The sequence below is a fragment of the Amycolatopsis silviterrae genome, assembly GCF_042684085.1.
GTDB classification, from domain to species: domain Bacteria; phylum Actinomycetota; class Actinomycetes; order Mycobacteriales; family Pseudonocardiaceae; genus Amycolatopsis; species Amycolatopsis silviterrae.
Genome location: NZ_JBHUKS010000035.1, coordinates 56725 through 107474, shown reverse-complemented (window position 1 = coordinate 107474; position 50750 = coordinate 56725). Strand labels below are relative to the sequence as shown.

Annotated in this window: 56 protein-coding genes (1 of these 56 running past the window's edge); 19 read left to right on the top strand and 37 right to left on the bottom strand. The window is 71.0% G+C overall.

Going from position 1 to position 50750, the window contains the following annotated elements; all coding sequences use genetic code 11:
- Nucleotides 1–204: 204 nt before the first annotated feature.
- From lgt to ACFSVL_RS41300, 4 genes are all read right to left on the bottom strand, one after another.
- The gene (lgt, locus tag ACFSVL_RS41315; RefSeq protein ID WP_378312744.1) at nucleotides 205–1203 is read right to left on the bottom strand and encodes a prolipoprotein diacylglyceryl transferase; all 999 of its coding nucleotides are present in this window, start codon (nucleotides 1201–1203) and stop codon (nucleotides 205–207) included.
- 68 nt (nucleotides 1204–1271) lie between these two features.
- Nucleotides 1272–2462 (bottom strand): M20 metallopeptidase family protein, encoded by a 1191-nt coding sequence (locus ACFSVL_RS41310; RefSeq protein ID WP_378312742.1) that lies wholly within the window; start codon nucleotides 2460–2462, stop codon nucleotides 1272–1274.
- Nucleotides 2459–3595 carry an amidohydrolase family protein gene (locus tag ACFSVL_RS41305; RefSeq protein WP_378312740.1) on the bottom strand — a complete coding sequence of 379 codons (1137 nt, stop codon included), beginning with the start codon at nucleotides 3593–3595 and terminating at the stop codon, nucleotides 2459–2461. Before ACFSVL_RS41305 ends, ACFSVL_RS41310 begins: the two co-directional genes overlap by 4 nt.
- On the bottom strand, nucleotides 3592–5007 hold the full coding sequence (locus ACFSVL_RS41300) for an APC family permease (RefSeq protein WP_378312738.1): 1416 nt from the start codon (nucleotides 5005–5007) through the stop codon (nucleotides 3592–3594). Before ACFSVL_RS41300 ends, ACFSVL_RS41305 begins: the two co-directional genes overlap by 4 nt.
- Before the next feature lie 235 nt (nucleotides 5008–5242).
- On the opposite strand from ACFSVL_RS41300, the gene ACFSVL_RS41295 reads away from it, so the two are divergent.
- A complete protein-coding gene (locus ACFSVL_RS41295) occupies nucleotides 5243–6550 on the top strand; it encodes a glutamine synthetase (RefSeq protein ID WP_378313194.1) in 1308 nt (435 codons plus the stop codon).
- Between the two features lie 6 nt (nucleotides 6551–6556).
- On the opposite strand, the gene ACFSVL_RS41290 is transcribed toward ACFSVL_RS41295, so the two are convergent.
- From ACFSVL_RS41290 to ACFSVL_RS41260, 7 genes are all read right to left on the bottom strand, one after another.
- Complete coding sequence (locus tag ACFSVL_RS41290; RefSeq protein WP_378312736.1) at nucleotides 6557–7216, bottom strand: peptidoglycan recognition protein family protein; 660 nt, start codon at nucleotides 7214–7216, stop codon at nucleotides 6557–6559.
- Between the two features lie 48 nt (nucleotides 7217–7264).
- Complete coding sequence (locus ACFSVL_RS41285; protein WP_378312734.1) at nucleotides 7265–7807, bottom strand: Uma2 family endonuclease; 543 nt, start codon at nucleotides 7805–7807, stop codon at nucleotides 7265–7267.
- A gap of 50 nt (nucleotides 7808–7857) precedes the next feature.
- Nucleotides 7858–8649: a tryptophan synthase subunit alpha gene (trpA, locus tag ACFSVL_RS41280; protein WP_378312732.1), complete on the bottom strand. Its 792-nt coding sequence runs from the start codon at nucleotides 8647–8649 to the stop codon at nucleotides 7858–7860.
- The gene (gene trpB / locus ACFSVL_RS41275) at nucleotides 8646–9863 is read right to left on the bottom strand and encodes a tryptophan synthase subunit beta (RefSeq protein ID WP_378312730.1); all 1218 of its coding nucleotides are present in this window, start codon (nucleotides 9861–9863) and stop codon (nucleotides 8646–8648) included. Before trpB ends, trpA begins: the two co-directional genes overlap by 4 nt.
- Nucleotides 9860–10669, bottom strand: a complete 810-nt coding sequence (trpC, locus tag ACFSVL_RS41270) for an indole-3-glycerol phosphate synthase TrpC (protein WP_378312728.1) — start codon at nucleotides 10667–10669, stop codon at nucleotides 9860–9862. The genes trpB and trpC overlap by 4 nt, the downstream gene beginning before the upstream one ends.
- Nucleotides 10670–10789: 120 nt before the next feature.
- Nucleotides 10790–11359, bottom strand: a complete 570-nt coding sequence (locus ACFSVL_RS41265) for a Trp biosynthesis-associated membrane protein (RefSeq protein WP_378312726.1) — start codon at nucleotides 11357–11359, stop codon at nucleotides 10790–10792.
- A 55-nt stretch (nucleotides 11360–11414) separates the two neighbouring features.
- Nucleotides 11415–12977, bottom strand: a complete 1563-nt coding sequence (locus ACFSVL_RS41260; protein ID WP_378312724.1) for an anthranilate synthase component I — start codon at nucleotides 12975–12977, stop codon at nucleotides 11415–11417.
- A 96-nt stretch (nucleotides 12978–13073) separates the two neighbouring features.
- Between ACFSVL_RS41260 and ACFSVL_RS41255 the strand changes: the two genes are divergently transcribed.
- Nucleotides 13074–13679, top strand: a complete 606-nt coding sequence (locus ACFSVL_RS41255) for a TetR/AcrR family transcriptional regulator (RefSeq protein WP_378312723.1) — start codon at nucleotides 13074–13076, stop codon at nucleotides 13677–13679.
- 55 nt (nucleotides 13680–13734) lie between these two features.
- Here the strand turns inward: ACFSVL_RS41255 and ACFSVL_RS41250 are convergent, their stop codons facing one another.
- The 3 genes from ACFSVL_RS41250 to hisF are packed head-to-tail and all read right to left on the bottom strand — an operon-like array spanning nucleotide 13735 to nucleotide 15223.
- Nucleotides 13735–14097, bottom strand: a complete 363-nt coding sequence (locus tag ACFSVL_RS41250) for a DUF1304 domain-containing protein (protein WP_378312721.1) — start codon at nucleotides 14095–14097, stop codon at nucleotides 13735–13737.
- A complete protein-coding gene (gene hisI, locus ACFSVL_RS41245) occupies nucleotides 14097–14453 on the bottom strand; it encodes a phosphoribosyl-AMP cyclohydrolase (protein ID WP_378312719.1) in 357 nt (118 codons plus the stop codon). Before hisI ends, ACFSVL_RS41250 begins: the two co-directional genes overlap by 1 nt.
- On the bottom strand, nucleotides 14450–15223 hold the full coding sequence (gene hisF, locus ACFSVL_RS41240) for an imidazole glycerol phosphate synthase subunit HisF (protein WP_378312717.1): 774 nt from the start codon (nucleotides 15221–15223) through the stop codon (nucleotides 14450–14452). The genes hisI and hisF overlap by 4 nt, the downstream gene beginning before the upstream one ends.
- A gap of 98 nt (nucleotides 15224–15321) precedes the next feature.
- On the opposite strand from hisF, the gene ACFSVL_RS41235 reads away from it, so the two are divergent.
- From ACFSVL_RS41235 to ACFSVL_RS41220, 4 genes are read left to right on the top strand one after another with little or no spacing between them, the layout of a single operon-like run.
- Nucleotides 15322–15837: a SigE family RNA polymerase sigma factor gene (locus ACFSVL_RS41235; protein WP_378312715.1), complete on the top strand. Its 516-nt coding sequence runs from the start codon at nucleotides 15322–15324 to the stop codon at nucleotides 15835–15837.
- A complete protein-coding gene (locus tag ACFSVL_RS41230; RefSeq protein WP_378312713.1) occupies nucleotides 15834–16802 on the top strand; it encodes a hypothetical protein in 969 nt (322 codons plus the stop codon). Before ACFSVL_RS41235 ends, ACFSVL_RS41230 begins: the two co-directional genes overlap by 4 nt.
- A 16-nt stretch (nucleotides 16803–16818) precedes the next feature.
- The gene (locus tag ACFSVL_RS41225; protein WP_378312711.1) at nucleotides 16819–17253 is read left to right on the top strand and encodes a hypothetical protein; all 435 of its coding nucleotides are present in this window, start codon (nucleotides 16819–16821) and stop codon (nucleotides 17251–17253) included.
- A gap of 4 nt (nucleotides 17254–17257) precedes the next feature.
- Entirely contained in the window at nucleotides 17258–17653 is a 396-nt protein-coding gene (locus tag ACFSVL_RS41220; RefSeq protein ID WP_378312710.1) for a PPOX class F420-dependent oxidoreductase, read from the top strand.
- A gap of 1 nt (nucleotide 17654) precedes the next feature.
- Here ACFSVL_RS41220 and ACFSVL_RS41215 read toward each other — a convergent pair whose 3' ends face one another.
- The 4 genes from ACFSVL_RS41215 to hisH form a co-directional block, all read right to left on the bottom strand.
- Nucleotides 17655–17996, bottom strand: a complete 342-nt coding sequence (locus ACFSVL_RS41215; protein ID WP_378312708.1) for a DUF1330 domain-containing protein — start codon at nucleotides 17994–17996, stop codon at nucleotides 17655–17657.
- Between the two features lie 105 nt (nucleotides 17997–18101).
- On the bottom strand, nucleotides 18102–18833 hold the full coding sequence (gene priA / locus ACFSVL_RS41210) for a bifunctional 1-(5-phosphoribosyl)-5-((5-phosphoribosylamino)methylideneamino)imidazole-4-carboxamide isomerase/phosphoribosylanthranilate isomerase PriA (protein ID WP_378312706.1): 732 nt from the start codon (nucleotides 18831–18833) through the stop codon (nucleotides 18102–18104).
- A 9-nt stretch (nucleotides 18834–18842) separates the two neighbouring features.
- Nucleotides 18843–19379, bottom strand: a complete 537-nt coding sequence (locus ACFSVL_RS41205) for a hypothetical protein (RefSeq protein WP_378312705.1) — start codon at nucleotides 19377–19379, stop codon at nucleotides 18843–18845.
- A 2-nt stretch (nucleotides 19380–19381) separates the two neighbouring features.
- Nucleotides 19382–20005 (bottom strand): imidazole glycerol phosphate synthase subunit HisH, encoded by a 624-nt coding sequence (gene hisH / locus ACFSVL_RS41200; RefSeq protein ID WP_378313192.1) that lies wholly within the window; start codon nucleotides 20003–20005, stop codon nucleotides 19382–19384.
- A 130-nt stretch (nucleotides 20006–20135) separates the two neighbouring features.
- On the opposite strand from hisH, the gene ACFSVL_RS41195 reads away from it, so the two are divergent.
- Entirely contained in the window at nucleotides 20136–20321 is a 186-nt protein-coding gene (locus ACFSVL_RS41195; protein ID WP_378312704.1) for a hypothetical protein, read from the top strand.
- Nucleotides 20322–20354: 33 nt separating this feature from the next.
- Here the strand turns inward: ACFSVL_RS41195 and ACFSVL_RS41190 are convergent, their stop codons facing one another.
- Both ACFSVL_RS41190 and ACFSVL_RS41185 read right to left on the bottom strand, forming a co-directional pair.
- A complete protein-coding gene (locus ACFSVL_RS41190) occupies nucleotides 20355–21245 on the bottom strand; it encodes a transketolase family protein (protein WP_378312702.1) in 891 nt (296 codons plus the stop codon).
- Nucleotides 21245–21940, bottom strand: coding sequence for a thiamine pyrophosphate-dependent enzyme (locus ACFSVL_RS41185; RefSeq protein ID WP_378312700.1), 696 nt, complete (start codon nucleotides 21938–21940; stop codon nucleotides 21245–21247). The genes ACFSVL_RS41190 and ACFSVL_RS41185 overlap by 1 nt, the downstream gene beginning before the upstream one ends.
- A 54-nt stretch (nucleotides 21941–21994) precedes the next feature.
- Here ACFSVL_RS41185 and soxR point away from each other — a divergent pair, with 54 nt between their 5' ends.
- Together soxR and ACFSVL_RS41175 are read left to right on the top strand one after the other, a co-directional pair.
- Complete coding sequence (gene soxR, locus ACFSVL_RS41180; RefSeq protein WP_378312699.1) at nucleotides 21995–22456, top strand: redox-sensitive transcriptional activator SoxR; 462 nt, start codon at nucleotides 21995–21997, stop codon at nucleotides 22454–22456.
- Between the two features lie 46 nt (nucleotides 22457–22502).
- On the top strand, nucleotides 22503–23051 hold the full coding sequence (locus tag ACFSVL_RS41175) for an RNA 2'-phosphotransferase (RefSeq protein WP_378312697.1): 549 nt from the start codon (nucleotides 22503–22505) through the stop codon (nucleotides 23049–23051).
- 90 nt (nucleotides 23052–23141) lie between these two features.
- On the opposite strand, the gene ACFSVL_RS41170 is transcribed toward ACFSVL_RS41175, so the two are convergent.
- Complete coding sequence (locus ACFSVL_RS41170) at nucleotides 23142–23957, bottom strand: class I SAM-dependent methyltransferase (protein WP_378312696.1); 816 nt, start codon at nucleotides 23955–23957, stop codon at nucleotides 23142–23144.
- A gap of 57 nt (nucleotides 23958–24014) precedes the next feature.
- On the bottom strand, nucleotides 24015–24590 hold the full coding sequence (locus tag ACFSVL_RS41165; protein WP_378312694.1) for a TetR/AcrR family transcriptional regulator: 576 nt from the start codon (nucleotides 24588–24590) through the stop codon (nucleotides 24015–24017).
- A gap of 194 nt (nucleotides 24591–24784) precedes the next feature.
- Here ACFSVL_RS41165 and ACFSVL_RS41160 point away from each other — a divergent pair, with 194 nt between their 5' ends.
- Together ACFSVL_RS41160 and ACFSVL_RS41155 are read left to right on the top strand one after the other, a co-directional pair.
- A complete protein-coding gene (locus tag ACFSVL_RS41160) occupies nucleotides 24785–26968 on the top strand; it encodes an MMPL family transporter (protein ID WP_378312693.1) in 2184 nt (727 codons plus the stop codon).
- A 33-nt stretch (nucleotides 26969–27001) separates the two neighbouring features.
- On the top strand, nucleotides 27002–27655 hold the full coding sequence (locus tag ACFSVL_RS41155; protein ID WP_378312691.1) for a GNAT family N-acetyltransferase: 654 nt from the start codon (nucleotides 27002–27004) through the stop codon (nucleotides 27653–27655).
- A 507-nt stretch (nucleotides 27656–28162) separates the two neighbouring features.
- On the opposite strand, the gene ACFSVL_RS41150 is transcribed toward ACFSVL_RS41155, so the two are convergent.
- The 3 genes from ACFSVL_RS41150 to ACFSVL_RS41140 are packed head-to-tail and all read right to left on the bottom strand — an operon-like array spanning nucleotide 28163 to nucleotide 30994.
- Nucleotides 28163–29740 (bottom strand): GMC family oxidoreductase, encoded by a 1578-nt coding sequence (locus ACFSVL_RS41150; protein ID WP_378312689.1) that lies wholly within the window; start codon nucleotides 29738–29740, stop codon nucleotides 28163–28165.
- 34 nt (nucleotides 29741–29774) lie between these two features.
- On the bottom strand, nucleotides 29775–30209 hold the full coding sequence (locus tag ACFSVL_RS41145) for an HIT family protein (protein WP_378312687.1): 435 nt from the start codon (nucleotides 30207–30209) through the stop codon (nucleotides 29775–29777).
- A gap of 47 nt (nucleotides 30210–30256) precedes the next feature.
- Complete coding sequence (locus tag ACFSVL_RS41140) at nucleotides 30257–30994, bottom strand: hypothetical protein (RefSeq protein ID WP_378312685.1); 738 nt, start codon at nucleotides 30992–30994, stop codon at nucleotides 30257–30259.
- A gap of 277 nt (nucleotides 30995–31271) precedes the next feature.
- Here ACFSVL_RS41140 and ACFSVL_RS41135 point away from each other — a divergent pair, with 277 nt between their 5' ends.
- From ACFSVL_RS41135 to ACFSVL_RS41125, 3 genes are all read left to right on the top strand, one after another.
- Complete coding sequence (locus ACFSVL_RS41135) at nucleotides 31272–32108, top strand: alpha/beta fold hydrolase (protein ID WP_378312683.1); 837 nt, start codon at nucleotides 31272–31274, stop codon at nucleotides 32106–32108.
- A gap of 49 nt (nucleotides 32109–32157) precedes the next feature.
- Nucleotides 32158–32745, top strand: a complete 588-nt coding sequence (locus tag ACFSVL_RS41130; RefSeq protein WP_378312681.1) for a TetR/AcrR family transcriptional regulator — start codon at nucleotides 32158–32160, stop codon at nucleotides 32743–32745.
- Nucleotides 32746–32819: 74 nt separating this feature from the next.
- Nucleotides 32820–33509, top strand: a complete 690-nt coding sequence (locus tag ACFSVL_RS41125; protein ID WP_378312679.1) for a type 1 glutamine amidotransferase domain-containing protein — start codon at nucleotides 32820–32822, stop codon at nucleotides 33507–33509.
- 682 nt (nucleotides 33510–34191) lie between these two features.
- Here the strand turns inward: ACFSVL_RS41125 and ACFSVL_RS41120 are convergent.
- Nucleotides 34192–34350 carry a hypothetical protein gene (locus tag ACFSVL_RS41120; protein ID WP_378312677.1) on the bottom strand — a complete coding sequence of 53 codons (159 nt, stop codon included), beginning with the start codon at nucleotides 34348–34350 and terminating at the stop codon, nucleotides 34192–34194.
- A 17-nt stretch (nucleotides 34351–34367) separates the two neighbouring features.
- Here ACFSVL_RS41120 and ACFSVL_RS41115 point away from each other — a divergent pair, with 17 nt between their 5' ends.
- Nucleotides 34368–35105, top strand: a complete 738-nt coding sequence (locus ACFSVL_RS41115; protein WP_378312676.1) for an MBL fold metallo-hydrolase — start codon at nucleotides 34368–34370, stop codon at nucleotides 35103–35105.
- An 11-nt stretch (nucleotides 35106–35116) separates the two neighbouring features.
- Here ACFSVL_RS41115 and ACFSVL_RS41110 read toward each other — a convergent pair whose 3' ends face one another.
- Complete coding sequence (locus ACFSVL_RS41110; protein ID WP_378312674.1) at nucleotides 35117–35716, bottom strand: TetR/AcrR family transcriptional regulator; 600 nt, start codon at nucleotides 35714–35716, stop codon at nucleotides 35117–35119.
- 74 nt (nucleotides 35717–35790) lie between these two features.
- On the opposite strand from ACFSVL_RS41110, the gene ACFSVL_RS41105 reads away from it, so the two are divergent.
- Nucleotides 35791–37191, top strand: a complete 1401-nt coding sequence (locus tag ACFSVL_RS41105; protein ID WP_378312672.1) for an MFS transporter — start codon at nucleotides 35791–35793, stop codon at nucleotides 37189–37191.
- Nucleotides 37192–37221: 30 nt separating this feature from the next.
- On the opposite strand, the gene hisB is transcribed toward ACFSVL_RS41105, so the two are convergent.
- The 3 genes from hisB to hisD are packed head-to-tail and all read right to left on the bottom strand — an operon-like array spanning nucleotide 37222 to nucleotide 40249.
- Complete coding sequence (gene hisB / locus ACFSVL_RS41100; RefSeq protein WP_378312670.1) at nucleotides 37222–37821, bottom strand: imidazoleglycerol-phosphate dehydratase HisB; 600 nt, start codon at nucleotides 37819–37821, stop codon at nucleotides 37222–37224.
- Nucleotides 37818–38927, bottom strand: a complete 1110-nt coding sequence (locus tag ACFSVL_RS41095) for a histidinol-phosphate transaminase (protein WP_378312668.1) — start codon at nucleotides 38925–38927, stop codon at nucleotides 37818–37820. Before ACFSVL_RS41095 ends, hisB begins: the two co-directional genes overlap by 4 nt.
- A complete protein-coding gene (gene hisD / locus ACFSVL_RS41090) occupies nucleotides 38924–40249 on the bottom strand; it encodes a histidinol dehydrogenase (RefSeq protein ID WP_378312666.1) in 1326 nt (441 codons plus the stop codon). The genes ACFSVL_RS41095 and hisD overlap by 4 nt, the downstream gene beginning before the upstream one ends.
- An 84-nt stretch (nucleotides 40250–40333) precedes the next feature.
- Between hisD and ACFSVL_RS41085 the strand changes: the two genes are divergently transcribed.
- Entirely contained in the window at nucleotides 40334–41128 is a 795-nt protein-coding gene (locus ACFSVL_RS41085; RefSeq protein WP_378312664.1) for a carbon-nitrogen hydrolase family protein, read from the top strand.
- 117 nt (nucleotides 41129–41245) lie between these two features.
- On the opposite strand, the gene ACFSVL_RS41080 is transcribed toward ACFSVL_RS41085, so the two are convergent.
- The 3 genes from ACFSVL_RS41080 to eccB form a co-directional block, all read right to left on the bottom strand.
- A complete protein-coding gene (locus ACFSVL_RS41080) occupies nucleotides 41246–41899 on the bottom strand; it encodes a response regulator (RefSeq protein ID WP_378312662.1) in 654 nt (217 codons plus the stop codon).
- Entirely contained in the window at nucleotides 41896–42546 is a 651-nt protein-coding gene (locus ACFSVL_RS41075; RefSeq protein WP_378313191.1) for a response regulator, read from the bottom strand. Before ACFSVL_RS41075 ends, ACFSVL_RS41080 begins: the two co-directional genes overlap by 4 nt.
- An 83-nt stretch (nucleotides 42547–42629) precedes the next feature.
- Nucleotides 42630–44036, bottom strand: coding sequence for a type VII secretion protein EccB (gene eccB / locus ACFSVL_RS41070; protein ID WP_378312660.1), 1407 nt, complete (start codon nucleotides 44034–44036; stop codon nucleotides 42630–42632).
- A 152-nt stretch (nucleotides 44037–44188) separates the two neighbouring features.
- On the opposite strand from eccB, the gene ACFSVL_RS41065 reads away from it, so the two are divergent.
- Nucleotides 44189–45271, top strand: a complete 1083-nt coding sequence (locus ACFSVL_RS41065) for a type VII secretion protein EccE (RefSeq protein WP_378312658.1) — start codon at nucleotides 44189–44191, stop codon at nucleotides 45269–45271.
- Between the two features lie 235 nt (nucleotides 45272–45506).
- Here ACFSVL_RS41065 and ACFSVL_RS41060 read toward each other — a convergent pair whose 3' ends face one another.
- The 4 genes from ACFSVL_RS41060 to ACFSVL_RS41045 are packed head-to-tail and all read right to left on the bottom strand — an operon-like array spanning nucleotide 45507 to nucleotide 50030.
- Nucleotides 45507–46436 (bottom strand): sugar phosphate isomerase/epimerase family protein, encoded by a 930-nt coding sequence (locus ACFSVL_RS41060; RefSeq protein ID WP_378312656.1) that lies wholly within the window; start codon nucleotides 46434–46436, stop codon nucleotides 45507–45509.
- A gap of 14 nt (nucleotides 46437–46450) precedes the next feature.
- The gene (locus tag ACFSVL_RS41055) at nucleotides 46451–47947 is read right to left on the bottom strand and encodes a GMC oxidoreductase (protein ID WP_378312654.1); all 1497 of its coding nucleotides are present in this window, start codon (nucleotides 47945–47947) and stop codon (nucleotides 46451–46453) included.
- Entirely contained in the window at nucleotides 47944–48879 is a 936-nt protein-coding gene (locus ACFSVL_RS41050; protein WP_378312652.1) for a sugar phosphate isomerase/epimerase family protein, read from the bottom strand. Before ACFSVL_RS41050 ends, ACFSVL_RS41055 begins: the two co-directional genes overlap by 4 nt.
- A complete protein-coding gene (locus ACFSVL_RS41045; protein ID WP_378312650.1) occupies nucleotides 48876–50030 on the bottom strand; it encodes a Gfo/Idh/MocA family protein in 1155 nt (384 codons plus the stop codon). Before ACFSVL_RS41045 ends, ACFSVL_RS41050 begins: the two co-directional genes overlap by 4 nt.
- Before the next feature lie 152 nt (nucleotides 50031–50182).
- Between ACFSVL_RS41045 and ACFSVL_RS41040 the strand changes: the two genes are divergently transcribed.
- Nucleotides 50183–50750 carry the 5' portion of an ROK family transcriptional regulator gene (locus tag ACFSVL_RS41040; protein WP_378312649.1) on the top strand. 659 nt of this gene lie beyond the right edge of the window, so the window shows 568 of its 1227 coding nt (coding positions 1–568); it begins with the start codon at nucleotides 50183–50185; its stop codon lies beyond the right edge, outside the window.

Here is a 50750-nt window from a genome sequence, read left to right as displayed (position 1 = left end):
GCGACGTGGAGCGCTGACCTCAGCCTGTCCGTCCGTGAGGGGAACCCTGAGGGAATCTGATTCCTTCAGGGTTCCCCTCACGGACTTTCGCGGGAGCTGAGCGGGCCGCCTCGGCGAACCCGGTGCGTCAAGGTTCCTCGGCTAGCCGCTGCCACGCAAAAGGTCCCCGCCCAACCCGGGCGGGGACCTTTTCTCTCGCGATGCTCAGGGTTTCTCGGACTTGCCGTTCTCGCCTGAGGATCCGGCGTCCACGGTGTTCTCCGGGGCGTCCGGGTTATCCGGCTTTTCCGCCGCGTCGTCCGAAGTGGACTCCCGCTCGTCTCCCTTGCTGCGCAACGTCTCCGGGGCTTCCCGCGGCCCCCGTTTGGCCGCGACCACGAAGAACGCCACCGCGCCGACGAACAGGATGATCGACGTCCACACGTTGACCCGCAGGCCGAGGATGTGGTTGGCGGTGTCGGTGCGCATCAGCTCGATCCAGCAGCGGCCGAGCGTGTAGCCCGCGACGTAGAGCGCGAACGCGCGGCCGTGGCCGAGCTTGAACCGGCGGTCCGCCCACACCACGAGCAGCGCGATCAGCAGGTTCCAGATCAGCTCGTACAGGAACGTCGGGTGCACCGGGCTGTCCGGCAGCGGGATGTGCCCGGTCGCGACGCCGCCGAGGGCGTCCGGTGCCCCGGTGGCCGGGTCGAAGCGCTGGTAGATCTCCAGGCCCCACGGCAGGTCGGTGTGCGCGCCGTACAGCTCCTGGTTGAAGTAGTTGCCGAGCCGCCCGATCGCCTGCGCGACGATGATGCCGGGCGCGATCGCGTCGGCCATCGCGGGCAGCGGGATCCCCCGGCGCCGGCAGGCGATCAGCGCGCCGACGCCGCCGAGCGCGACCGCGCCCCAGATGCCGAGGCCGCCGTCCCAGATGGCGAAGGCGTTCCAGGGGTTCTTGCCCTCGGTGAAGTACAGCTCCGGGTCGGTGATGACGTGGTAGAGCCGGCCGCCGACCAGGCCGAACGGCACCGCGAACACCGCGACGTCGAGCACCGTGCCCTTCGTGCCGCCCCGCGCCTCCCAGCGCCGCTCGCCCCACCAGATCGCGACGATGATGCCGGCGATGATGCAGAGCGCGTACGCCCGGATCGGGATCGGGCCCAGGTGCCAGACGCCTTGGTCGGGGCTCGGGATCGTGGCCAGGAATGCTGCGGAGTACACGCGGCCACCGTAGCGCGTCGGGACCCGGTCGTGGTCCGGGTGCCGCGGAACCCTTAGTCAAGACCCGGTCACAGCCCGGTCACGGCCGCCTCCGGGTAGTACGGATCGGACGCCGCGGCCAGGTACCCGGCCAGCAGCGCGTGCGCGACCTGGCCGACCGCGGCGTCCTCGGGCAGGAACGTTTCGCCGTGCAGGCTGGGCGCGTTCGCGGTCTCGCCGAGCCCGACGAACAGCATCAGGCCGCGGACGCCGTCGCCGCAGTAATGCGCGAAATCGTCCGCGCCGAACGAGCGGAAATCCACGTCGACATCGGTGCCGGCGCGTTCGAGCCAGATCCGCGCGGCCGAGGCCAGCGCGGGGTCGTTGACCAGGACGGGCTCGCACGGGCTGATCCGGAGGTCGGCGGTGCAGCCGTACGCGCGGGCGGTGGCGTGCACGACCTCGTCGAGCGCTTCCAGCGCCCGTTCGCGGTCGCTCGCGCGCATCAGCCGCAGCGAACCGAACGCCGACGCGGTGTTCGGCACGACGTTCGCCGCAGTGCCCGCGCTCAACCGGCCGATGGTGCAGACGGCGCCGTGCATCGGGTCGATCCGGCGGCTCGCGACCTGCTGCAGGCTCACCACCAGCTGACTGAGGGCCAGCACCGGATCGCGCAGCAGATGCGGATAGCCGGCGTGCCCGCCCTGCCCGTGCACCACGACCTCGAACTCGTCGGTGGACGCGTTCACCGGCCCCGGCGCGGCCGAGACGACGCCGTAGGGCAGCCGCGGCTGGACGTGCGCGCCGATCACCGTGTCGATGCCGCGCTCTTCCAGAATGCCCGATTCGACCAGGTCAAGCGCTCCGGACGGCGACGTTTCCTCGCGTGGCTGCAGGATCGCGAACAGCGGACGCGGAACTTCGACCCGCCGCGCAGCCCGGCAGACGGCGGTCAGCGCGGCGAGGTGGACGTCGTGGCCGCAGGCGTGCATCAGACCGTTCTGCGCAGCCCATTCGACTCCGGTGCGCTCTATCACCGGCAGCGCGTCCAGCTCCGCGCGCAACGCGACGGCCGGCCCCGGATGCGGTGCGGAGATTTCGATCAGCCGCCCGGTTTTCGCGACCCGCTCGCCGTCGCCCAGTGCGGCCGCCACTCGCTGGGCGGTGTCGTCCTCATCGCCGGACGCGCGCGGGTCCGCGTGAATCCGGTGCCGCAGTTCGACCGCGGCGGGCAGTTCCTCGGCCAGTGCCGCGCGCCAGTCCTCGGCCAGGTCGTTCATGTCCGCTCCAGCCGGTAGATCCGGGCCGCGTTCCCGTGCCCGGCCAGGCGGGCCAGCCGGATCGCGTCCGCTTCGGACAGTGCGTCGGCGGCGAGGGCGGCGCGCAGGAAGCCGGACAGGCCTTGCCGGAACAGCGCGGTGCCCAGGTGATACAGCTCGGCGAGACCGAACGCGTCGGTGGAGAACAGCAGCTTCCCGAACGGCGCCAGCTCCAGCGTCTCGGCCAGGATGGCGGGCGCGCGGAAGCCCGCGTTGTGGGTGATGAGGCCGACGTCGACGAAGACGTGCTCGAAGACCTGCGCCAGGTAGGCGGCGTTGCGGTGGAACGGGTAGTTGTGCAGCAGCAGGACCGGGACGCCGGTGTCGCGGGTCGCGCGCAGGAAGCCGGTGAGCCGCAAGGGATCGCAGCGGTGGAGGTCGACGTCGGAGTCCCCGTAGCCGACGTGGAACTGCACCGGCAGCCGCCGGTCGATCCCGGCCCAGATCAGGTGGCGGTGCAGCACCTCGTCGGCCAGCCGGACCGGTTCGCCCGCCTCGATCCGCGCCAGCCAGCGCCCGGCGGCGGCTTCGACCTCCGCCGGATTAGGCCGTTCGCCGGACAGCTCCAGCCCGACCCGGTACGCCGCGATGGACTTCACCCCGGCCGCGTCCGTGGTGCGCCGATCGAGTTCGGCCGCGAAGTCCTCAGCGAAACTGGCAGCGCTGGTCTTGCGGATGACGTCTTCGGCGACCTGCTCCAGCCGGACGATGTCGTGCGCACGAGCGTCGGCCAGTTTGGCGAAGTCAGTCGTGCCGGTGAGGCTTTCGGGCAGGAAACCGCCGTCCAGCAAGTAATCCGTGGTGCCGGTGCCGCGCAGGAACCGCCGGTTGACCTCGTCCGCGCCCAGTTCGGTGCGCCGGGCGAGGTAATCGTCGGCCGGGGCGTGCTTCGGCAGGTCGAGGACCGGCGCGCACCGTTCGCGCACGGAGAGGCCGATGAGCGAATCGAACAACGACGTCCCCTGCGGCGACACGGTGTCCGCCTCGGTGAGCATCCGCTCGAACCCGTCGCGATCGACGCCGGCGGTGCGCACGCCGTGGCAGTGGTGGTCGATCAACGGCAGGTCCGCGACGAAATCGAGCAGTCCGGTCATGTCTCTCCCTCGGCGAGCTTCTCCCCCACCCTACGGGCGAAACCGGGCGCCGAGGCCACGACAACAACCGCCAGCACGAGCACCCCGCCAGCCACCACTGGAAACCACCGCGCAGGACCCTCAGCCGGATACGGCACGACATTCACATACACCGTGTAGCCAAGCAAAACCAACGCACCAACCGGAAACGCCAAATGCCACCACGGCACCCGCATCCGCCGTCGCACGAACAGCAACAGGATCGCGCCCACCGTGGTCAGCAGGTAAATCACCAGCAGGAGCAAGGTCCCGATAGACCCGGCCCAAGCAAAGGTGTCGTCCGCCGTGGCACCGAAGAACACCGCGCACACCAAGATGATCAGCGCCGCCGCGAACGCGACCACGGTCACGGCGACCGCTGGGGTGCCCTTGGCGGAGATCCGGCCGATGCCGCGTCCGTCGAAGGCGTCGCGGCCGAGGGCGAACAGCAGGCGCGAGCCGCCGACGACGCAGGCTAGGCAGCAGCCGAACGCGCTGATCGCGGCGCCCGCGCTGATGACGTCGCCGACCCACGGGCCGACGAAGCGGCTGCCTAGATCGCCCAGCAGCGACGGGGAATCGTGGAACGCGGTGGCGTCGCCGCCGAAGGCCATCATTTCGACGGCTGTCACGAGGACGAAGTAGGCACCGCCGAAGATTGCCGTGCCGAGGATCGCGCGGGGGATGTTGCGGTGCGGGTCGCGGGTTTCCTCGCCGAGCGTCGCGGCGGCCTCGAAACCGGCGAACGACAGGAAGCCGAATACCGCGCCGAGGAAGATTCCGGAGACTCCGGTGTCCGGCACGAAAATCTGGAGCGTGAACCGGCCGCTGGGCGCGTCTCCGGTGATCAGCCGGACCAGGATGACCACGGTGACCAGCAAGATCAGCGCGATGGTCGCGCCCTCGACGGCGAGCAGCGTGCTCGTCCCGCGGCGGGCGGGGGCGACGGCTAGCAGCCAGCTGCCGATCAGCGCGACCGCGGTCAGCACGAACGGTCCCCACGACGGCGGGTGCGGCCAGATCGCGGTTTGGGTCAAAAATGCCGTGCCGAGAACGCCCGCGGCGGAGCTGGTGACTACGGCGTAGAAGGTGTACGTGCCGAGCAATCCGATGCCCGACACGACGCCCGCGCGCGGGCCGAGGGTGGCGCCGACGAAGGCGTAGACCGATCCGGCGTGCTGATAGTGGCGGCAGAGCTGGACGAAACCGTACGCGACCAGCAGTACTCCCGCCGCGGACAGCAGGAACGCCAGCGGCACCGCGCGTCCGGCCGCCGCGGCTGTTTGCTGTGGATTGATGTTCGCGGCCATGCTGGGTGCCATGAGCGCGACGGACAGCCCGACGGCCTGCCAGACCGAAAGGGTGCGCCGCAATTCGGGACGGTCTCCGGACACGGATGCGCTCCTCTCCCGCGAAGTACACAGTGAACATCGCGGCGGCGCCGGGCAGCCAGCGCCGACTGGCTGAACCTCGCCGCACACGCCGTCCGCTGTCCCGTTTTCCGCCAGACTCGACCGCGACCGGCTGAACCCAGCACCGAAGGAGCGCATCTTGTCGTCCACTCTCTCCTCCCCCGCCAGACTCGACCGCGAACGGCTCGCCGAACTCGGCGCGGCCGCCGCCGGCCGGATGGAACAGGCGGGCGTCGACCTCGTCGCGCTGAGTTTCGTGGACAACTCCGGGATTTCCCGGGTCAAGGCGGTGCCGGTGACGAGGCTGGCGAAGGTCGCGGCGTGGGGCGTCGGCGCGTCGAACTCGTTCGACTTCTTCCTCGGCACCGACTCCATCGCGAGCGGCGAGCATTCCCTCGGCCCGGTCGGCGACCTGCGGCTGCACCCCGACCTCGACGCGCTCACCGTCCTTTCCGCACAGCCTGGCTGGGCGTGGGCGCCGGCGTGGCGCTACGACCAGGACGGACATCAGCACCCGCAGGACGCGCGGGCACTCGCCGCGACCGCCGTCGGCCAGCTCGCCGAACGCGGTCTGACCGCACGGATGGCGTTCGAGCTGGAGTGGATCGCGACCGACGCGGACGGGATTCCGCTGTCCGGTCCGGCCTACGGATACTCCCGGTTGAGCGCCAACCACGAGTATCTGCGCGCGTTAGTGTCCGCTTTGGACAGTCAGGGCATCACGGTGGAGCAGGTCCACCCGGAGTACGCGGCAGGCCAGTTCGAGCTGTCCATCGCGGCGACAGACCCGGTGCGCGCGGCCGATTTGGCTGTGCTGACAAGGGAAACCGTGCGAACCGTGACCGCTGCACACGGACTGCGGGCGTCGTTCACGCCGAAGTTCGAACCGGGCGGCGTCGGCAATGGCGGCCACGTGCACCTCAGTATTTGGGACGACGAGCGGAACCTGTGCGCAGGCGGGACCGGAGCGTTCGGACTGACGCCGACCGCGGAATCGTTCGGTGCGGGCATTTTCCGCCGGTTGCCCGCGCTGCTGACGGTGGGTGCCCCGTCGGTGGTGAGCTACCTGCGGCTGGAACCGCACCACTGGGCAGGCGTGTTTACCGCGTGGGGACTGGAAAACCGCGAAGCTCCGCTACGGCTGATCCGCGGCGCGGCCGGGCAGCGCGACACGGCGGCGAACCTTGAGGTGAAGTGCTTCGACCTCACCGCGAACCCGTATCTGGTGGTCGCGGGCTTGCTGTTCGCCGGGCAGGCAGGCATCGACGCCGACGCACGCCTGCCGGAACCGGTCAGCGTCGACCCCGGCGCGCTCTCCCCTGACGAAGCCGCTGCGGCGGGCGTGACAAGGCTGCCGCAGTCGCTGTCGGACGCGATCGCCGCTTTCGAGGCCGACGACGTGCTGCCCGGCGCGTTCGGACCCCAGCTGGCCACGACCTTGCTCGACGTGCGCCGCGCGGAAGTCGCCGAGCTGGGCTCATTGACCCCGGCCGAGCTGTGCCAGGCGATGCGCTGGCTGCATTGACCGTGGTCAACGGAGCAATGCGGCCACCCGGGACTGCAGTTCGGGCAGCATCGCGTACAGCTTGTCGCCGGGACAGTCCGTGTTGTAGAAGTCGCGGTGTCCCTTGATTTCCTTGACCGGGATGCCGTACTGGCGGCACACGTACGCGACGAACACGACCAGCGAATCGAACTGTGCCTTCGGCGGGGCGACCTGCATGTAAGTGCCCTCGTTCTCGATGCCGATCGCGTTGTCGTTCTGGCCGGGGCAATGCGCCGCGCGGACGATCTTTTTGCCGCTGCGCAACGCGTCCAGGCTGCCGTGGCGGCCTTCGAGGCGGTAGCCGCCCCGGGAGACCGTGAAGTGCTGGCCGGTGTCGGACCAGCCGTTGTTGTCGATGTGGTCGGCCTGGTCGTCGCGCGCGACCTGGAACGCGTGCTCGAGCGAGTAGTCGGTGCTGTTGGGACAGTCGATGTGGTGGATGAGCACGCGGTTGGCGGGATGGTCGAGCGTGGTGAGCTGATCCGCGGGCGGGCGCGCACCCCACTCGGCACAGCTGTAGATGCGCGGCGCGGCCGCGGCTTGGGCGAGGCCGGGCAGCACGAGCCCCGCCGCCGCGGCAGCGCTCACGCCGGCCGCCCCGCGCAGGAACGTCCTCCGGGGAACTTGTCCGATGTCGAAAGCCATGCGCCGCACTGTGCGCGGACGGCGTACACGATGCGTACAACCGGCCGCTCAGGCGCGCAGGTTCAGCTCCGCTGAGAAGGGTTCGGCCAGGGTGAGGACGCCGTCTTCGCTCTTCGTGTGCGGGAGGTAGTCGCCGTCGGCGAGGGCGTAGACGGTGGCGGCTTCCTGCTCCGGGTCGACGAGCAGGTAGTACGGGATGAGGGCTTCGGCGTAGAGGGCTTTTTTGAAGATCCGGTCCTGCACCCGGGTGGACGGGGACTCGATCTCCGCGGCGAGCAGCACCTCGGACGCCGGGTACCAGGTGGTGGCCACGTCCGGGCAGGTGACGACGACGAAATCCGGGATCAGCAGGCGGCTTTCCCCGCACCGGACGTTGACGCCGGGAAGCAGTTCCGTGCCCTTCGGCAACGCGGCCGCCATCGAGAGCTGCAGCCGCTGAAGCCACCGCTGGTGCAACGCGGCCGGAGCCGGACCCAGCACCAGGGACCCGTCGACTCCCTCGATCCGGGTGCCGAGGAGCTGTTCGTTCGGCAGGGCAAGCACTTCCGCAAGCCCCGGCACTTGGTCAGGGCTGATGTCGTCGATCCGCATACCGAGAGAGTACGAACGACCACCGACAGTTTCCGGCCGCCGACTCCGGATCAGGCCGGAGCAACCGCCTCGCGCACGCCCTTCGCCAGCTCCGAAGCCAGCTTCGCCACGCCATCCGGCCCGTCCGCCGCAGCCGTGACCAGCGCAGACCCCACGATCACCGCGTCCGCGAACCCGGCCACCTGCGCGGCCTGCTCCCGCGAACGAACCCCAAGACCCACCCCGATCGGCAGCTCCGTGTGCGCCCGGGTCCGCCGCACCAGGTCCTCCGCGTGCACGCCCACCGCGTCACGGGCACCGGTCACGCCCATCACCGCGGTCGCGTACACGAAGCCCGACGAAGCCGCCGTGGTCTTCGCCAGGCGTTCCTCCGACGACGACGGCGCGACCAGGAAGATCCGGTCCAGGCCATGAGCGGCAGACGCGGCCATCCACTCGTCGGCCTCGTCCGGGATGAGGTCCGGCGTGATCAGGCCCAGGCCGCCGGCCGAGGCCAGGTCGCGGGCGAACGCGTCGACCCCGTAGCGGTGCACCGGGTTCCAGTACGTCATCACCACGGCGCGGCCGCCGCGCGCGGACACCGATTCCACGACCTCGAACAGCTGCTTCAGCCGGAAACCGCTGGCCAGCGCCGCTTCCGCGGCCGCCTGGATGGTGGGGCCGTCCATGACCGGGTCGGAGTACGGGACGCCGACCTCGACCAGGTCCGCGCCGCCGTCGATCGTCGCGGCCAGCAGGTCCTTCGAGCCGTCCACGGACGGGAAGCCGGCGGGCAGGTAGCCGACCAGCGCGGCCCGGTGTTCCGCCCGCGTCGCCGCGAACAGCTCGTCGAGGCCGCTCACTTGTCCTCCCCGTCCACGAGCCCGAACCACTGGGCCGCGGTGTCCATGTCCTTGTCGCCCCGGCCCGAGAGGTTGACCACGATCAAGCCGTCCGGGCCCAGTTCGCGGCCCAGTTCCAGAGCGCCGGCGAGCGCGTGCGCCGATTCGATCGCCGGGATGATGCCCTCGGTGCGCGACAGCAGCCGGAACGCGTCCATCGCGGCCGCGTCGGTGACCGGGCGGTATTCGGCGCGGCCGGAGTCCTTGAGCCACGCGTGTTCCGGGCCGACGCCGGGATAGTCCAGCCCGGCCGAGATCGAATGCGATTCGACCGTCTGGCCGTCCTCGTCCTGCAGCAGGTACGACATCGCGCCGTGCAGGTTGCCCGGGGTGCCCTTGGTGAGCGTCGCGCCGTGCCGGTTGCCCTCGATGCCCTCGCCGCCCGGCTCCAGGCCGACCAGCCGCACCGACGGGTCGTCGTAGAAGCCGGAGAAGATGCCGATGGCGTTGGACCCGCCGCCGACGCACGCCGCGACGACGTCCGGCAGCCGGCCCGCCTTCTCCAGGATCTGCGCCCGCGCCTCCTCGCCGATGACCTGGTGGAAGTTGCGCACCATCATCGGGAACGGGTACGGGCCGGCGGCGGTGCCGAAGAGATAGTGCGTGGTGTCCGCGTTGGTCACCCAGTCGCGCAGCGCCTCGTTGATCGCGTCCTTCAGCGTGCGCGACCCGGTTTTCACCGGCACGACCTCGGCGCCGAGCAGCTTCATCCGCGCGACGTTCAGCGACTGCCGCTGCGTGTCGACCTCGCCCATGTACACGACGCAGTCGAGGCCGAGCAGCGCGCACGCGGTGGCCGTGGCGACGCCGTGCTGGCCCGCGCCGGTCTCCGCGATGACGCGCTTCTTGCCCATCCGGACGGTGAGCAGCGCCTGGCCCAGCACGTTGTTGATCTTGTGCGAACCGGTGTGGTTGAGGTCCTCGCGCTTGAGGAACACGCGCGCGCCGCCCGCGTGCTCGCCGAACCGCTTGGCCTCGGTCAGCAGCGACGGACGGCCCGCGTACTCGGTGAGCAGCCGGTGCAGCTCGCCGGTGAACGCGGGGTCGTGGCGGGCCTTCTCGTACTCCGCCGCGACCTCGTCGACCACGCCGATCAGCGCTTCCGGCATGAACCGGCCGCCGTACGGCCCGTAGTAGCCGCGTTCGTCCGGGTCGTGCTTGCCGCGCTCGGTCACCGCGAGGGCCTCGGGCAGGCGGGGTGCGAACCGGCGGTGACGAGCTTGACGACCGCGCCCTTCGGGTCGCCGGAGGCCACCAAGCCCTCGCCTACGAGCACCGCGTCCGCGCCGTGGCCCGCATACGACATCAGGTCGCCGGGGCCGCGGACGCCGGACTCGGCGACCTTGAACACGTCCATCGGCAGGCCGGGCGCGAGGCGGGAGAACACGTCGCGGTCCACTTCGAGCGTGTGCAGGTTGCGCGCGTTGACGCCGATGACCTTCGCGCCCGCTTCGAGCGCGCGGTCGGCCTCCTCGGCGTTGTGGATCTCCACGAGCGCGGTCATGCCGAGCGATTCGACGCGGTCGAGCAGCGCGGCGAGCGCGTTCTGCTCCAGCGCGGCGACGATCAGCAGCACCATGTCCGCGCCGTGCAGCCGGGCCTCGTGCACCTGGTACGGGCTGACGACGAAATCCTTGCGCAGCACGGGAATGTCGACCGCGGCGCGCACCGCGTCGAGGTCGGCCAGCGATCCGCCGAAGCGGCGCTGCTCGGTGAGCACGCTGATCACGCGCGCGCCGGCGTCCTCGTAGTCGCGGGCCAGCGCGGCCGGGTCGGGAATCGTCGCCAGCTCGCCCTTGGACGGGCTGCGCCGCTTCACCTCGGCGATGACGCCGATGCCGGATTCGCGCAGCGCGGACATCACGTCACGCGGCGGGGCGGCCTTCGCCGCCCGGGCCTTCAGTTCGTCGAACGGCAGCGCGGATTCCCGCTGCGCGAGATCCTCGCGCACGCCGGCGACGATGTCTTCGAGCACGCTCATCGGACGCCCCTACCCGCTGCCGCACTCCTGGGTCCACTCGCAAGCTCGCTCACAAAAACCTTCCCCTTCCCGCCGAAACGATGCTAACCCCCGCTCGATGACCGGCCGGTCCCGGGTTGCTCAGCGACGGGGATCCGGCGGCTCGGTCGGGTCGTCCCCCTCCGACAGCGCCTCCCACAGCTCGGTGTCCGGATCCTTCCGCACGGCCTTGGCTCCCGGTGCGGCGTAACGGGCCCCGAGCTTCCGCGCGGCGCCCGCCCACTTGATCGCTGCCAACCCGCCGAGGGCGACAAGAATTCCGCCGAGCACGGCGATCAGGTGCCCGAGCACGATTTCCGTGCCGGGCAGCCCCGGCGCGAACCCGCCGAATTGGATCCCGTCGATGCCGTTCCAGACGCCCGCGGCGCCGGCGAGCACCAGCACGATCCCGAGCACCCGGCGCAGCCAGCCGCCGGTGGCGATGGCCCCGGCGACGCCCGCCAGCGCGAGGATCGCGAGCGGGACGAGCGCGGTGGCGCGCTGTTCGCCGGGTTCGGTGTACAGGACGGTTCCGCGCACGCCCTCGTCGCGGAATTCGGCGAACCACACCAGCCGGGAGGCTCCCCAGAGGGCGAGAGCACCGAGCAGCAAGGCGACGATGATCGTCCACAATGGACGGCGAGCGGCCGCCTCCGGTGCACCTTGTGTCACAGCAGCCTCTTCCGCCTCAGTGCCGCCGCGCCGTGGTTCCGCCTCGCCGGGCTGTTCAGACACCGGCCGCGTCCTCTGCCGGGTCCAGCTCCCCCGCCGGGATCATCGTGCCCGCCGCGGCGATCGCGGACAGCACGGTGCGGGCCTTGTTGAGCGATTCGGTGTCCTCGTAGTCCGGAACCGAGTCCGCGACCACGCCGCCGCCTGCCTGTACATACGCGGTCCCGTCGCGCATCAGCGCGGTGCGGATGGCGATCGCCGTGTCCGCGTCGCCGGCGAAGTCCAGATAGCCGACCACGCCGCCGTACAGCGCGCGGCGCACCGGCTCCAGTTCCTCGATCAGCTCCATCGCCCGCACCTTCGGCGCGCCGGACAGCGTGCCCGCCGGGAAACAAGCCGTGACCGCGTCGAACGCCGTGGCGCCGTCCTTCAGCTCGCCGGTCACCGTGGACACGATGTGCATGACGTGGCTGTAGCGCTCGATCTGGAAGAAGTCGACCACGTGCACGGTGCCCGGTTTGCAGACCTTGCCGAGGTCGTTGCGGCCGAGGTCGACGAGCATCAGGTGCTCGGCGCGCTCCTTCTCGTCCGCGAGCAGGTCCTTGGCCAGCTGCGCGTCCTCCTCCGGGTCCGCGCCGCGCCAGCGGGTGCCCGCGATGGGATGCGTGGTGGCGCGGCCGTCGCGGACCGTCACCAGCGATTCCGGGCTGGAGCCGACGATGTCGAAGCCCTCCAGCCGCAGCAGGTACATGTACGGGCTCGGGTTGGAGGTGCGGAGCACGCGGTACACGTCGAGCGCGTCGGCCCCGGTCTCGATCTCGAACCGCTGCGACGGCACCACCTGGAACGCTTCGCCGGCCTTGATCGCCTCGACCGCCTTGTCGACGGCCGCGTGGAAGTCTTCCTTGCTGCGGTGGCGGCGGAATTCCGGCGCGGGACGGTCGAAGGTCGCGACCGTCGGCGGCGCGGGCACGCGGAGCTGCTCGGTCATCGCGGACAGCCGGGCCAGCGCGTCGTCGTACGCGGCGTCCACGCGTTCGGCCGAGTCGTCCCAGTTGACCGCGTTGGCGATCAGCGTGACGGTGCCCTCGTGGTGGTCGAAAGCGGCGAGGTCGGTGGCCAGCAGCATGGTCAGCTCGGGGATGTCGAGGTCCCGTTCGGCCAGCTCGGGCAGCTTTTCCAGCCAGCGCACGGAGTCGTAGCCGAGGTAGCCGACCATGCCGCCGGTGAGCGGCGGCAGGCCGGGCAGCGGTTCGGTGTGCAGCGCCTCGACGGTCGCGCGCAGCACCTGCAGCGGGTCGCCCTCGGTGGGCAGGTTGTCCGGCGGGGTGCCGGTCCAGACCGCTTTGCCGTCGCGCACGGTGAGCGCGGCCGGGCTGCGCACGCCGATGAAAGACCAGCGCGACCACGATTTCCCGTTCTCGGCCGATTCGAAGAGGAACGTGCCGGGCCGGTCGGCCGCGAGCTTGCGATAGATCCCCAGCGGGGTCTCGCCGTCGGCGAGCACCCGGCGCACCACGGGGATCACGCGGCGGCTCTCGGCCAGCGCGCGGAACTCGGCGCGGGACGGGCTGACCGGGCCGGGCCCGGCCGTGGACGTGGCTGCTGAGCTGACCATGCGCCTCATTGTGCCGCTACGGCCGGATCCGGCGGTCGGCGGGCTCTCAATTCAATGACTGTTGAATTCGAGGCGGCGACCGGTCAAGATGGTCCGGTGAGCACCGAAGACCCTACCGCGCGCCGCCGCGGCCGCCGTCCCGCTGGTCAGGACACCCGCGCGGTACTGCTCGAAGCCGCCCGCGCGGTGTTCGCCGAGAACGGCTACGAACGCGCGACGGTCCGCTCCATCGCCGCGCGGGCGGGCGTCGACGCGGCGATGGTGAACCACTGGTTCGGCGGCAAGGAGGGCCTGTTCGCGCAGGCGGTGCTGAAGCTGCCGTTCGAACCGGCGGAATTGGTGACGGTCCTGCGCGACGGCCCGGTCGAGGAGCTGGGCGCGCGGATCGCGCACACCTTCCTGACCCGCTGGGACGGCGTCGGCGGCGACACGTTCCAGGCGCTGATCCGCAGCATCGCCGGCCACGAGGCGGCGAGCACCGTGCTGCGCGACTTCTTCTCGCAGTTTTTCACCGGGCTGCTGAGCGACCTCGGCGGCGACCGGCGCGAGCTGCGGGTGGCGTTGTGCGCTTCGCAGCTGGTGGGGATGGGGCTGATCCGGTACGTGGCGCGGTTCCCGCCGATGGTGGCGGCCGAGGTGGACACGCTGATCGCGGCGGTGGCGCCGACGTTGCAGCGGTATCTGACTGGGGACATCGACTGAGGCGGTCGTGAGTGTTTATCCCGGTTAGAACCGTGATTGCCACTCACGACCCCCCTCAGCGCGACAGCAGCAAAAAGACCAGCGCCAGCGCGCCAGGCAGCACCTGCACGACCAGGATCCGTTTAGACGACGTCACCGCCCCGTAAAGACCGGCCACGATCACGCAAGCCAGGCCGTACAGCTTCAGCTGGAAGCCCGCCGGATCGGCCGCGATCAGCCCCCAGATCAGCGCGGCGGCGAGAAAACCGTTGTACAGCCCCTGATTCGCCGCCAGCGTCTTGCTTTCGCGGGCGAATTCCTCCGTGGTGCCGAACGCCGCCCGTGCCCGCGGCGTGGTCCACAGGACCATCTCCAGCACCACGATGTACAGGTGGATCAGGGCGACCAGCCCGATCAGCACGTTCGCGACGACGGTCATCACGCGCTCTCGTCGGCGAGCAGCAGCCGGTCGTCGGTGTCGAAGCAGGTGTGCGTTCCGGTGTGGCAGGCCGGGCCGGTCTGGTCCACCCGCAGCAGCACGGTGTCGCCGTCGCAGTCGACGCGGACTTCGCGGACGTGCTGGACGTGGCCCGACGTCTCGCCCTTCACCCACAGCTCCTGCCTGCTGCGCGACCAGTACGTCCCGCGCCGGGTGGTGAGCGTGGATTCCAGCGCGTCGTCGTTCATCCAGGCCATCATCAGCACGTCGGACGTCGCGTGGTCGACCACGACCGCGGCGATCAGGCCGTCCGCGTTGCGCTTGATCCGGGCGGAAAGTTCCGGGGAGAGGCTCATCGCACGACCACCCCGCCGGTGCGCAGCGCGCCCTTCACGTCGCCGATCGTCAACTGTCCGAAGTGGAATACGCTCGCCGCGAGCACCGCGTCCGCGCCGGCTTCCACGGCGGGCAGGAAGTGCTCGGTCGCGCCCGCGCCGCCGCTGGCGATCACCGGTACCCGCACCGCCTTGCGGACCAGGCCGATCAGTTCGAGGTCGAAGCCGGTTTTGGTGCCGTCCGCGTCCATCGAGTTCAGCAGCACCTCCCCCACGCCGAGTTCCTCGCCGCGCGCGGCCCACTCCACCGCGTCGATGCCGGTGCCGCGACGGCCGCCGTGCGTGGTGACCTCGAAGCCGGATTCCGTCGGCTCGCTGCCTTCCGGCACGCGCCGCGCGTCGACGGACAGCACGACGCACTGGGCCCCGAACCGGCGCGACGCCTCGCGCAGCAGCTCCGGGCGCGCGATCGCGGCGGTGTTGATGCTCACCTTGTCCGCGCCGGTGCGCAGCAGCCGGTTGACGTCGTCGGTGGAGCGCACGCCGCCGCCGACGGTGAGCGGGATGAAGACCTGCTCGGCGGTGCGGCGGACCACGTCGAAAGTGGTCTCGCGGTCGCCGGAGGACGCGGTGACGTCGAGGAAGGTCAGCTCGTCGGCGCCCTCGGCGTCGTACCGCCGCGCCAGCTCCACCGGGTCGCCCGCGTCGCGCAGGTCGGCGAAGTTGACGCCCTTCACGACCCGGCCCGCGTCGACGTCGAGACAGGGAATCACCCGAACCGCCACAGCCATGCGGACCAGCCTAGTCGGCCGCTCGGCCGAGCCCGCCGCGACGGCCGCCGAGATTGTTTTGCGATCCGAAGCATCAAAACCGGGGTCTCGCGCGTCTCATGATCGTGACCACCGGTTTCGACGAGTTCGTGGCGGAACGCCTCGACGGGCTGCTGCGCTACGCGACCGTCCTGGCCGACGACCCGCATCTCGCGCAGGACATCGTGCAGGACGTGCTCCTGCGCGCCCAGCAGCGCTGGGCGAAGATCGACTCGCCGCCCACCTACGTCCGCCGGATGATCACCAACGAGTACCTCTCGTGGCGCCGCCGCGCCGCCCGCCGCGTGGTGCCGTCGAACCACACGGTGCTCGACGCGCTCGGGCCGCCGACCGCCGATCCCAGCACCGCCTACGACGAGCGCGACGAAATGCTCGACCTGCTGGCCACGCTGCCGCGGAAACAGCGCGCCGCGGTCGTGCTGCGCTACTACGAGAACTACACCGACACCGAAATCGCCGACTTCCTCCGCTGCGGCGTTTCGACCGTGCGCAGCCAGATCTCGCGCGCGCTGGCGACTTTGCGCGCCGGCATGCCTTCGTTGCCGTCCGCCCTCACCACCGGAGCAGGAGAATGACCCCGTCGAACGAGACCGAGACGCTGCTGCGCGACAGCCTCGAACGGCTCGCGGAGCAGGCCCCTGACGGCAACCAGGTGCTCAACGCCCTCGCGCGGGCCCGGCAGCGCAAACGCCGTCCTCGCCTCGCGCTCGCCGCCGCGGCGGCCGCAGTGATCGCCGTCGCCGCCGGGGTGCCGCTGGTGGTCAACGCGGTGACCGACGTGCCCGCGCAGCTCACGCCCGCCGCCGGACGTCCGGTGCTCGGCTACACGCCGGGCTGGCTGCCGGACGGTTTCACCGAGCAATACCGCTCCGGCGGGCCGGGGATCACCACGCAGGTGCGGCAATGGCAGTCCGGCGCGAGCCAGGTGGAACTCGCGGCGCACTCCACCGCCGATCCGGAGTGGGCGCAGACCGCGCTGCGCATCGCGGCGCTGCCGGACCAGGTCGTGGTGCACGGGCGGGTCGCGATGGTGACCGGTTCGGTCAGCACGGCCGCCACGCTCACCTGGATGCCGGACGACCACCACGTGCTGACCGCGAAGGTGGAAGGCGTCCCGGACGCGCGCGGGGTGGCCGAGCAGGTCGCCGATTCCGTCACCGCCGACCCGGTCCTGGTCCGCGGCGAAGCCCGGTTCGGCCCGCTGCCCGCCGGGATGCGCGAAGAGGCCACGACCGTGCGCGGCAGCAGCTCCGACACCGCGACGACCGTGCTCGACGCGAACGGCCCGGGCGGCAAGGTGCGCGTGACCGTCGGCGGCGGTTCCCCGGCGCTCGGCGGGTCGGTCCCGGTGCAGGTGCGGGGCCTGTCCGGGGCCTACGTGCCCGCCACCGGACCGGCCGACGCGCTGGTCACCGTACGGCTGTCGTCGGGACGCTGGCTGACCGCGTCCGGCCGGATCCCGCGCGAACAGCTCGTGACGGTGGCGGACGGGATCGTCCTCGATCCGGCGCCGGATTACGGATGGCTGGGCAGCCGCTGAGCGCTACCGTGAAGCCATGTCCGAACTGGGGGAGTCTCGGAGCACGCTTTCGCGGGTCGCGCACACCGTCGGCATCGGTGCGGCGGTCATCGCCGTTCTGGTGGCCTGGTGCGTGGGAGCGAACTACCTCGCGCAGCTCACCGCGGGCGAGCAGCTGACCTGCCGGCTGCGCAATCTCGTGCCGTGGTCGGGCATGGGCGTGTCATTGTGGCAGGCGAGTTCGCTGGTGCTGTTCCTGCTCGCCGGTGCCGGGATTTCCGCCCTGCTCGGGCGCGCCGGGCGGCGGAAGGCGGTTCTCGGCGTCGCCGCGGCGCTGATTGTTCTGTTCACCTGGGGTTATGTCGCGGCGACGCACGTGGTGATGCAGAAGGTGGCCGACCACGGCACCCTGGTCAGCGCGCCGACCGCTTCCGGCGGAGAGTCCCGCGATCGCTGCCAGCGGCTACCGTAGGGCTATGTCCGAACTGGAGCGTCTCGGTGCCGAGAAGTACGTCGTGCTGACCACTTTCCGCCGCGACGGCCGCGCGGTCCCGACCCCGGTGTGGGCTTCGCGCGACGGCGACGAACTGGTGCTGTTCTCGGAACGCACCGCGGGCAAGGTCAAGCGGATCCGCAACAACGGCGACGTCCGGCTGCAAGCGTGCGACGTCCGCGGCCGCCGGTTGCACGGCGCCGAGGCGAGCGGGACGGCCCGGCTGCTCGACGCCGCTGACTCGGACCGGATTCGCCGGGTGATCGCGCGGGACTACGGCGTCATCGGGCGCGTGACGATGTTCTTCAGCCGTCTTCGCGGCGGGCCGGAGCGGACGATCGGGATCGCGATCAAGGTGTCCGAACCGGCTGGGGAGTGAGCTACCCGGCCGCGCGGAGCTCAGCGGCCATCGCGGCCGAATCGTGGTCCGGGCCGCAGCCCTCGGCCAGGATCACGTCGCCCACCATGTGGTCGGTGCGCAGGCGAAGGATCTCGCGGTAGGCCGCCGACGCGTACCACGCCTCGGCGGCGGCGAAGTCCGGGAATTCGAGCATGACGGTCCCGCCCGGCCACGAGCCTTCCAGCACGCGGGTGCGTCCGCCGTGGATCAGGAAACGGCCCTCGAACGGGTCGAGCGTCGCCTGGATCCGCTCCAGGTACTCGTAGACCTCGTCGTCCGCGGTTCCGGGCTGGCGCAGGTGGGCGATGACGTAAGCGGGCATGTCCGGCTCCTCGGGTCGGCTGGCGGATTTCGTTGTCCGCCAGGCAATCCTGTCCGCTCCGGTGCGTGGAGTCGATTACCTCGCGGGTAACCGTCCGCCCGCGGCTCAGCGGACCGCCGCGAGCGCCTCCGGCAGGGTGAACGCGCCCGCGTACAGCGCCTTCCCCACGATCGAGCCCTCGACGCCGTCCGGGGCCAGCCCGGCCAGCGCGCGCAGATCGTCCACACTGGACACTCCGCCGGAGGCGATCACCGGCGCGTCGGTGCGGGCGGCGACCTCGCGCAGCAGCTCCAGGTTCGGGCCGCGCAGCGTGCCGTCCTTGCTCACGTCGGTGACGACGTACCGGCTGGCCCCGTCGCGGTCGAGCCGCTCCAGGACCTCCCACAGGTCGCCGCCGTCGGACGTCCAGCCGCGCGCGGACAGCCGGTGGCCGGCCTCGGTGATCCGCACGTCGAGCCCGATCGCGACGCGGTCGCCGTATTCGGAGACGACCTTCGCGGTCCAGTCCGGGTCCTCGAGCGCCGCAGTGCCGAGGTTGACCCGGCGCGCGCCGGTCGCGAGCGCCGCCTCGAGCGAAGCGTCGTCGCGGATGCCGCCGGACAGCTCCACCTGCACGTCGAGCCGCTTGACGACGTCGGCCAGCAGCTCGCGGTTGCTGCCCTTGCCGAACGCCGCGTCGAGGTCCACCAGATGGATCCACTCGGCGCCGTCGCGCTGCCACTGCAGGGCCGCTTCGAGCGGGCTGCCGTAGGAGGTCTCGGTGCCCGCCTCGCCCTGGACGAGTCGGACCGCCTGGCCGTCGGCAACATCAACTGCGGGAAGGAGCGTGAAAGTCACGCGCACAGCCTAAGCGGCGGGCTCCGGCGCACCGTCCGGGGGATCCGCGCCCAGCCCGGCGGCCGCCGCGACCCGGCGCGCGACCTCGCGGACGTCGCGGTGGTCGGTGTCGACGAAATGGTCCGCAGGCGTGGTTTGAGCCGCTTCGTAGCGCGCACGGAAGAACGCGTCGATCTCCGGCCGGGCCTGGTCCGCGGCGAAGCGCTGCTGCCACGTGTCGCGGTTTCCGCGCAGCTGCACCGAAATCGTCGGCGTACCCGGCGGGAGCAGTGCGGTGACGAGCTGCCGCATCTCCGCCGACTGGAACACCCAGGTGATGAGCAGCACATCGACGCCCGCTTCGGCGGCGTTCGCGGCCACCGCGCGCAAGTTCGCTTGCACCATCGCCTTCATCCGGTCGTCGACCCGCCACGGCTGGTGCAGCCACAGCGCGTCGACGTCGGCCCATTGGACCAGGCCGGGCCCGGATTCGGCGAGTTTCAGCAGCGCCCGCGCTACCGCGGACTTGCCGATCCCGGGCGCGCCGCCCAGGAGCACCGCGCGCACCGCTACCCGAGCGTGCCGAGCCAGTTCCGCAGCAGCTGCGCCCCCGCGTCCCCCGACTTCTCCGGGTGGAACTGGGTCGCCCACAGCGGCCCGTTCTCCACCGCCGCGACGAAATCCTCGCCGTGGTTCGACCAGGTCACCTTCGGCTGCTGGCCGGCGAGGCCGGAGTCCAGCTCCCAGGTCCGCGCGGCGTAGGAGTGCACGAAGTAGAACCGCTCCTCGGAGTCGATCCCGGCGAACAGCCGCGAATCGGCGGGCGGGCGGACGGTGTTCCAGCCCATGTGCGGAAGGACGTCCGCGTGCAGCCGCTCGACGGTGCCCGGCCATTCGCCGGTGCCCTCGGTCTCCTCGCCGTGCTCGACGCCGCGGGAGAACAGGATCTGCATGCCGACGCAGATGCCCAGCACCGGCCTCCCGCCCGCGAGCCGCTTGCCGATGATCCGCTGCCCGTGCACGCTCAGCAGCCCGCTCATGCACGCGGAGAACGCGCCGACGCCGGGCACCACGAGGCCGTCGGCTTCCAGCGCGGCCTGCGGGTCGGCGGTCACTTCCACCTCGGCGCCCGCGCGCGCGACGGCGCGTTCGGCGGAGCGGAGGTTTCCGGAGCCGTAATCGAGGATCACCACACGAGACACATCCCGGAGCGTAGTCCCCCGGAGATTTCCGTTCCCCTCCCGTTTCGTTCCCGCCCCGAATGGGTACCTACCCGACCTCGTGCGGCGCCGCCGGCGCCCCCGGACCCGGAAAGAGGACGAGATGTCCGAGTCCGATCTGCTCTGCCGGATGTTCCAAGCATGGCGGGAAGACATCGACAGCGTGCCGTTCCCGCAGTTCAGGGAGCTGACCATCCCGCTCCAGAAGACCCGCGCCGAGGTCGACCTCGCGCGCCGGTCGACCGCGCGCACGGCGAACCCCGTGCGGCGCGTCGACGGCGGCTGGTGACCCCGGGCGGTTGCCCGTTGCCGGGATGCCGCCTCAGCCGGTGAAAAATTCCTTGAGGGACAAGGCGATCGAACCGGCGTCCAGCCCGTGCACGAGATCGTGGTCGGCGAGCGTCCCGTAGATCCGCACCTCGGTGTCCCGGCGGGTGCCCAGCGTCAGCAGCCGGTGCGGCCGGTCCGCCAGCGCGTCGGTGACGCAGTGCGCGGAAGTGCCCTTGAGATACGGCTCGACCAACGCCACATCGGCCACGCCGGTCGTCGCCGCACGCAATCCTTCGGCGTCGAACGGGCGCACCGTCGAGGTGTAGAGCACCGTCACGTCCATGCCCGCGGTCGCCCGCAGCACGCGGTCGAGCATCGGGCCGACCGCGATCACCACGCCGCGCGTGCCCTCCCGGATGAGCTGGAGCCCGATGCCGAGGTGCGGTTCGGAATTCTCCTGCGCGGACAGGCGCAGGTACGTCCGGCTGTCCCCCGGCACCGAATCGAACAGCAGCCGCCGGGCCTCGTCGGGATGCCCCGGCACGTGCACGTACCAGCCCGGCAGGGAATCGATCAGCGCGACGTCCCCGGGAGCCTGGTGCGTGCGGCCTTCCGCGGGCATGTCGTAGGAGGCGCCGTAGGACACCAGCACCGCGCCGAGGTTCTGGTGGCTGAGGTCCAATTTGATCTGTTCGAACGCGCGCTCCACGAGGAACGCGTTGAAGGTGTGCACGATCGGCCGCAGCCCGGCGAGCGCGAGGCCGGCTCCGGTGCTCACGAGCAGCTGCTCGCGGATCCCGACGTTGATCACCCGGTCCGGATGCCGTCGCGCGGCCTCGGCGAGCGACGCGGCCGAAATGTCGGCGAGCACGACGGCCACGTCCGGGTCGGTGTTGACGATTTCCTCCGCGGTGGACAGGAAGGTGTCCCGCATGTTCGGCATCAGTGCGCGCCTTTCGGTTCCACGACGGCGACCACGGCGAGCGGCCGTCCGGGATGGGGGGTGGTGAACGCGTCGTACAGCGCTTCGTGGTCCCGGCCGGACACCGTGCGCACGGCCCAGCCCTCCGTTTCGAAGCGGCGGGCGATGCCGCCCGGCCAGCCGTGCGTCGAGGACTGGTTGTCCACGACCACCGCGGTCAGCTTTTCGAGCCCGAGCCGCCCGGCGACGACGATCGCCTCGTGGTTGGAGCCCTCGTCGAGTTCGGCGTCGCCGATCAGCGTGACGATGCGCGAGCTGAACCGGCGGGCGCGCAGGCCGAGCGCGGCGCCGACGGCGATCGGCAGGCCGTGCCCGAGCGAGCCGCTGGAGATCTCGACGCCGGGCGCGCGGACGCGGTCGGGATGGTGGCCGAGCCGCGAACGCGCCGAACTCCAGTCGGCCAGTTCGTCCTCGGCCAGCCAGCCCTTCGCGACGAGCACCGCGTAGTACGCCATCGGCCCGTGCCCCTTGGACAGCAGGAACCGGTCGCGCCCCGGCTTGCGGGCGGTCTCCGGGCCGAGCCGCAGGACGCGGTCGAACAGCACCCACAGGACGTCCACTGTGGACTCCGCGGCCGCGTGGTGTTTGTCGTCGCCGGTCATCAGCGCGATCAGCCGGGGCAGGTCCGCGTAGCCCGGCGCGGGTGTGGTGGTCATGGTCTCGACGATGCAACCTCGACCAAGCTGAAGGTCAAGCGCTAACCTGGACCAATGACGAGGTTGGCGGACAAGCTGAGCATCGGGCAGGTCGCGGAACGCAGCGGGGTGCCGCACACCGCGCTGCGGTTCTACGAGGAACGCGGCCTGATCGCCTCGGAGCGCTCGGCGGGCAATCAGCGCCGCTATTCGCGTTCGGTGCTGCGCCGGATCGCGTTCATCCGCGCGGCGCAGCGGGTTGGGCTGTCGCTGGAGGACATCAGCGCGGCGCTGGAGACGCTCCCGGCGGACCACGCGCCGACGAAGGCGGACTGGGCCCGGCTGTCGCGCGAATGGCAGACCGAACTCGACGCCCGGATCGACGCGCTGCAGCGGCTGCGGGACCGGCTGACCGGCTGCGTCGGCTGCGGCTGCCTGTCGCTGCGCAGCTGCGGCCTGTACAACGCGGACGACGAGCTGGCCCGCTTCGGCCCCGGTGCCAGCAAACTGCGCCCGGTCATGGAGGGCGGCATCTGAATTCCGTTGCGCGCCAGCGCTCCGGTGTGGGTTACTACCGGCAGCAATGAACGAGAAATATCGAATACGAGTATCGAAACGGCTGTCCCGGCACCTGCGCCACGATCCTGGCGGGCTCGGGCTGACCCTCGCTCCCGGCGGGTGGGTCCCGGTCGCCGACCTGCTGGCGGCGCTGGCCCGGAACCGGTTCCCGGTGAGCCGCGCGGAGCTGGACGAGGTCGTCGCGAACTGCGCGAAACAGCGGTTCGCCTTCGACGAGACGGGGACGTTGATCCGCGCCAGCCAGGGGCACAGCGTCCGCGTCGATCTGGAACTGTCGGACGCGCCGCCGCCGGAAACCCTCTTCCACGGCACGGCGACGCGGTTCCTGCCGTCGATCTGGGCCGAGGGGCTGCGGCCGATGAAGCGGCACGCGGTGCATCTGTCGGCCACCCGTGAGACGGCGCGGAAGGTCGGCGCGCGGCACGGGAAACCGGTGGTGCTGACGGTCGCGGCCGGGGAAATGGCCGCGCGTGGGCATGCGTTTCAGGTCAGCGACAACGGTGTGTGGCTTACCGCGGCGGTGCCGGCGGAGTTTCTGTCCGCGCCCGAGTGACGCTCAGCCTGGGCTGGAAAGGTCCGTGAGGGGAACCCTCGCGGACTCTGATTCCCTCAGGGTTCCCCTCACGGACCTCAGCAGGAACGCTCAGCCGGATTCGGCGACGCGGCACAGGATTTCCCCGTGCGGGATCGCGAACCAGCCGTCCGGGTCGGCCGCCCACGCGCGCCACGCCTCGGAGATGTCGCGGAGGTCTTGCGCGGACGCGTGCCCGCCTTCCACGGCCTGCTCGGCGATCCGGGAGTTCAGGATCCGGTCCGCCCACATGCCGCCCCACCACGCGCGTTCCTCCGGCGTGGAGTGACACCAGATGGAGGCGCTCGGCGTGACGTCGCGGGCATCGGCGGCGCGTGCCCAGGCCAGCAGCCTGCGCCCGGCGTCCGGCTCCGCGCCGTTGCCGTGCGCGACCGCGCGGTACACCTCCAGCCACCGGTCCAGCCGCGGGTCCGCCGGCCACCAGAACGCCGCCGCGTAATCGGTGTCGCGGGCGGCGACCACACCGCCGGGTTTGGCCAGCTTCAGCATGCGCCGCAACGCTTCCACCGGTTCGGTCAGGTGCAGCAGCACCTGGTGCGCGTGCACGATGTCGAACCGGCCGAGGTCCGCGGCCGTCGTGATGTCGGCGCGCTCGAACCGGACGTTGGCCACCCCTTCACGCTCCGCGTGGGCCCGCGCCTGCTCCAGGACTGCTTCCGACAGGTCGATGCCGAGAACCTCGCCAGGGGCCACCCGGCGGGCGATGTCGACCGTGATCGTCCCGGGGCCGCAGCCGACGTCCAGCACACTGCGCCCGGGACGCAGCTCAGCCGCGAGGTAGGCCGCCGAATTGCCGACGGTGCGCCAATGCTGAGACCGCACAACGCTTTCCGCGTGACCCTGCCCGTAGGCATCGTCCGAAGGCATGGTTCGAGGTTAAGAGATCATTCCCAGATACTGCAACGACGTTCTCAGCAATTGAGATCAGCTGACCCGGCGGCGCGGCCTGCCGAGCAGCTTCCTCGCCGCCCCGAGCAGCTCCCGGCTCAGGGTCTCGTCGTCCACCTCGGCCAGATCGGGCTCCCCGCCGACCATCGCGATGCCGACGAACGCCACCATCGCCGACACGCGGGCGGTGACGTCCGGTTCCGGGCCGGCCACGATCGAGATCAGCGCCTGCTTGAGCCCTTCGACGCCGTGCGCCGATTTCGCGAGCGCCGCGTCGATGCCGGGGTCGCTGGAGAACAGCGCGACCAGCACCCGGTGCCGCACCACGAGGTCGACGAAACCGATCAGCAGGTGGTCCACGCGCTCGCCGTGCCGCCGGTGCTTCGCCGCCTCGACGACCAGCTCGTCCAGCTCCCGGATGCCCGGTTCCGCGACCGCCTCGGTGATCTCCGCCTTCGTCTTGAAGTGGTAGTACACCGCGGCCTTCGTGACGCCCAGCTCGTCCGCGATCATCTGCAGCGACGTGCCTTCCACGCCGTGCTCCGCGAACAGCCGCAGCGCGGTGGCGAGCAGCCTGGTCCGGGTGTCCGCGGCCGGTTCGACGGTCGTCATCGCGCCCTCCTCGTCGAGCGGAGTGCGCGGCTCCGCAGCACGTCATGGTACTAGCCGGGCGACTAGTCCGAAACTTGCCGTGCGGCTAGTCACATCCTAGCCGATCGGCTTGGCAGCTCCTTGCCGATTGGCTAGCTTCGAAAGGGCGATTCCAGTGCGGAGAGCCCGCTTCGGGCGCGAAACGGAGACGACTCGTGGCACCCTTCCTGTACCGGCTCGGCAGGCTGTCGTTCCGCCGCCGGGCCCTCGTGGCGGCGGTCTGGGCGCTTGTACTCGCGGCGTTGGGCGCGGGCGCGCTCACGCTGTCGGGCAAGCTGTCCGATTCGGTGACCATCCCGGGCACCGAATCGCAGCAGGCGATCGACCGGCTGGCCGAGCACTTCCCGCAGGCGGCGGCGGGCGGCGGCACCGCGCGCGTCGCGATCGCCGCGCCGGACGGGCAGAAGATCACCGATCCGGCGGGCCAGGCGGCCGTCGAGTCCGTGGTCGGCAAGCTGAAGTCCGCGCCGAAGGTGGCCGCGGTCGTCGACCCGTTCCAGGCCAAGTCCGTGTCCCCCGACGGCAAGCTCGCGCTCGCGCAGGTGAGCTACCAGGTCAAGGGCTTCGAACTCAGCGACTCCGACCGGGACGCGCTGCTCGCCACGGGCGAGCACGCTAAGCAGCTGGGCTATCAGGTCGAGTACGGCGGCGACGCGGTGCAGGGCATCCCGGCGACCGGGGCCACCGAAGGGCTCGGCGTCGCGGTCGCGGCGGTCGTGCTGATCATCACCTTCGGCTCGCTGCTGGCCGCCGGGATTCCGTTGCTGACCGCGCTGGTCGGGGTCGGTGTCGGGATGGCGGGCATCATGCTGGCGTCGGGTTCGCTGGAGCTGAACTCGAACACTCCGGTGCTGGCGTTGATGATCGGGCTCGCGGTGGGCATCGACTACGCGCTCTTCATCGTCTCCCGTTACCGGCATGAGCTAGCCGAAGGCCGGGAGCCCGAAGAGGCGGCTGGCCGCGCTGTCGGCACCGCGGGTTCCGCCGTGGTGTTCGCCGGGCTGACGGTGATCATCGCGCTCGCCGGGCTGACGGTGGTCGGGATTCCGTTCCTCGGCCAGATGGGCGTCGCCGCGGCGGCGACGGTCGTGGTGGCTGTGCTGATCGCGTTGACGCTGCTGCCTGCGGTGCTCGGCTTCGCCGGCGCTCGGGTCGGCAGCAGCAAGATCCGGGTGCGCCGCCGCACCGAGGGTCCGACGCACGGTGAACGCTGGGCGCGTTTCGTTGCGCGGCACCGGGTTCCGGTGCTGCTGGCCGCGCTCGTCGGGCTGGCCGTGGTCGCGATCCCCGCGCTGAGCATGCAGCTCGGCCTGCCCAACGACTCGACCGCCGCGCCGGAGACCACTCAGCGCAAGGCGTACGACCTGGTCAGCAAGGGCTTCGGCGAGGGCGCGAACGGACCGCTGCTGGTCGTCGTCGACACCGGCCCGAACCACAACCAGGCCGCGCTGACGCAGGCCGCCGCGGACATCGGCAAGCTGCCGGACGTCGCCGCCGTGACACCGCCGAAGGTCAACCCCGCCGGCGACACCGCGGTGCTCACCGTGATCCCGAAGAGCGGCCCGAGCAGCACGCAGACCGAAGACCTCGTGTCCGCGATCCGCGCGCAATCCGGTCCGCTGCAGGAAAACACCGGCGGCAGCCTCGCGGTGACCGGCCAGACCGCGGCCAACATCGACGTGTCGCAGAAGCTGTCCGATGCGATGCTGCCCTATCTCGCGCTGATCGTCGGGCTGGCGTTCCTGTTGCTGATGCTGGTGTTCCGGTCGGTCGTGGTGCCGCTGAAGGCGACGCTCGGGTTCCTCGGCTCGGTGGTCGCGACGTTCGGCGCGGTGGTCGCGGTGTTCCAGTGGGGCTGGCTCACCGACCTGCTCGGCGTCGCCTCGACCGGCCCGATCATGAGCATGCTGCCGATCCTGCTGATCGGCGTCCTGTTCGGGCTCGCGATGGACTATCAGGTGTTCCTGGTGACCCGGATGCGCGAGGAGCACGTGCACGGCGCCGAGCCGCAGGAGGCGATGGTGACCGGGTTCCGGCACGGGGCGCGGGTCGTCGTGGCGGCGGCGCTGATCATGATCTCGGTGTTCGCCGGGTTCGTGCTGGCCGAGTCGACGCTGATCCAGTCGATCGGGTTCGCGCTGGCCTTCGGCGTGCTGGTGGACGCGTTCGTGATCCGGATGACCATCGTGCCCGCGGTGATGTCCCTGCTCGGCCGCGGCGCGTGGTGGCTGCCGAAGTGGCTCGACCGGATCCTGCCGAACGTCGACGTCGAGGGCGAAGGCCTGGTCCGCGAACTCGGCACCCCCGGCGACGAAGAACGCGAACTGACGCGAGTCTGATTTTTGTCGGTGGTGGTTCGTACCCTTCGTTTCATGATCGAAGAGACGGTACGGACCTGGGTGGCGGGATGGGCGTTGTCGCGGCGGACGCCGGCGCCCGTCGAGAAGCCGTGGGGGCTTTACGTCGAGGTCCCGGACAACCCCGCCGAGTCGGGGAGGCACGTCCTGCCGGAAGCCGAGGAGCCGCTGGTCCGCGCCGCTGCCGCCGCGGTCAGCGAACCTCGGACGTGGCTGAAGGCTCCCGCTGAACCGGAGACCGTCGAGCCGTGGCTTTCGGACGGCTGGGTGGTCGCGTGGGACCACACCGGACATCTGATGGCGACGGACCTGCTGGCGACGAACCCGGTCGCGCCGGAGGGGTATACGGCGACGGTGGAGACCAGCGGGGCCGTCACGTTCCTGCGGGTGCTGGACGCAGCGGGCGAGCAGGCAGCGAAGGGGCAGATGGCGACGGTCGGGGACGCGGTGATCGTCGACCGGGTGGTGACCGAGGAGGCCCATCGACGGCGCGGCCTGGGCGGTTTCGTGATGCGGGCGCTTGCCGACCATGCGGTGGAAAGCGGGGCGGTGTTGGGCGTTCTCGGGGCTACGGATGCTGGGCGGGCGCTGTACGAGACTTTGGGGTGGAAGAAGCACTCCACGATCGCCGAGTGCATTTACCAGCCGATGGAAGCTGTGTCTTCGTAGGCCGGTGTCGGGTGTGCCTGGCTCAGCCGGGGTACGGCTTGGCTGACGAGCCGGGCGATCGCCAAGCCGATACCGCCGCCGGAAGCTGGCTTTTCTTGGCTTGTCGAGTGACCGGGCGGTGTCGGCGGGTGGCCCCGTTCGGTCCTGGGTGAAGCCCTTGGTTGAGCATTCTTCTTGCGACAGAAGGAAGAGCACAACCAAGGGCTTCGGTTGACCGGCGTGCGCGACACCGGCCGCGCCGATGCGTTCGGGGAGCTGTCCGGGTTCCGCGAGCGGTTCTGCCGCTGCGCGGCCAGCCGAGCCGGGGGAAGCGTCAGAAGCACGCCCTCGTCACAGACCCGAATTCCTGGCATCGGCGCTGGACGACCCGGCACGGAGCCACCCCGCGGTGTCAGTCGTGTGCTCCCCGGGCTTGCGCCGCAACGCTGCCGGTGCCGTCGCAGCCTGGCAGGACAAGTCGCCTCCGACGCCGCCTGAGCACCCTGCCCCGGAGACCGGCCCTCCGCCTCAGCCCTGCTCGGCCGCGAGAATCTCGGCTGCCCGCTCGCCGACCGCCATGGCAGGCGCCATGGTGTTGGCGACCGTCACATGGGGCAGCACCGAGGCGTCGGCGACGCGGAGGCCCTCGATGCCGTACACCTTGAGCCGCCCGTCCACCACAGCTCCCTCGTCCTGTCCCATCCGGGACGTACCGCTCTGGTGCCAGTAGGTTTCCACCGCGTTCCGCACGAACATCTCCACGGTGTCCGGCACCGCGGACGCCGGGGACACCTCCCGCTCGACGAACGGGGCGAGCGCCGCGGAGTTGCCGATCTCCCGGGCCATGGCTACTGCGGACAGGGCGGAGCGCACGTCGCCGGGGTCGGCGAGGAAGTTCGTCTCGATGCGCGGTCGGGCCATCGGGTCGATGTTCGCGAGGCGGACCCGGCCGCGGCTGCCGGCGCGCAGGCGCATCGCGGGCATCAGGGTGAAACACCGCTCCGGCGGCGGGTACTGCGCCGCGCTCTCCGGGGAGACGGACGGCGCCGGCGAGACGTACATGACGAACTCCGGCGCGCCCGGCCGGAGTTCGTCTTCCCAGAAACAAACGGCCTGGCTGCGGGTGGGCACCGGCAGCGGCACGTCCGCCGCCTCCCACAGGCAGGGCAGGCGGATGTGGTCGTCGAGGTCGCGGCCGACGCCGGGCAGATGCTGGACCACCGGGACGCCCAGGTTCCGCAGTTCGCCCTCGTCCCCGATCCCGGACCGCATGAGCACGGCCGGAGTGCTGAGCGCGCCCAGCGACAGCACCACCTCCCGCGAGGCGTGAGCGCGCAGCGGCTTGCCGTCGCGCACGAGCTCGACGCCGCGGGCCCGGCCCGCGGAGAGCAGGACGCGGGCGACCGTCGTGTGCGGGAGCACCGTGAGGTTCGGCTGCCCCGCCCGGCAGGCGACGTAGCGGAGGAAGGGCGTCTGCCGCACCCCGTCGTGGATGTTCTCGTCCCGCACGGCACAACCGGAGTTCGCCTCCATCAGCACGCCGTTGGCGCTGTCGAACCGGGAGATTCCGGAAGCCTCGGCACCGTCGAGGAAGGCGGTGAAGAGCGGATGCACGTCCTGCGCCGGCCGGATCCGCATCGGCCCGCCGGTTCCCCGGCGCTCGGGGTCGGGGGCGCCCTGCCAGTCCTCGATGCCGCGGTAAAGCTCCAGTACATGTGCGTAGCCCCAGGCGGAATCGCCGGCGGCCTCGGCGTAGGAGTCCCAGTCGCTCCGGTGGCCACGGGCCCACACACCGGCGTTGACGGCACTTCCCCCGCCCAGCCCGCGACCGGTGGCGTACGCGAGCCGGCGTCCGTTCAGATGCCGGTTCGGCTCCGTGACGTGGTCCCAGGTCCGCTCGCTTCCGAGGTTGGCGGGCCACAAGTCGGGGTCGCGCACCCGCTCGTCATCGTCGTCGCCGCCGCTCTCGACGAGCAGTACCGTGACGGCCGGATCGGCCGCGAGCCTGCCCGCGACAACGGAACCGGACGGACCGGCGCCGCACACGATGTAATCGAACGCGGCGCCGTCGTCCAGGCGGTCGGCGCGTCCGGGGTGGTCGCTCATGCTCAGCGTCTCCTTGGCGTATCAGCGGGGCGTATCAGCGGCGGGCGGTGTCCCTGGCCTGTTCGTAACCGAGTTCGAGCAAGGCGGAACGCAGCTTCTCGGCGGCGTCGTCGAGAGCGGACTGGTCCTCCTCCGGCTTGGCTTTGCTGAAATCGAAGTCGGACATGTCCCAGACGGGAGCGACGTGGATGTGCAGGTGCGGCACCTCGAAGCCCGCGATGACGAGGCCCGCTCGCGGAGCGTCCCAAGCCCGCCGCACCCCTCGCCCGACCGCTTGGGCGACCTCCGTGCACCGCCCCAGAAGCGCGCCGCCGGCGTCCGTCCACTGGTCGATCTCGCGCCGGGGGACGACCAGGGTGTGGCCGGGCCGCAAGGGCGCGTTGGTGAGGAACGCGGTGACTTCCGGGTCCTGCCAGACAAAGCGTCCGGGCAGTTCGCCGGCGATGATGCGCGAGAACAGAGTGGGCATGGCCGAAGCTCCTTCCGCATCCGGCGGGCAGCCGGTGCGAGCGAGTTCTAGTGGTGTCCGGGATCCTGGGCGAGGTCCGCGAGGCGGAAGGGAAGTTCCCCGCGCGGCCACCTGGTGTCCCGCTGGAATTCCTCGTCGTCGAAGCTGACGAGGGTGTCGCGGAGCTGGCGGAGATTGCCTTGCTCGAAGTACAGGGCGCGCAAGGTGTACTGCGACACGGCCATGGCGTGCCTGCGGTCCGCGGGCGGAATCGACCCCGTCTCCGCGGCGCTGCGGTGCCCCCGCACGACATCGCGGATGTCCTCGTCCACCCGTCGCAGGCGGGCGTCGACGAGAGCGAGCAGCTTCGGCAGCGGCGCCCCGCGGCCGAGGAAGACCCGGAGCAGCACGAGGTCCTTGACCGTCAAAGTGTCGTCGTCCCCGTCGACGACCCAGAGCCGCAGCGCACTCTCGCCCGGCGGGGTGATGCGAAACACCTGAGCACGGCGCGATCCGCCCAGCGACACCTCGCTGTCCTGGACCAGGCCAAGGGCCAGCAGCCGCCCCAGTTCGCGGCGGATGTGGCTGACGGCCGGTGCCGAATAGAAGAAGCGCAGGGCGAAGGCCGTCCGTTGCTTGATCTCGCCCGCCGAGAGCAGCTCACCGTTGAGGGAGAGGACTCCGAGGACGGCGTACGCGGTAGCGGTCAGCTCCTCGGCGGCCTGATCCGGCTCACGCGCCTCGTGCCCGGTGGCTGTGTCGCCGTCGTCGGCCCCTGTCCGGGGCGGGGCGCTGTTGTCCTCCATGGGCGAAGCATATGCGGCAGGCATGCCATCCGCGTACAGGGAGTTATCGAAATGTTGAACTAATAGTTCGACAGAAGGCGACTGCTTCGCGTGATAATCCAGCGATATCGACGCGAGCGAAGCCGCATGACTCCCCCTCCTGGTATGACTAGTAGTCTCATAGAGCGTAGCCGCCAGGCGTGCGCGAAAGCGGGGGTTGCGGTTCCGAGTAGACCGGTCGTATAGTTCTGGCACCGGAGCACGTCAGGCACCGAACTCCCGGAAAGGGAAAGGCATCATGGGGCGCATCAAGGTCGGCACGGAGAACAGCACCGACATCGAACTGCACTACGAGGACAAGGGAACCGGGCAGCCGGTCGTCCTGATCCACGGCTACCCGCCGGACGGCAACTCCTGGGAGGGGCAGACCTCCGCCCTGCTGGCGGCGGGCCACCGGGTCGTCACCTACGACCGGCGCGGCTTCGGCAAGTCCAGCCAGCCCTCCACCGGTTACGACTACGACACGTTCGCCGCCGACCTGAACACCGTCATGGAGACCCTCGACCTGCACGACGCGGTCTTGGCCGGCTTCTCGATGGGCACCGGCGAGGTCGCCCGCTACCTATCCGTCTACGGCTCCGGCCGGGTCGCCAAGGCCGTGTTCCTCGCGTCGCTGGAACCGTATCTGGCGATCACCGACGACAATCCCGACGGCGCCGCCCCGCTTTCCTTCTTCGAAGGCATCTCCGAGACGGTCAAGAAGGACCGCTACGCCTTCTTCACCGGCTTCTACGCCGACTTCTTCAACCTCGACGAGAACCTGGGCACCAGGGTGAGCGAGGAGGCCGTGCACAACGCCTGGAACGTGGCCGCGGGCGCGGGCTCGATCGCCTCGGCCGCCGCACCGCTGACCTGGCCCACCGACTTCCGGGCCGACATCCCCCGGATCGACGTCCCCACCTTGATCGTGCACGGCACGGGCGACCGCACCCTGCCCGTCGACGCCACCGGACGCCGCTTCGCCAAAGCGCTGCCCGCCGCCGAGTACGTCGAGATCGACGGCGCACCGCACGGGCTGCTCACCACCCACACCGCCGAGGTCAACGAAATCCTCCTGGACTTCCTCGGCCGCTGACGCGCGGAGTCAAATAGACGACTGGTCTAATGGGCGGTAAGGTGGGCGCATGCCAGCCGTTCAGGGCGACACCCGCCGCACCATTCTCGACGCCGCCCAGCGGATCATGTCCCGCAAAGGATTCGCCGCGGTGGGCATCAACGAAGTCCTCTCCGCGGCCGGAGTGCCGAAGGGGTCGTTCTATCACTTCTTCGGCTCCAAGGACGCCTTCGGCGAGGCCATGATGCGGTCCTACTTCACCGACTACCTGGCGGACATGGACCGTGTCCTGGCCGAGCCGGGCCTGACCGCGGCGGAACGGCTGATGAACTACTGGCGGAACTGGCGCGAGACGCAGAGCGTCGACGAATGCCAGGGCAAGTGCCTCGCCGTCAAGCTCGGCGCGGAGGTCGCCGACCTGTCGGAGTCGATGCGGCTCGCCCTGAAGGAGGGCACCACCGCGATCGTCGACCGCCTGGAACGGACGATCACAGCAGGCCTGAAGGACGGATCGATCGCCGTCGACAGCACCCCTCGCGAGACCGCGCGGGTCCTGTACGACATGTGGCTCGGAGCGAGCGTCATGGCGAAGATCCACCGCAGCATCAGCCCGCTGGACACCACGACGGCGGCCACCCGCCAGCTCCTGCACCTGTAGAACCCGACCACGAAAACCCGGCCGGTCATCGCGCACAAGCGGAGACGACCGGTCTACTAACGAGGAGTCACGCCATGAAGATCCTGATCGTTCTCACCTCGCACGACGAACTCGGCGCCACCGGCCGCAAGACCGGCTTCTGGCTGGAGGAACTCGCCGCCCCCTACTACCGCTTCAAGGACGCCGGCGCCGAAGTCGTCCTCGCCTCCCCCAAGGGCGGCAGGCCGCCCCTGGACCCGAAGAGCAACGAACCCGCCTTCCAGACCGACGAGACCCACCGCTTCGAGGCCGACCCCGAGGCCATGGCCGCCCTCGGCGACACCGTCCGGCTCGACTCCGTCTCCGCGGGCGACTTCGACACCGTTTTCTACCCCGGCGGCCACGGCCCCCTGTGGGACCTGGCCGAAGACCCCGCCTCCGTCCGGCTCATCGAGACCGTCGTGCGCGCGGGCAAGCCCATCGCGCTGGTCTGCCACGCACCCGGCACCCTGCGCCACGCCACCAACCCCGACGGCACGCCCTTCGTCCGGGGCCGGAAGGTCACCGGCTTCACCAACGGAGAAGAGGCCGCCGTCGGACTGACCGACATCGTCCCCTTTCTCGTCGAGGACGAACTGAAGCGGCTCGGCGCCGACTACTCCAAGATCGGCGACTGGCAGCCCTACGTCATCACCGACGGCCTGCTCGTCACCGGCCAGAACCCCGCTTCCTCCGGACCCGCCGCCGACACCCTCCTCAGCCTTCTCAAGGAGGCTCGCGCATAACCCGCACCCCCATGGCGAGCAGCAAGTCAATGGGCGGGGTTTGCCGTCTGTGAGGGGCACCCTGAGGGAATCAGATTCCCTCAGGGCGCCCCTCACAGACTTGAAGAAACAGGCATTTCACTGACGTGGATGTCCTTTGTGGACGGTCAGTGGGCCGAGGCCGCCGGCTTGAGTCCCTGGCATGGGAATCCAGGTCCGTGAAGGGGCCTTTCACGGACGGCAAACCCGTTCCTCGCGGCCCGCACCGGCCTCGGCAAGAGCCATTCCGGCCCAGCCTGCTTCAGGCCGGGCAAACGCCGCCTCAACCGCATCCGCAACGTCGTCTCACTGTGCCGATCGCTGCTAATCCGACCACAGTCACGGCCTCATGGCTTCGCGGCAACGGTTACGTGCCAGGCGGGGGCCGGCCTGCTTTCGGCCGGATTAGCAAGCCCCGGCATCGGCCCGGACGCCCACCCGGCACAACCAGCCGCTACCCCACAACCCGCCACGAGGCCGGCACAACCGCCAAACGAGACCTCGCCCTCGAACAACACCGCAGCAACAAGCTCAGGCCGGTGTCCGCGCCGCGCCCAGCTCAGCCTGCGACGCGGCTTGGCTGGCGAGCCGGGTGGTGCTGCCGATGGGAGTTGCAAGCCACGCCTGGCGGTGTCCGCCGCGCTCGGCTCGCCCGGGGGAGTTGTCAGCTGACGAGCCAGGCGATGGCCCCGCCGACCGCCAGCACCGCCGCGATGCCCAGCACCACAGCGAAGAACTTCGCGGTCTTCCACAGCGAGTAGACCCCGCCGCCCAGGAAGCCGCCGAGGGCCAGCAGCAGGACCGCGATCAGCTCTTTGCTCACAGGGGTTAGCGTGCCACATGGCCTTCACCGTGACGGTACTGGGCAGCGCGACGCCGTACCCGCGCCCGGACGCGCCGTGCTCCGGGTACCTGGTGCGCCACGAGGGCGCCGCGATCTGGCTCGACGCCGGGCCGGGCACGCTCGCCGCGCTGCAGGAGCACGTCTCGCCCGCGGAGCTGGATGCGATCTGGATCTCGCATCTGCACGCGGACCACGTCGCGGATCTGTTACCGGCGGTGTACGCGCTGTTGTTCGCGGACTTGCGACTGCGGCGGCCGATCCCGCTGTATGGCCCGCCCGGGACGGCGGCGCGGATCTCGGCGTTCCTCAGCAACACCGGCCGCGCGCCGATCGAGGAGGCCTTCGCGGTCCGGGAATTGCACGACGGACATCGGACCCGGGTCGGCGGTCTGCGGCTGGAAACGGTGGCTGTGTCGCACGGTTTTCCGGCGTTCGGAGTGCGGATCACTGACGGGGAGCGGACTTTCGCGTATTCCGGGGACACCGGGCCGTGCGACGCGCTCTCCGCATTGGCAGCGGGGACGGATTTGTTCTTGTGCGAGGCGGACAGCGTCGAGCCGTCCGCGGAGCATCTGACTCCGGCGGAAGCGGGCCGGGCGGCGGCTGGAGCGGCGCGGCTGGTGCTGACGCATCTCGGCCATACGGTCACGGCACGCGACGCGGTTCGCCTTGCCGCGGAACACTTTCCGGGGCCGGTGGCTTATGCCGCGCCGCGCACGGTGTTCCGCGTGTGAACGGTTGGGGCTCAGCGAAACAGGCGGTCTAGGTGGTAGTTCACGACCTCGGTCGCCGCTCGTACCGTCCGTTGCCCTAGCAGGACGCTGGTGCCGAGGCCGTGGCTGAGGCTGGTCAGCCGGGCTGCTTCGAGGACGGGGTCGAGCCCGGGAGCCAATTGTTTTTCGGTTTGGGCGCGGGCAAGGGCGTCGGCGAGCTGGCGGTCCAGGTCGTCGACGCCGAGGGTGAACGGTTCGGCGGCGAGATCGGGGTCGGTCATGGCCAGCGCGGCATACGAGGTGCCGACCAGGTGGAAGACCCGGCTTTGGTCATCAGCGGGCAGCGCCTCGGCCAGGAACGCTTCGACGAACGCGCGGGGCGGCACGGGGTCGGGCAATGCGGCGAGACGGTCGGCCCAGCGTCGGCGGCTCTGGGTTTCGAGGTGGCGCAGCGCGCCGAGCATGAGCTGCGCTTTGGTCTCGAAGTAGTACTGCACCAGGCGCAGGGACACGCCGGCTTCGTCGGCGACCGCGCGCATGGTGACCGCGTGCAGGCCGTCGCGGGCCGCGACGCGGACGAGCGCGTCGGCGAGCTGCGCGCGGCGCTCGGCGTGGTCGACGGTTCGCGGCACGACGTGGTCCTTCCCGGGAGCATTTTGTGATACGACTGTATCTGATACATGCGTATCAACAAGGGGGACGGTCGATGGGCAGGCAGGGCGGCGCGGCGGCGCGGGTCGTGTTGTGGGTGGCGTGCGCGGCGCAGTTCATGGTGGTGCTGGACATTTCGGTGGTGAACGTCGCGCTGCCCTCGATCCAGCGGGCGCTGGGGTTCGGCGCGGCGGGACAGCAGTGGGTGGTCAACGCCTACACGCTGGTCTTCGCCGGGCTGCTGCTGCTCGGCGGACGGCTGGCGGATCTGTTCGGCCGCAAGCGGGTGTTCGTCGCCGGGCTGGCGGTGTTCGTCGCGGCGAGCCTGGCCGGGGGCCTGGCGGGCTCGCCAGGGTTGCTGGTCGCGGCCCGCGCCGGACAGGGGCTGGGCGCCGCGGTGCTGGCTCCGGCGACGCTGACGATCCTCACCACGACGTTCCCCGAAGGCGCCGGGCGCACGCGCGCGCTGGCCACGTGGACGGCGGTCGGGGTCGCGGGCGGAACGGCCGGGAACCTGCTCAGCGGTGTGCTGACCGAGTACCTGTCGTGGCGGTCGACGCTGCTGATCAACGTCCCGATCGGACTGGTCGCGATCGCGCTGGCCGTCCGGTTCGTCGCCCGCGACGGAGAAGGCACGCGGCGGCAGCGGATCGATGTTCCCGGCGCGGTACTGGCCACGGCAGGGCTGGCGGCGCTGGCTTACGGCATCTCTCAGGCGGGCAGCGCCGGCTGGGCCGCTCCGTCCACAGTGGCCGGACTCGCGGGCGGCGCGGCCGCGCTGGGGCTGTTCATTCTTGTCGAAGCCCGGTTCGCGCCGACTCCGCTGATTCCGTTGCGCCTCTTCCGGATTCGCGCGATATCCGGCGGCAACGTCGTGATGCTGCTGGCGGGCGCGTGCCTGAACCCGTTGTGGTACTTCCTCACCTTGTCCATGCAGCACGTGCTGCGCTATTCGCCGGTGCAGACCGGTTTCGCGTTCCTTCCGCACACCGTGGTGGCCATTCTCGTGGGCGCGCGGCTGACCCCGCGGCTGATGCGCCGCGTCGACGGGCGGGTGCTGATCGCGACGGGCGCGCTGCTCGCCGCGGCCGGATTCGCCTGGCAGAGCAGCCTGACCCCCGACAGCGGTTATCTCGCCGGGATCCTGGGCCCCGCCGTCGTGTTCGCGATCGGCGGCGGGCTGCTCACCACGCCGATCACGGCCGCGGTCACCTCGGGCGTGGCACCGGCCGAGGCTGGTGCCGCCTCCGGGCTCATGAACACCGCGAGACAGGTCGGCGGAGCACTCGGCCTCGCCGTGCTGGTCACCACCGCCGCACCGGACAACCCGGCCCCGGAAGCCCTCGCCAGTGACTACGGGCGGGTGTTCCTGGCGATCGCCGTGCTCATGGCGCTGGTCGCCGCGCTCGCGTTCCTCCTGCCCGCACACCGCGACCGCCCGCTCGGCGAAAACTGAACGTCCCCGCCGAGCGAGCCCGATCGACCGTTAAAGCACGCCCTTCGTGGACGGAATCCCGCCCGCCCGCGGGTCCGGTTCCGTCGCCGCCCGCAACGCCCGTGCGACCGCCTTGTACTCCGCTTCCGCGATGTGGTGCGGGTCGCGGCCGTGGATCACGCGGACGTGCAGCGCGATCTGCGCGTGGAACGCCAGCGAGTCGAACACGTGCCGGGTGAGGACGAACGGGTAGTTGTTGCCGATGGTGAAGGTGTTGTACTGCTCCGGCTCGCCCACGTGCACGCAGTACGGGCGGCCCGAGACGTCGATCGCGGCGTGCGCGAGGGTTTCGTCCATCGGGATCCACGCGTCGCCGAACCGGCGGATGCCGCTTTTGTCGCCGAGGGCCTGGCGCAGCGCCTGGCCCAGCACGATCGCGGTGTCCTCCACGGTGTGGTGCGCGTCGATGTGGACGTCGCCGGTCGCTTCGACCTTCAGGTCCAGCGAGCCGTGCACGCCGAACGCGGTGAGCATGTGGTCGTAGAACGGCACGCCGGTGGCGATCTCCACCTGCCCGGTCCCGTCGAGGTCCAGCTGGACCAGGATGGACGATTCCTTGGTGGTGCGCTCGATTTTGCCGACGCGGCTCATCGCTTGACTTCCTTACTCGCTTCGAGGAAAGCGTCGTTCTCCTCGGGGGTGCCGATGGTGACCCGCAGGTGGCCTTCGATGCCCACGTCCCGGATCAGCACGCCGAGGTCCAAATAGGACTGCCAGCTGGCGGGCGCGTCGCCGAACTGTCCGAAGAGGACGAAGTTGGCGTCGCTCGGCACCGGGGTGAATCCGAGGCCCAGCAAGGCTTCCACCACGCGGTCGCGTTCGGCGGAGAGCCGGTGCACCGACGCGAGGGTGGCGTCGGCGTGCCGGAGGGCGGCGCGGGCGGCCGCCTGGGTGATCTTGGAAAGGTGGTACGGCAAGCGGACGAGCTGCAGGGCGTCCACGATGGCCGGTGCGGCGGCGAGGTAGCCCAGCCGCCCGCCGGCGAAGGCGAACGCCTTGCTCATCGTGCGCGACACGATCAGCTTCGCCGGGTACTCCGCGATCAGCTCGATCGCGCTGGCCTGCGAGGAAAACTCCGCGTACGCCTCGTCCACCACGACGATCCCGGGGGCCGCGTCGAGCACGCCGCGCAGCTGTTCCAGCGGGATCGACCCGCCGGTGGGGTTGTTCGGGCTGGTCACGAAGACGATGTCCGGCTTCCGCTCGGCGACCGCCTCGGCGGCCTGCTCGGTGTCGAGCGAGAAGTCCGCGCGGCGCGGCACCGGCAGCCAGTCGGTGCGCGTGCCGGTCGCGATGATCGGGTGCATCGAGTACGACGGCTCGAAACCCAGCGCGGTGCGCCCGGGACCGCCGAACGCCTGCAGGATCTGCTGCAGGATCTCGTTCGACCCGTTCGCCGCCCACACGTTGGACTCGGACAGCACCACGCGCGTGGACACCGTCAGGTAGTCCGCCAGATCGGTGCGCAGCGCCACCGCGTCGCGGTCCGGGTACCGGTGCAGCGAGGCGGCTTCGGCGCGCACGGCCTCGGCGACGTCGGCGACCAGCTCGGGCGGCGGCGGGTACGGGTTTTCGTTGGTGTTGAGCCGGATCGGAACGTCCAGCTGCGGCGCGCCGTACGGGGTCCGGCCCCGCAGGTCCTCGCGCAGCGGGAGTTCGGCGAGGGTGACCTCGCCGCCGGGGATCGCTTCGTTCATCGGCCGTCTCCTTCGAAACGCGCGGTGACGGCTTCGCCGTGTGCGGGCAGGTCTTCGGCGTCCGCGAGCGCGACGACGCGCGGGGCGATCTCGCGCAGGGCGTCCTCGGAGTAGTCCACGACGTGGATCCCCTTCAGGAAGCTCTGCACCGACAGCCCCGAGGAGTGCCGCGCGAACCCGCCGGTGGGCAGCACGTGGTTCGAGCCCGCGCAGTAGTCGCCCAGCGAAACCGGGGCGTACGCGCCGACGAACACCGCGCCGGCGTTGCGCACCCGCGCGGCCACCTCGCGGGCGTTCGCGGTCTGGATTTCCAGGTGCTCGGCGGCGTACGCGTCGACCACGCGCAGTCCGTCGTCCACTGTGGACACCAGGATGATGCCGGACTGCTTGCCGCCCAATGCTTCGCCGACCCGCTCGGAGTGCTTCGTCGCCGCGACGCGGGTGACGAGTTCGCGGTCGACCGCGTCGGCCAGCTCCGCGGAGGTGGTGACGAGGACGCTCGCGGCCAGCGGGTCGTGCTCGGCCTGGCTGATCAGGTCGGCGGCGACGTGCACCGGGTCGGCCGTCTCGTCGGCGAGGATGGCGATCTCGGTGGGGCCGGCCTCGGAGTCGATGCCGATCACGCCGCGGACCAGGCGCTTGGCCGCGGTGAGGTAGATGTTGCCCGGCCCGGTCACGATGTCCACCGGGGCCAGCTCGGCGCCGTCGGTGTCGACGCCGCCGTAGGCGACCAGCGCGACCGCCTGCGCGCCGCCGACCGCCCAGACCTCGTCCACGCCGAGCAGCGCGGCCGCGGCCAGGATCGTCGGGTGCGGCCGCCCGCCGAACGCGGCCTGCGGCGGCGAGCACACCACCAGCGAGCGCACGCCGGCCAGCTGCGCCGGGACGACGTTCATCACCACGGTCGACGGGTACACCGCCAGCCCGCCCGGCGCGTACAGGCCGACGCGGTCGACCGGCACCCAGCGCTCGGTGACCGTGCCGCCGGGGACGACCTGCGTCGTGACGTCCTGGCGGCGCTGGTCCGAGTGCACCTTCCGGGCGCGCTTGATGGACTCCTCCAGCGCGGCGCGGACCTGCGGGTCCAGCTCGGACAGTGCCTTGGCCAGCTCGCCGGCGGGCACCCGGACCGTTTCCGGGCGCACCTTGTCGAACCGCTCGGTGAACTCGAGGACCGCCTCGACCCCGCGGTCCCGCACGGCCTCGACCACCGGCCGGACGTGATGGAGCGCCGCGTCCACGTCGTACTCGGCGCGCGGAAGCGCGGCACGCAGTTCGGCAGCGGAGGGGACCTGCCCGCGCAGGTCGGTGCGGTTCAACATGGACACCAGGGTACGAGGTGGCCCGCGCGCTCCCGGCAGGGATACTCGGTGGAGACCCGCTGTCCCCGGACCAGGGAGGCTCGTGTGCCCCGGATCGCGTTGTGCCAGCTCAACTCGGGCGACGACCCGGAAGAAAACCTGAAAACGGTTCGCTCCGGCGTGGAAGCCGCGGCCGCCGCCGGAGCGCGCGCGGTGGTGTTCCCGGAAGCGACGATGGCCCGGTTCGGCCGCCCGCTGGCCCCGGTGGCTGAATCTTTGGACGACCCGTGGGCGTCGGCGGTGGCGGCGATCGCCTCGGAGCACGACGTCGTGGTGATCGCGGGGATGTTCACGCCCGCGGACGACGGGCGGGTGCGGAACACGCTGCTGGTCACCGGGCTGGGGCAGCACCTCGGGTACGACAAGATCCACCTGTACGACGCGTTCGGGTTCGCCGAGTCGGACACCGTCGCGCCGGGGACGGAGGTGGTGACGTTCTCGGCCGAGGGGACCGTGTTCGGCGTCGCTACCTGCTATGACCTGCGGTTCCCGGAGCTGTTCCGGCGACTGGCCGACGACGGGGCGGACGTGGTGGTCGTCCCGGCTTCGTGGGGCGCGGGCGCCGGGAAGCGGGAGCAGTGGGAGGTGCTGGTGCGGGCGCGGGCGCTGGACTCCGGGTGCTGGGTGGCGGCTTGCGGGCAGGCTGATCCGGCGGTGACCGGGGTGGAGGTCAATCCGAAGGCGCCGACGGGGATCGGGTATTCGCTGGTGGCGGATGGGTTCGGCCGGGTGGCGGCGCAGGCGGGGGCTGGGGTGGAGATGCTGGTGGTGGATGTGGAGCCGGAGGTGGCGGGGGAGGCTCGGGCGGCTACGGGGGCGTTGGCGAACCGGCGGCTCTGACCCGGGGTTCCGTTGCGCCCCAATGTGGCATTGGGTGCGTCTGACGCAACGAATGCCACATTGGGTGCGTCACATGCACCCAATGCCGCATTGGGGCGCTAGCCGTGAGGGGAAACCTCAGCGCAGCAACCCTTCCCGGATCGCCACCCGGACGAACCCAGCCCTTCGCCGTTCCCCCGTCTTGTCCCGGATCCGGTCCAGATAAGACCGCACCGTCCGGACGCTGATGTCCAGGATCTCCGCCACGTCCACGTCCCGCTCCCCCGCCGCGACCAGGCGCAGGACCTGTTTCTCCCGTTCCGACAGCACGATCTTCGGTCCGGCATGGCGTTCGTCGCTGTCCTGGATGATCATTCCGGCCAGGGTCGGCGAGACGTACGCGTTGTCCTCGGCGATCGTGCGGATCGCGCGCAGCAGCTCGTCCCCGTCGACGTCTTTCGACAGGAAGCCCTTGGCCCCGGCTTGCATCGCGCCCAGGACCTCCGGTTGTTCCGCGTGTGCGGACACCACGAGCACCTTGTGCCCCATCTGCCCCACTTCGAGCACTGCCGCCGCGTCCTGGACGCCGCGCAGTTTCAGGTCGAGCACGACCACGCTGCCCGGCGGCTGGTCCTGGACCGCGAACCGCGCCACCGAGTCGGCCACCGCGCCCAGTTCGATGTCCGGGGCCTCGTTCAGGACCCTGGCGACCGCGTCCCGGTACAGCGGGTGGTCTTCGATCACCCCGACCTGGATGGGACCCGTCCGGCGCCGCCCCTCGTCGGCTTTCACGTCACTGTTTCCTTCCCCACCAGCCCGCGGCGGATCGCTTCCTTCACCAGGCCGGGGCGCCGCCGTTCGCCGGTCTTGTCGCGGATCCGGTCGAGATAGCCGCGCACGGTGCGGACGCCGATGCCGAGGATCCGCGCGATGTCGACGTCCCGCTCCCCCGCCGCGACGAGCCGCAGCACCTGTTCCTCGCGCGGCGACAGCTCCATTTCCGGCCGCGTGACCGGGCGGTCGGTGTTGTCCTTGATGATCATTCCGGCGACGACGGCCGACACGTACGCGCCGCCGCCCGCGACCGCGCGGATGGCGATCAGCAGTTCGTCGACGTCGACGTCCTTCGACAGGAATCCCTTGGCCCCGGCGGCGATCGCGGCGAGCACGGTCTCCGGCTCGGCCTGCGCGGACACCACCAGCACGTGGTGGCCCAGCTCGGCCACTTCGAGCACCGCCGCCGCGCCCGCGACGCCGGGCAGGCCGAGGTCGAGGAGGACGACGCTGCCGGACGGCTGGCGCGCGACGTGGAAGCGCGCGACCGAATCGACCACCGCGCCCAGTTCGACGTCCGGGGCTTCGAGGAGGACGCGTTCCACCGAGCGGCGGTAGAGCGGATGGTCTTCGATCACCGCCACCGGGACGCGGCCGGGCGGCATGGGCGGCACCGCTGTCTCCGGCACTTCTGGCTCCGTGTCCCCTGCCTCGCCGGGTCGCTGCGCTGTCGTGGTCACCGGCTCGCTCACCCCGTTCCCGCAGGCTGCCCGGCCACGGCGGGATCCAGCGCGGGACCGGTCGGCATCAGCGCGAGAAGCCCGCCCGCGACCGGATGCCCAGACCCAGCACCGTAGCCCAGCGACGTGAGCGCCGTCCCGTTCGCCACCGGATATTTTCGTCCTGTGTCCGTGACGAGATAACTGGTGCCGGAGCCGCTGTCGGTCGCGACCGCGCCGCGCGAAGGCGGGACGTAGACGACATCCGCGACCCGGGCGTCCGTGCGGCTCTGCACCGGCAGCGCGCGGGCGCCGGCCGGAACCGGCAGGTCAGCCGAGACCGTCACGCGGCCGTTCTGCGCGCACAAGGTCACCGCGCTGCCGGTGATCGGGGCTTTGCCGGGGATCCGGTCCGGGTAGGCCGCCGGATCCGCGCCGCCGGAGCGGGGTTCGCTCACCTTCTTCACCGACGCGACATCCGCGGCGCGAACCCGCGCTGGTTCCGGCCGACCGGAATATGCCGGTTCGTTCGCGGGGGTCGTGACGAGCAGCGCGGCCTCGGTCTGGCCGACGGGTTCGAGACCGTCGGGGCGGACGAGGTAGTAAGTCGAGGCAGTGGCGGCGCCGGCCATCGGATCGACAACCGACAGCACCTGGCCGACCCGCGTGTCCTGCGTGCCGACGCGCGGGCCGCGGTTGCCGGCGCCGTCGACGGGGATCTCGCCGAGGTCGCGGCCGGCGGGCACGGTGTCGATCCAGCGCGCGGACACGGTGATCGTCGGGTAGCTGTCGAATTGCAGGGCCGCCGCGGCTTCGTCGCTCAGCCGGTACCGGTGGCCGCCCGCGATCAGGAACCGGCTGCCCTGCGGGACGTGGACGATCACGCCCGAATCGCGCGGCAGTTCGACCCCGGACGCGGCTGCCTCCAGCAGCACGGCGACGAGCGGTTCGGCCGAAGCGGGCGCGTCCTGGGTGGTGCGGCTGCAACTGGTCCACGGGGTGGTGATCAGCGTGCTGGGCAACGAATCCGGCGCGCCGACGATGCCGATCTGCGTGCCGCGCGGCGCGGTGCCGAGCTTGTCCGCGGGAACGGTCACCGTGTCATGGCCGCTGCCGCCGGCGAGCAGCCGCGCGGACGCGTAGTTGAGGACCGGGTGCACCGCGCCGTCCGCGCCGAGCACGAATCTCGCCCCGCTGCCCTCTTCCACGATCACCTTGCCGCCGGACAGCCAGTCCTTCCCGCCGGAGGGGCTGACCAGGCCGATCACCCCGAACACCGCGGTCACGAGCAGGGCCGCGCCGATGCCGACCACCGTGCCGAGCACGAGACGGCGGCTGGGCGACACCGGATGGTTGGCGTCCGCGGCGACGAGCGCGGACACGAGGCGGCGACGCAGGAACTGGTACGCCTGGATCTGGTCCCGCTGCGTCCACACGCTGTTCCGGCCCCCTGGAGATCACATCCGCTTCTCGCGCAGGCTAGACAGTGCCCGGAACGCGCACGAGGGTAATTTTTACGCCCACGCGCCCGCGCGAGGACGCTAGCGTTCGCGGGGCCGGGTCGCTGCCCGGGGAAGAGGGGAATGCGTTGTCCGTGTCCGCGCCGCCTGCCCCGGCTCATGCCCGCGCCCCCGGGACCGCCGGGATCTCGGGTACCGCGCCGTGGCCGTGGCTGCTGCCGATCCGTCCGCTGCAGGCGGCCGGGTGGGAGATCGCCGCGCTGGCGATTCTGCTCGCGTTCACCGTGCACGGCGTGGCCCAGCCGGTGCGGATCACCGTCGCCGCGCTGGCCGGGCTGCTGGTGGTGACGACGTCGGTGCGGGTCGCCGGACGGCATTTCGCCGGGTGGGCGTGGACGTGGCTCGCGCATCGCCTGCGCCGGCACGACAGCCGCCGCGACAGTCCGGACGCCCTGCTGCGCATCGCGGGCCCGGTGAAGGTCCGCCAGCACGTCGACCGCGCGGGCAACCGGTTCGGCGTCGCCGAGGTCGACGGCGACTGGAGCGCGATCGTCCGCCTCACCCCTGGCGCCGGGGAGCCGTCGACGGACGAACTGCTGGCCATCCTCCGCACAGCGTTCCAGGGCACGGACATCCCGCTGGCCGCCGTGCAGCTGCTGACTTGGGCGGTGCCAAGGGATTCGCGGGTGTACCGGGTGCGCTGGCTCGCGGTGCGCTACCGGCCGGAAGACGCACCGATCGCCGCCCTCGCCCGGGGCGGCGGCGAGCTTGGCGCGTTGCGGAGCACGGCGAGCGCGGCGTTGAGCTTGATGGTGGCGCTGGCGGAGGCCGGGTATCCGTCGACCGTGCTGGAGGCCGGCGAGCTGACCAACGAACTCCGGGTGGCGCTGGGCGTTTCCACCGGCGATCCGGAGTCCGACGGGGACTCGTGGCGCGCGTGGAAGTGGGGCGGGCTTACGCAGACGTGCTACTCGCCGCGGTCTGCGCGGGGTCTTTCGCGGACGTTGGGGGTGGCGGTGCCGGGGGCGGCGTTCACCGCGACGTCCGCGACTTTGCGGCGGACGCCGGGTGGGCGGGAGAAGCTTGAGCTGACCGTCCGGGTGGGTGCGCGGGCGGCGGAAGTGCCGGTGCCGCAAGGGGTTTCGGTGGTTCCGCTGCACGGCGGGCACGCTGCGGCGGTGCGGCGGACGTTGCCGCTCGCGCTGACCTGAGACGCGAGCGGCATCGCCGTCAGGCAGCCGGGAAGTTAACTGCGTGACCCCACGCCTACCGACCGTCCACAAAGGACGTCAGTATGACCGAAATGCCCGATTGCTGCCCACATGACCGGATGGGCGGGTGGGCGGGTGGGCGGGTCTGTGAGGGCCTCCCTGCGGGAATCTGATTCCCTCAGGGTTCCCCTCACGGACCTGGCACGGAACCCAAGCGAGGCGAGCCGCACCGACGTCAGGCGGCCGGGAAGTTGCTCTCCACCCACTTCCAGCTGGCCCGCCCGCTGGCCAGCGGTTCCATCGACGGCCGGTCCACCTCCACGATGATCCAGCCGCCGAACGCGCCGGGCAGCTCGCCGAGGTACTCGAGCAGCGGCACGCCGCCGAGGCCCGGTTCGAGGAACAGGTCGTCGGTCGAGCGGGTGTAGGGCCCGGGTTCGGCTCGCAGGCGGCGGACGCGGTCGACGTCGAGGTCCTTGATGTGCAGGGCGGCGATCCGGTCGCGGTGCTCGCGCAGCATTCCGCCGACGTCCGCGCCCGCCCAGAAGAGGTGTCCGAGGTCGAATCCCGCCCCGAGCACGGACTCCGGGATCGCGGCGAGCACGTGCTCGATCTCCGCCTGCGTTTCGACCCACGAGCCGACGTGGTTGTGGAACGCGGGCCGGATCCCTTCCGCGGTCAGGATTTCCGCGGCCCGGCCGAGGAGGTCGGTGTAGCGCTCCAGCCGCGCGCGGTCGAAGGCGTGGCCGACGCCCGCCGCCTGGTCGAAGCGGGGCATTCCGCCGCCGGTGACCATCTCGGCGGAAAGGAAGATCGTGCCGAGGCCGAGCGCGTGGGTCTCGTCGGCGCGGCGGCGCACGCCGTCGAACCAGCGGAACTCCGCGGCCGAACCCTCCTCAAGCGTCACGCCGTGCGATTCGGGCAGCGGGACCTGCAGGTAGCCGGGGGCCGCCCGCAGGCCGTTCTCGGCGAGCAGCTCGCGGTAGGCCCGGATGGTCTGGGTGGGGAGGACTTCCATCATGACCGCGGAAAAACCGGATTCGGCGGCCTCGCGGAGCACGCGCGGCTGTTTGCCGAGGAAGGCCGGGTCGTCGTACTCCCAGCCTTTGGCCAGGTCCGTCCACTGCAGGGTGTTGATGGCGAATTGGGAACGGTCGAGCGTCATCGAAACTCCTGTCTTCAGCCGAGCGTGGCCAGCACGGCACGGGCCGCGCGCACGGCGGTGGTCATGCCGGTCAAGGTCGAGTTGCAGACCAGGGCGGTGGGCACGACGCCGTTGCCTGCCACGAAAAGGTTGTCGAAGCCCCACACCCGGCAGTCCGAGTCGCAGACGCTGGTTCCGTCGTCGGCGGGCCCCATCCGGACTGTTCCGGTGAAGTGCAGCGAGCATCCCGGGTCCAGCAGCGCCGATTCGGTGTCCGGGTCGAACGAGCCGAGCGCGTCGCCGAGCGCCTGCTGGGTGCGCCGGGCCTGCTCGATCAGTTCGCGGTCGCGGTCAGACCATCCAAAGCGGACAGAGATGCGCGGCATGCCCATCGCGTCGGTCTCTTCGCCGGAGAACTCCAGCCGGTTGTCCGCCTTGATCTCGGTCGGGATGTAGAGGCTCGTCCCGACCTGGCAGGCCAGCCGCGTGCCGTCCTCGGCGGTGAACGCCTGGACGCCGATCTGGGCCTGGAACGGCTGCGCGGCCCCGCTGTGCGGCTGCCAGTAGTGCCCGATCATGATCTCGCCGTCGGCTTGCGCGGGCAGCGCCGGCAGGTCGAACCCGAGCCGCTGCGGATCGGCGAGCACGCGTCCGGTGAGGAAGGCGTGTTCGTTGAGGTAGCGGCCGAGCGCGGGCGGCCGGATCCCCGAGGCGAACAGCAGCTGGGGGCTGCGCATGGTGTCGGCGCAGACCACGGTGGCGGCTGCCCGGATCTCCCGCGTGGCACCGGTCCGCACGTCTTGCACCACGGCACCGCGCACCTCGCCGCCTTCGTGGATCAGCCGGATCGCGCGCGTCTCGGTCAAGAGGGTGAAGTGCGGATCCGTTGCGGCGTCGGCGATCGGCGGGAAGATCACGTTGGGTCCGGTGCGGCGAAGCACGCCCGCGGCGTCTCGCTGAGCCGCCATCGGCATCGGCTGGACGCTGCGGCCGGGGGCATCGACGTCGGCGAAGAGCTTCTCGATCGTCGCCGTCACCACGGTCCCGGCTTCGGTGTCCGGGAAGGGGTTTCGGTTGACCCGCAGCAGTTCGCCTGCCCGGTCGAGGTCGCTCCGCCATTCCGCGGAGTCCAAAAAGGACGGTATCTCGTCGCCCCACGGCGCGGGGGTGGCGGCCGTCCAGTGGACGCCCATTCCGCCCGCGTTCCAGGCGATCGACGCGGCGGGCATCTCGGCGGCGTCCTCGCCGAGCGACGTGAGGTGGTACATGCCGGGCTCGACGTCGGCGAGGGAACCGACGTCCGAGGTCGGCGCGACGCCGGTGTAGAACCCCTGGATGCCGGAGGCGACGCGCTGGTTGTAGCGCTCCCAGAGCCGGGCGTCGGCGACGTCGTGCAGGTGCTGGCCAGGGGTCGGGCCGATCACCGGGCCGCCGTCGGCGATCACGATGCCGACGCTGGGGTCGGCATCGCGCAGTTCGCGGGCGACGGCGGCGCCCATGAGCCCGCCGCCGACGATGAGCACGTCGGTCACGCTCCCTCCTCCGGGGCTTCGATCACGTGCGGCCGCAGCGTCCGGTGCGCGATTTCGAGGCCGCGCGTGACCTTCCCGGGAGTGCCGCCCCAGACCGGGTCCTCGTGCTCGACCGAGAGCGTGCCCTCGAACCCGTGCTCGTGCAGCCGGTCGACGACCTTCGTCCAGTCGACCTGGCCGAGGCCGGGGATCCGATAGCGCCACCAGCCGGTTTCCCACGGGTCCGTCTTGGCGGTCGTGCCGAAGAAGCCGTAGCGCTGCCGGGCGCGCGGGTCGAGTTCGACGTCCTTGGCCTGGGCGTGCAGGATGCGGTCGGCGTACGGGGCGATGGTCTCCACCGGGTCGATGCCGATCCAGGTGAGGTGCGAGGGGTCCCAGTTCAGGTAGAGGCCGAGCCCGAACATCCACTCCCACAGCTCGGGCGAGTAGGCGAGATTGCCCGGGTAGCCGTCCGGATGCCAGCCCTCCATCACGCAGTTCTCGACGATCAGCCGGACCCCGCGCTCCCCCGCGTACTCGACGAGCGCCGGGAAGACGGTCTCGGCTTCGGCCTGGTTCTCCCGGACCGACCGGCCGGGGTCCCGTCCGACGAAGGTGCCGACGAGCCCGACGCCGAGCGCCTGCGCGGCGTCGATCGACGACCGCAGATGTGCGTGGATCTCCGCGCGCCGCACCGGATCCGGGTGCAGATTGTTCTCGTAGTAGGCCAGTGCGGAGATCTCCAGGCCGTGCCGCGCCATCATCGCCTGCGTCTCCTCGGCCTGCTTCGCGCCGAAATCGGCGACCGGCAGGTGGGAGGCTTCGAAATCGCGGCCGCCGGTCGAGGGCCAGCAAGCCACTTCGAGCGCTTCGTATCCCGCGCCCGCGGCCCACTTCGCGATGCGTTCGAGGTCCCATCCGGGGAGGCACGCGGTCAGCATTCCGAGTTTCATCGTTCCACCTTCGTCCACGATCCGTCGCGGGCCGAGCGCAGCACCGCGTCGACCAGCCGAGCCGAACGCAGCCCGTCCGCGAAGCTCGGCAGACCTTCCGGCGCCTCGCCGTCGATGGCCGCGTAGGCGTCGGCCACGAACGCTTCGAAGCACTGGGCGTACCCCTGCGCGTGCCCGGCGGGAAGCTGCGACAGCCTGCGCTGCTCCGGAGAGCCGGTTCCGTTGTCCCGCACCACGATCCGGGATTCGTCCGGGCCGCCCAGCCAGATCGACTCGGGCCGTTCCTGGTCGAAGACCGCGCTGCCGAGGGAGCCGTCGAGTTCGAACCACAGCCGGTTCTTCCGGCCGGCGGCCACCTGGGAGATCGTCGCCGAGGCGAGCACTCCTGTTTCGGTGCGCAGCAGCAGCGTCGCGGAGTCCTCGGTCCGCACCGGGACCCGGGTCCCCGAACCGGAACCGGATCCGGTGAAGCTGGCCCCGCCCGCGTCCGGCCGGTCGGGCACGGCGACCGACGTCGCGGCGGTCAGCTCGGCGAACGGGTCGCCGGTGATCCACTCGACGAGGTCGCACCAGTGCGAGCCGATGTCGGCGAACGCCCGCGACGGCCCGCCGGAGCCGGGGAAGACGCGCCATCCCGAGACGTCCGGCGAGAGCATCCAGTCCTGCAGGTAGCTCCCGTGCACGAGCAGCAGCCGGTCGCCCAGTTCGCCTGCCCGCAGCCTCGCCCGCAGTTCGCGGACGATCGGGTGGTAGCGGTAGACGAACGGCACGGCGGCCACCAGCCCGCTCCGCGCGGCGAGACCGGCCATCCGCTCGGCCTGCTCGACCGAAACGCCCAGCGGCTTCTCGCAGATCACGTGTTTTCCGGCCCGCAGCGCGGCTTCGGCGTACTCGGCGTGGGTGGCGTTCGGAGTGCAGACGTGGACGACGTCGACGCGGTCGTCGCCGAGCACCTCGTCGAGGTCCCGGTATCCGGTGGGCACGCGCCACTGCTCCGCGGCTTCGCGGGACCGCGCCGGGGTCGAGGCCAGCACCCCCGTCACCTCCGCGCCCGCCAGCAGCGCGGCCCGGCGGTGCACGGCGGCGATCATCCCCGCGCCGAGCACGGCGACGCCTCGCCGGGGCTTTCCCTGGGGGTCCTGCTTCGCCATTCCTGTCCTTTCACCTGCGAAGACGTGGCTGGGGGTCTCACGCCCTGCTCCGTCGTGGCCCCACGCTAAGTCGCGGGTTTATGTCGGATCAAGTCAAAAATAAGTGCACTTTCAGTCAAAAAAGCAGCCATTAATGGTCTAACATCCGGATCATGACCGACTGGGCCCCCGTCCGGCTCTCCTCCCCGCCCGCCCCGGAAGACGACGCCGCCGACCGGGCGCACAGCCAGATCCTCCGGCTCGTCGCGTCCGGTTCGGCGGACACGCGCGCGGCGCTCGTCCGCTCCACCGGCATGTCCCGGTCCACGCTCAACGGGCATCTGGACTCGCTGCTGCGCTCCCGCGTCCTCGCCGAATCGGGCACCGCCGCGCACGCCGGCCGCGGCCGCCCGGCGCACCGGCTCCGGCTCGCCGCGCGGGCGGGAGTGGTGCTGGCGGCGGACCTCGGCGCGCACAGCACGCGGGTCGCCGTCGCCGACACGGCGCAGACGATCCTCGCCGAGCAGCAGTTCCCGCTGGCGCTGGAGCAGGGTCCCGAAGCCGCGCTGGACGCGTTGACCGACCGGCTGCGCGGCCTGCTCCGCGAAGCCGGGGTCGAGCCCGGCGAGGTCACGGCGCTCGCCATGGGACTGCCCGGCCCGGTCGACGCGCAGACCGGTTCACCGGTGCGGCCGCCGATCATGCCCGGCTGGGACCGGTTCCCGGTCGGGCAGGTGATGG

What these genes read in the sequence shown, in the direction of transcription:
- ACFSVL_RS41045 (WP_378312650.1), bottom strand. Translation starts at nt 50,030, where the DNA reads ATGGCGAAGCAGGACCCCCAGGGAAAGCCCCGGCGAGGCGTCGCCGTG.
- trpC (WP_378312728.1), bottom strand. Translation starts at nt 10,669, where the DNA reads ATGAGCGTGCTCGAAGACATCGTCGCCGGCGTGCGCGAGGATCTCGCG.
- ACFSVL_RS41115 (WP_378312676.1), top strand. Translation starts at nt 34,368, where the DNA reads ATGGCCTTCACCGTGACGGTACTGGGCAGCGCGACGCCGTACCCGCGC.
- ACFSVL_RS41250 (WP_378312721.1), bottom strand. Translation starts at nt 14,097, where the DNA reads ATGACCGTCGTCGCGAACGTGCTGATCGGGCTGGTCGCCCTGATCCAC.
- ACFSVL_RS41235 (WP_378312715.1), top strand. Translation starts at nt 15,322, where the DNA reads ATGATCGTGACCACCGGTTTCGACGAGTTCGTGGCGGAACGCCTCGAC.
- hisF (WP_378312717.1), bottom strand. Translation starts at nt 15,223, where the DNA reads ATGGCTGTGGCGGTTCGGGTGATTCCCTGTCTCGACGTCGACGCGGGC.
- hisB (WP_378312670.1), bottom strand. Translation starts at nt 37,821, where the DNA reads ATGAGCCGCGTCGGCAAAATCGAGCGCACCACCAAGGAATCGTCCATC.
- hisD (WP_378312666.1), bottom strand. Translation starts at nt 40,249, where the DNA reads ATGTTGAACCGCACCGACCTGCGCGGGCAGGTCCCCTCCGCTGCCGAA.
- ACFSVL_RS41140 (WP_378312685.1), bottom strand. Translation starts at nt 30,994, where the DNA reads ATGGAGGACAACAGCGCCCCGCCCCGGACAGGGGCCGACGACGGCGAC.
- ACFSVL_RS41230 (WP_378312713.1), top strand. Translation starts at nt 15,834, where the DNA reads ATGACCCCGTCGAACGAGACCGAGACGCTGCTGCGCGACAGCCTCGAA.
- ACFSVL_RS41190 (WP_378312702.1), bottom strand. Translation starts at nt 21,245, where the DNA reads ATGCCGAACATGCGGGACACCTTCCTGTCCACCGCGGAGGAAATCGTC.
- ACFSVL_RS41290 (WP_378312736.1), bottom strand. Translation starts at nt 7,216, where the DNA reads ATGGCTTTCGACATCGGACAAGTTCCCCGGAGGACGTTCCTGCGCGGG.
- ACFSVL_RS41105 (WP_378312672.1), top strand. Translation starts at nt 35,791, where the DNA reads ATGGGCAGGCAGGGCGGCGCGGCGGCGCGGGTCGTGTTGTGGGTGGCG.
- ACFSVL_RS41135 (WP_378312683.1), top strand. Translation starts at nt 31,272, where the DNA reads ATGGGGCGCATCAAGGTCGGCACGGAGAACAGCACCGACATCGAACTG.
- ACFSVL_RS41295 (WP_378313194.1), top strand. Translation starts at nt 5,243, where the DNA reads ATGGAACAGGCGGGCGTCGACCTCGTCGCGCTGAGTTTCGTGGACAAC.
- ACFSVL_RS41155 (WP_378312691.1), top strand. Translation starts at nt 27,002, where the DNA reads ATGATCGAAGAGACGGTACGGACCTGGGTGGCGGGATGGGCGTTGTCG.
- soxR (WP_378312699.1), top strand. Translation starts at nt 21,995, where the DNA reads ATGACGAGGTTGGCGGACAAGCTGAGCATCGGGCAGGTCGCGGAACGC.
- ACFSVL_RS41075 (WP_378313191.1), bottom strand. Translation starts at nt 42,546, where the DNA reads ATGCCGCCCGGCCGCGTCCCGGTGGCGGTGATCGAAGACCATCCGCTC.
- ACFSVL_RS41260 (WP_378312724.1), bottom strand. Translation starts at nt 12,977, where the DNA reads ATGGTCAGCTCAGCAGCCACGTCCACGGCCGGGCCCGGCCCGGTCAGC.
- ACFSVL_RS41305 (WP_378312740.1), bottom strand. Translation starts at nt 3,595, where the DNA reads ATGACCGGACTGCTCGATTTCGTCGCGGACCTGCCGTTGATCGACCAC.
- ACFSVL_RS41225 (WP_378312711.1), top strand. Translation starts at nt 16,819, where the DNA reads ATGTCCGAACTGGGGGAGTCTCGGAGCACGCTTTCGCGGGTCGCGCAC.
- ACFSVL_RS41095 (WP_378312668.1), bottom strand. Translation starts at nt 38,927, where the DNA reads ATGAACGAAGCGATCCCCGGCGGCGAGGTCACCCTCGCCGAACTCCCG.
- ACFSVL_RS41060 (WP_378312656.1), bottom strand. Translation starts at nt 46,436, where the DNA reads ATGACGCTCGACCGTTCCCAATTCGCCATCAACACCCTGCAGTGGACG.
- ACFSVL_RS41145 (WP_378312687.1), bottom strand. Translation starts at nt 30,209, where the DNA reads ATGCCCACTCTGTTCTCGCGCATCATCGCCGGCGAACTGCCCGGACGC.
- ACFSVL_RS41175 (WP_378312697.1), top strand. Translation starts at nt 22,503, where the DNA reads ATGAACGAGAAATATCGAATACGAGTATCGAAACGGCTGTCCCGGCAC.
- ACFSVL_RS41165 (WP_378312694.1), bottom strand. Translation starts at nt 24,590, where the DNA reads ATGACGACCGTCGAACCGGCCGCGGACACCCGGACCAGGCTGCTCGCC.
- ACFSVL_RS41220 (WP_378312710.1), top strand. Translation starts at nt 17,258, where the DNA reads ATGTCCGAACTGGAGCGTCTCGGTGCCGAGAAGTACGTCGTGCTGACC.
- ACFSVL_RS41170 (WP_378312696.1), bottom strand. Translation starts at nt 23,957, where the DNA reads ATGCCTTCGGACGATGCCTACGGGCAGGGTCACGCGGAAAGCGTTGTG.
- ACFSVL_RS41125 (WP_378312679.1), top strand. Translation starts at nt 32,820, where the DNA reads ATGAAGATCCTGATCGTTCTCACCTCGCACGACGAACTCGGCGCCACC.
- ACFSVL_RS41050 (WP_378312652.1), bottom strand. Translation starts at nt 48,879, where the DNA reads ATGAAACTCGGAATGCTGACCGCGTGCCTCCCCGGATGGGACCTCGAA.
- ACFSVL_RS41285 (WP_378312734.1), bottom strand. Translation starts at nt 7,807, where the DNA reads ATGCGGATCGACGACATCAGCCCTGACCAAGTGCCGGGGCTTGCGGAA.
- ACFSVL_RS41130 (WP_378312681.1), top strand. Translation starts at nt 32,158, where the DNA reads ATGCCAGCCGTTCAGGGCGACACCCGCCGCACCATTCTCGACGCCGCC.
- hisI (WP_378312719.1), bottom strand. Translation starts at nt 14,453, where the DNA reads ATGAGCCTCTCCCCGGAACTTTCCGCCCGGATCAAGCGCAACGCGGAC.
- ACFSVL_RS41310 (WP_378312742.1), bottom strand. Translation starts at nt 2,462, where the DNA reads ATGAACGACCTGGCCGAGGACTGGCGCGCGGCACTGGCCGAGGAACTG.
- ACFSVL_RS41215 (WP_378312708.1), bottom strand. Translation starts at nt 17,996, where the DNA reads ATGCCCGCTTACGTCATCGCCCACCTGCGCCAGCCCGGAACCGCGGAC.
- ACFSVL_RS41195 (WP_378312704.1), top strand. Translation starts at nt 20,136, where the DNA reads ATGTCCGAGTCCGATCTGCTCTGCCGGATGTTCCAAGCATGGCGGGAA.
- ACFSVL_RS41185 (WP_378312700.1), bottom strand. Translation starts at nt 21,940, where the DNA reads ATGACCACCACACCCGCGCCGGGCTACGCGGACCTGCCCCGGCTGATC.
- ACFSVL_RS41150 (WP_378312689.1), bottom strand. Translation starts at nt 29,740, where the DNA reads ATGAGCGACCACCCCGGACGCGCCGACCGCCTGGACGACGGCGCCGCG.